The sequence below is a fragment of the Kribbella swartbergensis genome (assembly GCF_054784135.1).
Genome location: NZ_BAAGPM010000041.1, coordinates 1 through 56688, shown reverse-complemented (window position 1 = coordinate 56688; position 56688 = coordinate 1). Strand labels below are relative to the sequence as shown.

Sequence of the window (56688 nt, the reverse complement as noted above, 5' to 3'; positions counted from 1 at the left end):
CGCGGACCACCGACGCCCCGGCCTTGAGCAGCAACCGCAGGTCCTCGTCCGCACCGGTGACGTCGACGTGGATCCGGCCCAGCGGCTTCAGTTCGGCGGCCGGGGTGATCCAGACGTGGAACCCGTCACGCGTCCCGAGCAGCACGGACTCGTCCTCCTCCAAGGACCGTGAGGCCAGCGACTTGACGTCGTCCGGGTGCACCGGCAGGCCGGTGGCCAGGCTCCAGAACGGCGCCAGCAGGTACGGATCGCGGCAGTGGATCACGATTGAGTGGATTTTCGGCATGTTTCCCAGTGTGGGGCCGGCGAACTCTTTACAGGCCATGTCAATCGTTGTAGAACTCCGGGTTAATCGTTGTAAAGACCGCAGGGAGGCTTTGTGGCACGGCTTGTGGTGGATCCTGCGTTCGTCGTCGGGCCGCTGGACCGGCGGGTGTTCGGCTCGTTCGTCGAGCACATGGGACGCTGCGTCTACACCGGCATCTACGAGCCCGGGCACGCCACCGCGGACGCGGACGGCTTCCGCCAGGACGTGCTCGAGCTGGTCCGCGAGCTCGGTGTCACCGCGATCCGCTACCCCGGCGGGAACTTCGTCTCCAACTACGACTGGGAGGACGGCGTCGGGCCCAAGGAGCAGCGGCCGCGCCGGCTGGACCTGGCCTGGCGGGCGATCGAGTCGAACCAGTTCGGCACCGACGAGTTCGTCGCCTGGGCGCGCAAGGCCGACGTCGAGCCGATCTGGGCGGTGAACCTCGGCACCCGCGGGATCAAGGAGGCCGTCGAGCTGCTCGAGTACTGCAACCTCCCGGCCGGCACCGAGCTGCCCGACCGCCGGGTCGCCAACGGCAGCCCGGAGCCGCACGGCATCAAGGTGTGGTGCCTGGGCAACGAGATGGACGGTCCCTGGCAGATCGGCCACAAGACCGCCGAAGAGTACGCCCGGCTGGCCGAGGAGACCGCGAACGCGATGCGCCGGGTCGATCCCGGTCTGGAACTGGTCGCCTGCGGTTCGAGCAACGCCGGGATGCCGACCTTCGGGGAGTGGGAGCGGGTCGTCCTCGAACGCACCTACGACCTGGTCGACCACATCAGCCTGCACGCGTACTACGAACCGAGGAACGGCGACCAGGCGAGCTTCCTGGCCGCGTCGGAGGAGATGGACCGGATGATCTCGGCCGTGGTCGCGACCGCCGACCACGTGAAGGCGCTGAAGCGCAGCGACAAGGAGCTGACCCTGTCGTTCGACGAGTGGAACGTCTGGTACCAGCAGCACTTCCCCGGCGAGCTCGGCCTCGACATCCGGGAGGTCGGCCCGCTGATCGAGGACACCTACACCGTCGACGACGCGGTGGTGGTCGGCAGCCTGCTGATCACCCTGCTCCGGCACGCCGACCGGGTGAAGATCGCTTGCCTCGCGCAACTGGTGAACGTGATCGGCCCGATCCGCACCGAACCCGGCGGCCGCGCCTGGCGGCAGACGACCTTCTACCCGTTCGCGCTGACCGCGAAGTACGCCGGGCCGACCGTGCTGCAGACCGCGGTCACCGGTGGTCCCGAGGTGGACACGCTCGCGTTCGGGCGGATCCCGGCCCTGTGGAGCACGGCGACGTACGACGACAGGACCGGGGAGATCGCGATCTTCGTGGTGAACCGGAGCGAGACCGACAAGGTCGACCTGGAGGTCCCGTTGGCGGCTGGGTACCGGGTAATTGAACATTTGGCGCTCTATGACGACGAGCGGGGTGCGGTGAACACCGCTGACGACCCCGACCGGGTGGTGCCCCGGGCCGTCGACGGCACCGGAATCGTCGACGGCAGCTGTACCGCCACGTTGCCTCCTGCATCGTGGCATCTGTTCCGCCTCTCCCGCCCAGAGGCACAGTCCCCTGGAGGTACATCATGAACACGATCAGCCGGCGGCTCGTCCTCGGTGGTATCGGCGCGGCCGGCGCAGCCGGCATCCTGGCCGGCTGCGGCGAGGGCTCGTCCGGGCAGCCGGGCGCAGGCCCGGCTGCCGGCGACGGCGGCGCGAAGGGCTACGACGGCCCGAACGTCGAACTCGACTTCTGGAACGGCTTCACCGGTGGTGACGGTCCGTTCATGCGCAAGCTGGTCGACCAGTTCAACACCGAGCACAACAACATCAAGGTCAAGATGACCGTGATGCAGTGGGCCGACTACTACACGAAGCTGCCTACCGCGGTCGGCAGCGGTCGCGGCCCCGCGGTCGCGATCATGCACGTCGACTCGCTGGCGACCAACGCGGCCCGGAACGTCATCGAGCCGCTCGACGACGTGGCGAAGGCGCTCGAGCTCAGGCAGGAGGACTTCGCCGAGGTGGTCTGGAAGGCCGGCGAGTTCAACGGAAAGCGGTACGGCATCCCGCTGGACGTGCACCCGCTGGGCTTCTTCTACAACAAGACCGTGATGACCCAGGCCGGCCTCGACCCGGCCAAGCCGCCGACGAACGCGGACGAGTACGCCGCCGCCCTCGACGCGCTGAAGAGCAAGGGCATCCAGGGTCACTGGGCGACCCCGTTCCCGTTCACCGGCGTACTCACCGTGCAGGCACTGCTCTGGCAGTACGGCGGTGACCTGTTCAACGACGACGCTTCGAAGGCGACCTGGCACGAAGAGGCGGGCGTCAAGGCGCTGAGCTGGTTCGTCGACCTGGTGAAGAACGGACACAGCCCGAAGAACGTCGCCCAGGACGCCGACAACATCGCGGTGATGAACGGCAAGAACGCCTTCATCTGGAACGGCATCTGGAACATCAACACGTTCCGCGAGAAGAAGGGCCTGGAGTGGGGCGTGGCGCCACTGCCGAACATCGGCGGTGACAAAGCCGCCTGGGCCGGTTCGCACCAGTTCGTGCTGCCCAAGCTGAAGACCGCGGACGCGAACAAGTCGACCGCGGCCCGGGTGTTCGTCAACTACATCAGCCAGAAGTCGCTGGAGTGGGCGAAGGGCGGACAGGTCCCGGCGCGCAAGCAGGTGCGCGAGTCGGCCGAGTTCAAGGCGCTGCCGGAGCAGGCTGCGCTGGCAACCCAGATCGACGACCTGCACTTCCCGCCGCCGGTGCCGGGCATCGGTGACGCGCTGAACGAGCTGAACAAGGCGGTCAACGAGGCCGTCCTGCTGAAGGCCGAGCCGGCCAAGGCGCTCGGCGACGCCGCGGCCCGGGCCGACAAGATCCTCGAGGCGAACCGCAAGAAGTACGGCGCGTAACCATGGCTGTACAGGCAGAGGCGGGTGCGATCCGCAAGCGTCGCACCCGCTCTTCCACCGCGCTGCGGGGATACGGCCGGGCGACGCCGTACCTGTTCCTCGCGCCTTACCTGCTGCTGTTCCTGCTGTTCGTCGTGGGGCCGGCGCTGTTCGGGTTCTGGATGAGTCTGCACGACTGGGACTTCCAGCTTCCGGGCAAGCCGTTCGTCGGGCTGCAGAACTACAAGGACCTGTTCGATCCGCTGTCGGCGACGGCCGAGCCGTTCTGGCACGGTATGCGGGCGACCGGGATCTTCACGGTCGCGTCGGTGCCGTTCCTGGTGGTGATCCCGCTCGGCCTGGCCGTGCTGCTGAACCGCAGGTTCCCCGGCCGGACGTTCTTCCGGGCCGTGTACTTCGCTCCGTTCGTCCTCGGTGTCGCGGTCATCGGCCTGATGTTCCGCTACATCCTGGACACGAACTTCGGCATCCTGAACGCGTTCCTCGGACTGTTCGGCGTGTCCGAGATCGGCTGGACGAACGACCAGCCGTGGGCGTGGATCTCGCTCGTCGGCGTCACCGTGTGGTGGACGGCCGGGTTCAACTCGATCATCTACCTGGCCGGGCTGCAGGACATCCCGGCCGAGCAGTACGAGGCGGCGGAACTGGACGGTGCGAACACCTGGCAGCAGTTCCGCAACGTGACGCTGCCGGGCCTGCGGCCGGTCACCGTCTTCATCATCACGATCACCCTGCTGGCCAGCGCGAACATGTTCGGGCAGGCAGTGCTGATCACCCAGGGCGGACCTGGTGACACGACCACGACCGCGCTGATGGTGATCACCGAGACCGGCTTCGGGCAGTTCCGGATGGGGCAGGCCACCGCGATGAGCTATCTGCTGACCGCTGCCCTGGCGATCGTCTCGCTGGTCGTCTTCGCCTTGATGAGGGAGCGCAAATCATGAGACGCCGACCGTCGGCCGCGTTCTGGGTGCTGGTGATCCTGCTGACCCTGCTGGTGATCGTGCCGTTGCTGTGGATGGTGATCACCTCGTTCAAGACCATCGGCGAGTCGCAGTCCGACCCGCCGTCGCTGGTCCCGCAGGACCCGACCGGCCGGGCGTACGGCGAGGTCCTCACCACCGGCGGTCAGAACCCGGTCCTGCGCTGGGCGCTGAACAGCCTGGCCGCGGCCGCCCTGCACGCGCTGCTGGTCGTCACGGTCGCGTCGATGGCCGGCTACGCCCTGGCCCGGATGAGTTTCCGGTTCAAGAACGCCATCTTCAGCGTGATCCTGTTGACGCTGTTCGTCCCGGGTTTCGTCTTCCTGATGCCGAACTACCTGTTGATGGACCAGTTCCAGTGGCTCGACACGCTGTGGTCGCTGGTCGTGCCCGGGGCGGCCGGTGCCTTCGGCGTCTTCTTCATGCGGCAGTTCTTCCTGGCCATCCCGAAGGAACTCGAGGAGGTCGCGCTGATCGACGGCGCGAACTCCTGGACCACCTTCAGCCGGATCATCCTGCCGAACGCCAAGCCGGCCCTGGCCACGCTCACCGTGCTGTCGTTCCTGACGAACTGGAACGACTTCGTCTGGCCGTTGTTCGTCCTGTTCAGCCCCGAGCGGCTCACGCTGCCGGCCGGTCTGACGCTGCTGCAGGGGGCCTACACGACCGACTACCCGGTGATCATGGCCGGCGCGACGGTGGCCGCCGTACCGGTGCTGATTCTCTACGTGTTCGTTCAGCGGTACGTGATCGAAGGTGTCGCACGCAGCGGCATCAAAGGTTGACATCTGTCCGAGAGGGGACCCGCCCGTGCCCAAGGAATCCACGACCGTCAAGAGACGTCTGCTGGCCACAGCCCTGGCTGTGGCCGCCGTCGCAACCGGTACGTCGGCCGCAACGGCCGCGCCCGCCACGACCAACGCCACGACCACGACCAACGCCATCTCGTCGAGCTTCGCCGACACGTTCGCCGACCCGGCGATCATCCAGGGCCGCGACGGCTACTGGTACGCGTACGCCACCTCGGACCCCCTGGTCGCCGGAGGTCCGTTCGGTCTGATGCACATGGCCCGGACCAAGGACTTCGGCTCCTGGGAGTACCTCGGCACGGTCTTCGACGACCAGACCAAGCCCGCCTGGGCGGCGCCCGGCTCGTTCTTCTGGGCGCCGGACATCCGCTACTTCGGCGGCCGGTACGTCATGTACTTCACCGTGACCGACACCGCGGCCAACCCGGGCGGCGACCCCGCCATCGGCGTGGCCACCGCGCCGACCCCGGCGGGACCGTGGACCGCCACGGGCGGCCCGGTCGTCACCCCCAAGCCGGACGGCAACGGCGGCTTCTTCGGCACCATCGATCCGGCCATGCTGACCGCGGCCGACGGCAAGCGGTACCTGTACTACGGCGGGTTCTACGGCGGCATCTCGGTCACCGAGCTGACGCCCGACGGCCTGCACGCAGTCGGTCAGCCGACCCAGGTCACCATCGGCGACCGCTACGAAGGTGCGTACGTCGTCTACCGCGACGGCTGGTACTACCTGATGGGCTCGTCGATGAACTGCTGCGCCGGCCCGACGACCGGCTACTCGGTCTTCGCCGGCCGGTCCAAGTCGCCGCGCGGGCCGTTCCTGGACAAGGACGGCGCATCGCTGAACGAGTCGCGTGTCGGCGGTACGACGGTCATCACCCAGAACGGCAACAAGTGGATCGGCGCCGGTCACCATGCGTTCATGACGGATGCGGCTGGACAGGACCACATCGTCTACCACGCGATCGACCGCGGTACGCCGTGGCTGACCGACCCGTTCGGGATCAACCGCCGGCCGATGCTGATCGACCGGATCGACTGGATCGACGGCTGGCCGCGGACCCGCGCCGGTCTGGGTCCGTCCGACGGTCCGGTGCCGGCGCCGACGACCGGATCGGGGCTCGGTATCGAGTCGACCGACCCGGCCGGTGGGTTGTCCGGTGCGACCCGGCAGCCTGGTGACTCGCTGGGTGGGCCGACCGCGTCGATCTCGGGCGCCGCTCAGTCCCGGCAGGCGGCCCCGGCCGGCTCGCTCCGGGTCGACGCCGATGTCCGGCTCGGCAACTCCTTCACGACGGTGCTCGGCGACCAGGTGGTCGCGACTGTCTCCGGCACCAAGCTCACCGTCGCCGCCGGTCGCCGGACCGCGTCGGCCGCGCTGCCGGCGGGCTTCGACCGGACACAGTGGAACAAGCTGAGCGTCCAGGTGTCGGAAGCCACGGTGACCGCCCGGATCAGCGACGCCGGCCTGGGTGACCTGTACGCCGAGGCGCAACTCGCCGTACCCGGACTGAAGCTCGATGCCGCTCCGGTGCGGTGGTTCGGGTCGGCGGAGGTCGACAACCTGACCGTTCGCCCGGTGGCCCCGCCGGTACGACGGCTGGCCGACGTACCGCAGACCGGTGACCTGCTGTCCGGCGACAACTTCAACGCGGACCTGGGCCCGGCGTGGTCCTGGGTCCGGAAGGACGACAAGGCAGTCGTTGCCGATGGCAAGTTGTCGTGGCCGCTGCAGAACGCGGACCTGGTCGGTGGCGGGAACAACGCCGGCCTGCTGTTCCACCGGACGCCGGACCGGGACAGCTGGATCGCCGAGACCAAACTGCACCTCGATCTCGGTGAGGGCGACATCCGCAACTACCAGCAGGCCGGGATGATCGCGTACCTGAACGACAGCGACTTCGCACGGCTCGGGAACGTCGCGATCTGGCGGACCCGGCAGACGGAGTACGGCCGCGAGTTGGTGGCTCGGCCGTCGGACGGCGCGACGTCGTACGGTGGCGCCGCGATCGGGCGGTCGGCGCCGACGTTGTGGATGCGGCTCGCGTACCACGAGAACGCCGCGGGCGAGCACGTGTACCGCGCGGCTACGTCGGTCGACGGCAAGAACTGGACGTGGGGTGCGGCGTGGGTGCTGTCCGCCCCGGCAAAGCTCGGGCTGTACGCCCACGGCGAGTTCACCGGCGCGAACCCGGCACCCGTGGCCACGTTCGACTACCTGCGGTTCTACGAGAGCAAGTGAGATGAGACGCCGGCTGGGGTTGCTGCTGCTGTTGCTCGTGACGGGCGGTTGCAGCGACCCCGGCGGCGGCGCGTCGGAGGGAGCGACATCGGTGGGCTTCAGCAATCCGGTTTACGACAGCAACTTTCCGGATCCGCAGGTGATTGCCGTTGACAACGGTTTCTTCGCGTTCGCGACGAACGGCGTACTCGGCAACGTGCAGACGCTGAAGTCGGCGGACCTGGTCTCGTGGGAGCAGGTCGGCGATGCGCTCCCGTCGCTGCCCGCGTGGACCACACCGGGCAAGGTGTGGGCACCGGAGGTCGCCGTACACGCTCCCGACCGGTTCGTCATGTACTACACGACCGCCGACGACGCCTCCGGCCGGCAGTGCATCGGCGTGGCGGTGGCTGACTCGGCAGCGGGTCCATATGTCGACAAATCGCCCAAGTCGTTGATCTGCCAGGCGGACGAGGGCGGTTCGATCGACGCGTCGCCGTTCCAGGACTCGTCCGGGAAGCGCTGGCTGTACTGGAAGAACGACGGCAACGCGATCGGCGTCGACACCTGGATCTACGTCTCCGAACTCTCCCCCGACGGCCTCAGCCTGGTCGGCCCCACCCGCCGCCTGATCAAGCAGGACCTCGACTGGGAGGGCAACCTGGTCGAGGCGCCGTACATGGTGGAACGCGACGGCAAGTTCCACCTCTTCTACTCGGCCAACGCCTACGACAAGGAGACGTACGCGGTCGGCCACGCCCTCTGCACCACTCCCACCGGTCCCTGCACCAAGTCCGGCGACCCCATCCTGGTCACCTCGGACGATGCCGCCGGGCCCGGCCACAACATGGTCCTGCTCAAGGACAACCGCTACTGGTTCGTCTATCACGCCTGGGACCCGGCCCTCGTCGGCGTCGACCCGCCCGGCCGCACGATGTGGCTCTCCGAACTCAAATGGACCGGCGACACCCCCACCGTCCAACCACCCCGGCGGGACAACCCCACTCGGCCATAACTTCGGTCAACGGCGTGTGACGTCGAGGACCTGCGTCAGGATGCCGAGCGCACGATGGAGGTCCGGCGTCGACGGGGTTGCGTAGCCGATGACGAGGCCGGGAGGTCCGGGTTTGCTGCGGCGGTACTCGGACAGGGGTGCGATGACGACGCCGGCCTTCCGCGCATCGGCCGCGACCTGTCGGTCGTCGACGTACTCGGGAAGCAGCAGCGTGATGTGGAGGCCGGCGTCCTGGCCGACGATCTGGCCGTACGGCGCCAGCACCGAGCAGGTGTGGATGCGGCGGTCGGCGTACAGGCGCCGGCCGCGGCGGACCGCCTGGTCGAGGTAGCCGTCACGGAGCATCACGAGCAGTGCGGCCTGCATCGGCCAGCCCGGCCAGTCGCCCGCCTCGGCCCGGAACCGGGCCAGCCGGTCGACCATCGCGTCGGACGCGACCAGCCAGCCGAGCCGCAGCGAGGGGCTCAGCGTCTTCGACAGCGTGCCGAGGTGGACCACCCGGTCCAGGTCGAGCTGCGCCAGCGCGGGCAGCGGCGCGACGTCGTACCGGAACTCGCTGTCGTAGTCGTCCTCGATCAGCGTCGCCCCGGTACGGCGTGCCCACCGGATCAGCTCGTTGCGCCGGGCAACCGGCAGCCGGCCGCCGAGCGGGTACTGGTGCGACGGCGTGACGTAGGCGGCCGACACGTCGTCGGCAAGTTCGGACACCTGCAGGCCGTCCTCGTCCACGGGGACGTCGACGATCTCGAGGCGGTGGTCCCGCGCGGCGACCACCGCGCTTTCGTATCCGGGGTCCTCGATCGCGATCCGGTCACCAGGCTCGCGGGTCACCGACAGCAGCAACCGGAGGCCGTGCACCGTCCCGTTGGTGACGAGCAGGTTCTCCGGCCCGCACGCGATCCCGCGGACCCGGCCGACGTGCTCGGCCAGCGCGTCCCGGAGTGCGGGCAGCCCGGCCGCGTCGTCGTACCCCATGGGCGGCGACTGCGCCGACACCTCGCGCCAGGCCCGCTTCCACCCGGGATCGGGTGTCGGGCCGATGTACGGGATACCCGGCCTGAGCGTGAGGAGGTCGACCGCCGGATCCGGCCGGGGCCTTGCACGACGTCGTACGGCGGGTGGGAGAGGGACGACGTCCATCACAAAGGTCCCGGCGCCGGTGCGGCCCTCGATCCACCCTTCGGCATGGAGTTGGTCGTACGCCGACTGGGCCACCGCGCGCGAGACGGACAGGTCCTTGGCCAGGTCACGCGTGGACGGGAGCCGATGACCGGCCTGCAGCCGCCCGTCCCGGATCGCGGCGCGGAACTGCTCCGCCAGCTGCAGGTGCAGCGGCAGACCGGCGGCGCGATCGAGCACCAGGGGCAGCGAACTCTCCACGAATGGACTACCTGATTCGGTCGGGAATGGACCGTGCCAGCATGCCACTGTTCGCGCAGCCTGGTGACATGACCACGACGCCCCTCCAGCCGACTCCCCGGACCTCGCTGCGCCGCTCCAAGGAGCGGGCCGCCACCGACCGCCAGGCCCTGTACGACGTGCTCCTCGACGGCATGTTCTGCCACCTGGGTTTCGTCGTCGACGGGGCACCGCTCGTGCTGCCCACGGCGTACGGCGTGGACCTCGACCGCGGCCCGGACGGGACGCTGTACCTGCATGGGTCGGTCGCCGCCCGCAGTGTGGTCGCCGCGCAACAGCAGACCGTCTGCGTCACCGTCACGCACGCCGACGGCCTGGTGCTGGCCCGGTCGGCCTTTCACCACTCGGTGAACTACCGCTCGGCGGTCATCTTCGGCGTACCCCGGCTGGTGACCGATCCCGACGAGAAACTGCACGGGCTCAACCGGATCGTCGACCACCTGGTCCCCGGCCGCTCCACCGCCGTACGGCCGCCGAACCGCAAGGAACTCGCGAAGACCTCGGTCCTCGCGCTGTCGCTGACCGAGGCCTCGGTGAAGACCCGGTCCGGGCCGGCCAACGACGAGGAGCAGGATCTCGACCTGCCCTTCTGGACTGGTGTGATCCCGCTCCAGGTCGTGGCCGGCGAACCTGTCACCAACCCGGACTGCGATTTGCTCGTTCCCGCCCACGTCCGCGCCCGGGCGAACCTGCTGGGCGCCCCTTCCTAGGCGACCGTGCCCTTGTTGTAGTTCTTCTGGGACCAGAAGTAGCCGACCACCGCGATCGCCAGGCACCAGGCCAGCGCGAGCCAGCCGTCGCCGCTGTCCATCGGCGTCCCCAGCAGCAGGTGCCGCAGGGTGTCGACGATCGGGGTGAACGGCTGGTACTCGGCGAACCAGCGGATGCCGCTCGGCATCGACTCCAGCGGGATGAACGTGTTGCTCAGGAAGGGCAGCAGCAGGCTGATCGGCAGGACGACGTTGCTCGCGCCCTCCGGGGTCTTGCTCGTCAGCCCGAGGGCGATCGCGAACCAGGTCAGGGCGACGGTCAGCGCGATCAGCAACCCGCCCGCCAGCAGCCAGTCCCCGAATGACGCGTTGGGACGGAACCCGATCAGGAGGGCGAAGCCGACCACCAGGGCCAGGCTGACGATCGTCAGGATCACGTTGCCCAGCACGTGCCCGGTCAGAAAGGCCGGCCGGAAGATCGCCATCGTCCGGAACCTGGTCACGATCCCCTCGGTCACGTCCGTGCAGGCGGCGACCGCGGGGGACATCGTGCCGGACGCGATCGACATCAGCAGGATGCCCGGGGTGAGGAAGTCGATGTAGTCGAAATCGGTCCCGCCGCCGAGACCGGCCGCGAAGGTGTCGCCGAAGACCAGGCCGAACAGCAGGATCATGACGACCGGCATGCCGAGGGCACCGAGCGAGAGCCCGGGGTAGCGCTGGGCGTGCCGCAGGTTGCGGCGCAGCATGGTGGCGGTGTCCTGCAGTGCGTAGCTCATTTCGTCGTCCCATCGTTCTGGAGAACCGGCTCGTGAACAGTCGGCTGACCGGTGACGGCAAAGAACACGTCATCCAGGTCGGGGGTGTGGACAGTCAGTTCGTCGACCTCGAGCGAGGCGTCGTCGATCCGGGCCAGCAGCGCCCGCAGCGAGTGCACGCTGCCGTCGTTCGGCACCTGCAGAACCAGGGATTCCTGGTTCGCCGCCGCCGTCGGCAGCACCTGGCCGGCCAGCGCGAACTCCTCCGGTGACGTGAACCGCAACCGGATGTGCCCGCCGGGTACGAGCCGCTTCAGCTCCTCGGGCGTGCCCTGGGCCACCAGCCGCCCGTGATCCAGTACGCCGATCCGGTCGGCGAGCTGATCCGCCTCCTCGAGGTACTGCGTGGTGAGGAAGACGGTGACGCCGTCGGCGACCAGTTGCCGGATCAGCTGCCACATGTTGTGCCGGCTGCGCGGGTCGAGACCGGTGGTGGGCTCGTCCAGGAAGATGATCCGCGGGCTGCCGACCAGCGTCATGGCCAGGTCGAGGCGGCGCTTCATGCCGCCCGAGTACGTCATCGCCAGCTTCCGGCCGGCCTCGACCAGGTCGAACTGCTCGAGCAGTTCGTCCGCCCGGCGCCGGCCTTCCCGGCGGCCGAGGTGGTGCAGGTCGGCCATCAGGATCAGGTTCTCCCGGCCGGTGAGCAGGCCGTCGACCGCGGAGAACTGGCCGGTGACACCGATCGCGGCGCGGACCGCCTCCGGGTCCTGGTGCAGCTCGTGGCCGGCCACCCGGATCTGGCCGGCGTCGGCGGCGATCAGGGTGGACAGGATCTGCACCGCGGTGGTCTTGCCGGCGCCGTTCGGGCCGAGCAGGGAGAAGATGGTGCCGTTGGCAACGTTCAGGTCGATGCCGTCGAGCACGAGCTTGTCGCCGTACGACTTGCGCAGTCCGCGCACGTCAATCGCTGATGACATGAGGGTTCCTCGGATGTTTTCGGGCAGGGTGAACCCGGCCCGGGTGGCCTGAGAGTGTGGGAGAGGAGAGAAGAAGGCGTGCTGATCCGGCCGACCCGCGCGGCGCGGTCGGTGAATCAGGGTTGTTCGGTTGGCGGGGTTACCCGGTCAGATGTCGAGATCCTCCACTGCGGGCTGGTTGGCGGCTTCCTCGACCAGTTCGTACAGGTCCTCGGGGATCAGTTCGCGCAGTTCCTCGATGGTGTCGACGACGTACAGGGTCGCGTCACCCTGCGCGATGCTCCAGGACTGCTCGCTGCTCCAGTTGCCGATCCAGGAGCGCCAGCCCGACAGGTACTGCTCGCCGTCGGCGCCCTGGGCGAAGTAGTTGCGGCGGTCCGCGTGCAGCACGAACTTGCCGGTCCGGCTCCGGTAGACCTTGAAGGCCTCGTAGCCGTTCTTGCTGGACCGGCCGCCCTCGGCGAGCAGTACGCCGGAGAACCGCTGCTTGCGGCCGGCTCCCCGGCCGACCCGCACGGTGATCTCGTCGTACCCCTCGAGCCGGCCTTCCTCCAGCTCGACGTACTTGCGCAGCGCGATCGAGATCGCCGAGGACAGGTTCCCGGCGAGCTCCTGCGCCCGCTTGTACAGCGGCAGGTCGTCGTCCGACACGTAGATCGTCTTGTTGGGCATACTGTTCTCTCCTCCTACGTAGAACTATACGTAGGAGGTACGTAGATGTCTACATATATCTCTACGTAGAACTGGGCGAGTACAGCCAGGGCTGCTTCAGGTCGAAGTACTCCGGCTCCCCGGTGGCGAGTGACTGCAACTCCTCCATCTGGGCCTGGATCTCCGGCGGTGCCTGCTTCTGCTCGCCCTCCCGGGCCTCCGCCTCGCTGGTGAAGTAGATCGCCATCGTGTAGTCGCCGCCGCCGTACATCGCCGTCACACTGCCGATGACGTCGGGCCGGAACGAGGCCCACACGTCGGAGTTCTGGCTCATCAGTTCGCGAGCGCGCTCCGGGTTCCTGCCGGTGCCCTGCATGACCTGGACGAATCCGGCCGTGTCCGGGTCGCCCTGGACGTCGACGACGACGTCGTCGCTGTCGTGGAACACCGGGTCGCCGCCGAACACCGACGAGAACTCGTGCCACCACTTGTCCTGGGCCGGCGACTCGCTGTTGCGGCGAGCGGCCTCGGCCGACTCGAACCGGGCGAGTGCGACGAACCGCCCGTCCTCGGTGACACCCGCGGTGGTCCCCAGCCAGCCACTCGCCTCGGGTGCCAGTTCCTCCATCCACCGGTCGAGCGCCGCGTGCGCCTGCTCGGCGTCTGTCACCTGTCCCTGAATGACCTGAACGAACATCGTGAGACCCTCCCCGTCTCTCAGGCCGCTGGTCGGCGTTTCGACGGTACGCCGGGCCGTCCGCCCCGTCGACGGTCTCGCGGCGCCGACGTGAACGTTGTGGAAACCGCTCGGGCCGAACCCGAGTTATCCACAGATTTCTGGGGAGTCGCGCCGGCGATCGTGGAAAAGCCGGGGACAGCTTGGGGACAAGTCACGCAAAAGCTGTGCACAGCTGGGGATACCGATGTGGATAACTTCACGCCTGTGATTCCCGCTCACAGCAGACCTGAACCGGGTGCGCCCATCACCGGCTGAGGTCGTCCGCCCCCGCTGATTCCCGTCGGCCGGGCTCAGCGGCGTACTAGACCCACTGGGTGGAGACGACGAAGCCGACGGCGATCAGGCCCATGCCGATCAGCAGGTTCCAGTTGCCCAGGTCGCTCATCACCGGGATGTCCTGGCCGGCCACGTAGAAGACGACCAGCCAGGCGAGACCGAGCAGCCAGCACGTCAGCATCAGCGGCGCCACCCAGACGCGGCTGGTGGTGCGCGGCTTCTTCGGCGTCTTCTCCGCCTTGACCTTCTCGGTCTTCTTCTTGTTGCGACTGCTCGACTCGGGCACGACTGAACTCCTTGTCAGGACGCATAAGCTGAGCACTGAGGGCCAGCAGGGCCGGACCTGTCGGGTCCGGTCCCGGGTTAGCGTAGTGCAGAGAGCAACATGGAGATCACGGGTGCGTAGGTTGAGGCGTATTTCGCTGTGGCGCGTGGGGGCGCCACTGGCATTGCTGTGCGCCGGCCTCCTGTTCGCGACCAGCGCCACCAACGCCCGGGGCACCGACCTGCGCCCCAGTCGCAACACTACGCTCGCCGGCCTGGTGGAGGAACAGAGCCGCCGCAGCGCGACCCTGGTCCGCCAGCACGCGGCGCTCACCCAGGACATCGAGAGGCTCCAGGCACAGCAGGGGTCGATCGACCCGAAGCTGTCCGCCCAGCTCGAGAAACTGTCCGACCAGGTCGGTACGACGCCCGTCACCGGTCCCGGGCTCACCGTCACGTTGAAGGACGCGCCACCCGAGGTGGTGAAGGAGAACCCGGACGTCGACGCCGACTGGCTGGTGATCCACCAGCAGGACATCCAGGCCGTGGTGAACGCGCTCTGGGCCGGCGGCGCGGACGCGATCTCGATCCAGAACCACCGGGTCATCTCGACCACCGGGATCAAGTGCGTCGGGAACTCCGTCGTCCTGCACGGCGTGCCGTACCTGCCGCCGTACAAGATCACCGCGATCGGCGACCGGCGGAAGCTGCAGCAGGCGCTGGACGACTCGCAGTACATCGACAACCTGCAGGACTACGTGGTGAAGTTCCAGCTCGGCTACGAGGTGAAGAACGAGTCGTCGATCTCGATGCCGGCGTACGAAGGCACCCTCGACCTGCAGAGCGCGACCGTGCCGGGCTACGAGCGCACTCCTTCGGTCAGCCCGTCGGCCACCGGCCGGTAGCTGTCACAATGGATCGCATGCCGCGGATCCTCGTCGTCGACAACTACGACTCCTTCGTCTACAACCTGGTGCAGTACCTGCAGCAGTTGCAGGCCGAGACCACTGTGCTGCGCAACGACGAGGTCACTCCTGACGACGTCACGGCGTACGACGGCGTCCTGCTCTCCCCCGGTCCCGGTACGCCGGAAGAGGCCGGGGCGTGCGTGGACATCATCAAGGAGAAGGGCGGCCAGGTGCCGATCTTCGGCGTCTGCCTGGGCCTGCAGGCCATCGGCGTCGCGTACGGCGGTGTGGTCGGCCGGGCCGACGAGCTGCTGCACGGCAAGACGAGCCAGGTGTTCCACGAGGGCGCCGGAGTACTCGCCGGGCTGCCGTCGCCGTTCACCGCGACGCGGTACCACTCCCTCGCGATCGCCGAGGACACGGTGCCGGCCGAGCTGCAGGTGACCGCCCGGACCGAGGCCGGGGTGATCATGGCGGCACGGCACCGCGACCTCCCGGTGGAGGGCGTCCAGTTCCACCCGGAGTCGGTGCTCACCGAGGGCGGCCACCGGATGCTCGCCAACTGGCTGTCGACGTGCGGCGACCCCGACGCGGTCGCCCGCTCGGTCGGCCTGGCTCCGGTCGTCAGCTGACAACGCGAAGAAGCCCCGGCCGAGCGGCCGGGGCTTCTGCGTCGACGGGGGTCAGCCGCCGATGGTGATCGGTGGGGTGACCGGATCGTCCGGGGTCTCCGACGGCGTCGTGGTCGGCGTCTGAGTCGGCGTCTGCTCCGGCGGATTGTTGACGGTGAGGGTGATCAGGCTGCCCTTCGCCGCCTTGGTGCCTGCCTTCACGCTCTGCTGGAGCACGGTCTGCGGGACCGCGTTCGGGTCGGAGCCCTGCTTGTAGCCGACGGTGAAGCCGAGGTCCTTCAGGGTCTTGGTGGCGTCGTCCACCGGGACGGTGACGACGTTCGGGACCTCGACCAGTTCCTTGCCGGTCGACACCGTCAGGGTGAACTCCTGGCCGGCCGGGTACTGCCCGCTCGGGTCGGGGCTCACCGCCAGCACGGTGCCCTCCTTCTCCGCGCTGTCCTGCTTGACCGTCTCGTCCTTCACCTTGAAGTTCGCGGCCGTGCCCTCGATGGCCTTGCGGGCCTGCGACTCGGACTTGCCGATCACGTCCGGCACCGGGAACGCACTCCGCCCGGACGAGAACACCACGGTGACGGTCGAGCCCTGCTCGGCCTCGGTGTTCGGCTCCGGGGTCTGGCTGATGGCGAGGCCCCGGCCGACCGTGTCACTCGGCTGCGACGGGCCCTGCGCGAACTTCAGGCCCTTCTCGGTCAGCAGCGCCGTCGCATCCGCCACCGACTTGCCGCTGACATCCGGTACGGCGACCTTCGCCGGCGGTGTGCTGGTCGTCGTACCACCGGCGTTGTTGTTGCCGTTGCCCAGGTTCGTGAACAGGGCGTAGGCGCCGACCGCGATCGCGACGATGGCGAGCCCGAGCAGGAAGTAGGCCAGGCCGCGGTTGCGCCGGGACCGGGCCGCCTCGGCCTCGTCGATCCCGCCGTCCGGCGGCAGCACGTCGTCGGCGGCCGTCTGCCGGTAGGCCTGGGTCGCCGCGGTCGGCGACACCGCCGGCGGCATCGCGCGGGTCTCGGCGACCGCGGCCATCGGCGCGGTCACCTGCTGTCCGGCCAGCACGCGGTGGATGTCGGCGCGCATCTCGGCAGCGCTCTGGTACCGCTCCTCGCGGTTCTTCGCCAGCGCCTTCAGGACGACGGCGTCGACCTCCGGCGGGATGTCGGGGTCGAACGACGACGGCGGCAGCGGCTGCTCGCGGACGTGCTGGTAGGCCACCGACACCGGCGACTCGCCGACGAACGGCGGCCGGCCGGTGAGCAGTTCGTACAGCAGGCAGCCGGTCGAGTACAGGTCGGAGCGGGCGTCGACGGTCTCGCCGCGGGCCTGCTCCGGCGACAGGTACTGCGCCGTACCGATGACGGCCGCGGTCTGGGTCATCGTGGACGAGGTGTCCGCGACCGCCCGGGCGATGCCGAAGTCCATCACCTTGACCTGGCCCTGCGGGGTCAGCATCACGTTCCCGGGCTTGATGTCGCGGTGCACGATGCCGGCCCGGTGGCTGTAGTCGAGCGCCTCGAGCACGCCGGAGGTGATCTCCAGGGCCCGCTCGGGCATGATCTTGCGGCCTTCGCGGATCAGGTCACGCAGCGTCTTGCCGGCCACGTACTCCATCACGATGTACGGGATGGTCACACCGGAGCCGTTCGGGTCGGGCTCCTCGCCGGTGTCGTAGACCGACACGATGGTCGGATGGTTCAGCGACGCGGCCGACTGCGCCTCGCGCCGGAACCGGGCCTGGAAGGTGGCGTCACTGGCGAGGTCGACCCGCAGCCGCTTGATCGCGACCGTCCGGCCGAGCCGGTTGTCGACGCCCTTGCGCACATCGGCCATGCCGCCGCGGCCGAGCGGTTCGCCTTCTTCGTACCGGCCGCCGACGAGACGTGCCTGCGATGTCATGACTCAGCCTTCCAACCTGTCCGGAACACACTCAACTTGCCCACGGTAGCGGCCGCCACACGTGGACCCCCGTCGGAAAGACTCACGAGATCATTCCGTATCGTGCTCATTGGCCCAGCACCGCCTCCATCACCCGTTTGGCGATCGGAGCCGCCAGGGTGCCGCCGGCGATGTCGTTGCGGGGGATGTTCGCGTCCTCGATCATCACCGCCACCGCGATCTTCGGGTCGTCGGCCGGTGCGAACGCGGTGAACCAGGCGAACGGCGGCCGCTCCGGCGACGTCTGCGCCGTACCGGTCTTGCCGGCCACCTGGACGCCGTCGATCCGGCCCGGCTTGCCGGTGCCGTTGGCCACCACGTCGACCATCATCTGGGTCAGCTGGGCCGCGACCTCCGGGGTGACCGCCTGGTGCAGTTCCTCCGGCTTGGTCTCGGACACCGTCTTCAGGTCCGCGGTCTTCACGTTCTGGACCAGGTACGGCTTCATCACCGCGCCCTTGTTGGCGATCCCCGCCGCCACCATCGCCATCTGCAGCGGCGTGGCCCGGACGTCGAACTGCCCGATCGCGGACTGCGCGGTCTGCGGCTCGTTCGGGTCGGCCGGGAACTGGCTGGCGACCGCGCCCAGCTCCGGCAGCTGCCGCTCGCCGAAGCCGAACTTGGCCGCCTGCTCACGCAGCGCGTCCGCCTTCAGGTCCAGGCCGATCGTGCCGAACGCGGTGTTGCAGGAGTTGCGTAGCGCGACGGTCAGCGTCGCGTTGTCGCTGCCGCCGCAGTTGCGGCCGTTCTCGTTCACCAGCGGGACGGTCGTCTGCGGCAGCGGCAGCTCGGCCGGCGAGTGCACCTTGGTCTCCGGGGTGTACCTGCCGCTCGACAGCGCCGCGGCCGCGGTGACCAGCTTGAACGTCGAACCCGGCGGGTAGAGCTCCTTGACCGCGCGGTTCGCCATCGGCTTGCTGGGGGCCTCGTTCAGCTGCTTCCACGCGGCGCCGACATCCTCCAGGTCGTGCGAGGCGAGCCTGTTCGGGTCGTACGACGGCCGCGTCACCAGCGCGAGCACCCGGCCGGTCTTCGGCTCGAGCGCCACGACCGCGCCCGTCTTGCCGGCCAGTCCGGCGTACGCCGCCTGCTGCGCCGCGGCGTTCAGCGTCAACGTCACGCTGGCGCCCTGCTGGCGACGGTTGGTGATCACGTCGATCACCCGGCGGAACGCCATCGACGGATCGCTGCCGTTCAGCTCGGCGTTCTGGGTCAGCTCGATGCCGGCCCGGCCGTACAGATAGGAGTAGTACCCGGTCACCGGCGCGTAGACCGGGCCGGAGGCGTACGTGCGCTGGAACTGGAATCGGTCGTTCGACGGTTTGCTCTGGGCGATCGGCGTACTGCCGATCAGGATCGGGCCCCGGTCGACCGAGAACTGCGAGTCGCGCACCCGCCGGTTGTCGTTGCGCGCGTTCAGGTCGCCGGCCCGGAAGGCCTGCAGGTACGTCGAGTTGGCCATGAGCGCGAGCATCAGGATGATCGCCGCCACGGCCAGCCGCCGGATCGCTGAATTCACTGCTTCTGCACCGCCATCGCGATCGTCTCGTCGGACACGGGAGCGGCCGGGGTCTGCGGCCGGCGCGCCTGGTCACTGATCCGCAGCAGCAGCGCGATGATCGCCCAGTTCGCGACCAGCGACGTACCGCCCAGCGCCATGAACGGGGTGGCCAGACCGGTCAGTGGGATCAGACCGGTGACACCGCCGACGATGACGAACACCTGCAGCGCGAACGACATCGCCAGACCGGTGGCGACCAGCTTGCCGAAGATGTCCCGGCAACCGAGCGCGGTCCGCAGGCCGCGCTCCACGATCAGCGTGTAGATCAGGACGATCGCCATCAGCCCGGTCAGGCCGAGTTCCTCGCCGAACGAGGAGATGATGAAGTCGCTCTGGCCGTAGAAGCCGAGCAGTTCCGGCCGGCCCTGGCCCAGGCCGCGGCCGAGGACGCCGCCCCAGGCCTGGCCCATCAGCGCGGTGGCGACCTGGCCGCCGACCTCGTTGAACGGGTGCAGCCAGTCGTCCACCCGCTTCTGCACGTGGCCGAAGGTCTGGGACGCGAAGAACGCGCCGCCGGCGAACAGCAGGCCGCCGATGATCAGCCAGCCGGCCCGCTCGGTGGAGACGTACAGCAGGATCAGGAACAGGCCGAAGAACAGCAGCGACGAGCCGAGGTCCTTCTCGAAGACCAGCACCCCCAGGCTGACCGCCCAGGCGATCAGGATCGGGCCGAGGTCGCGGGCCCGGGGCAGGTCGAGGCCGAGGAACCGGTGCCCGGCCAGCGTCAGCACGTCCTTCTTCACCACCAGGTAGCCGGCGAAGAAGATGACCAGGCACAGTTTCGCGAACTCACCGGGCTGGAACGACATCCCGAAGAACCGGATCCAGATCCGCGCGCCGTTGATGTCGACCCCGAGACCCGGGATCAGCGGTAGCACCAGCAGCACCAGACCGGTCAGGCCGGCGGTGTAGGTCAGCGCCTGCAGCCGCCGGTGGTCGCGGATCAGCAGGATGACGGCCAGGAACAGCACGATGCCGACCGCGGTCCAGGTGATCTGCTGCGGAGCGGCGGCCGCCCGCGGCTCACGTCCGGCGGCCTCCGCGGCCGCGGCCAGGCCGAGGTCGACCCGGTGGATCATCGCGACCCCGAGCCCGTTCAGTACGACGGCACACGGCAGCAGGACCGGATCGGCGTACGGCGCCCGGTAGCGCAGCGCGAGGTGGGCGATCAGAGCGAGCAGCCCGATGCCGGCGGCGTAGTACCCGGTGCTGGCCGGGACCTTGTCCTGGACGGTAATGCCGATGTTCACGTACGCGCCGACGGAGACGACGATCGCGATGACGAGCAGCAGCAACTCCACCCCGCGCCGGCTGCGCGGGATGATCTGGATGACGGATGTCGAGGCGATACTCATCGGACGCCGTCACAGTCGTCGGGGTTGACCGACCCCGTGGTCGGCGTCGTCGACGGTGTGGCCGACGGGGGCGGCGTGGACACCGGTGTGGAGGCCGGCGGCTTCGGCGGCGCGGTGACCGGCGTGCTGGGCTTCGGCGTGGGTGTCGGGGTCGGCTTGACCTTGGCGGCGCACTCGTCGGCGGTGCGCTGCAACTCGCTCACGATCGTGCGCGCCCCGGCCAGGTCGTCGGCCTGGATGTTGTTCTCCACCTGCTCGCGGTTGTACGTGGGCAACTTGTCCACCTGCAGCGTCTGCCGTTCGTACACCTTCGACAGCGTCAGACCTGGGAAGTCCTCGTCCACACCCTTGAAGATCGCCACGTAGTCGCCGTCGGTGCCGACGTAGTACTGACTCTGCGTCCAGGCGTACGCCGCCCAGCCGCCGCCCGCGATCAGGGCCAGGATCACAACCAGTACGGCGATCCGCCGCAGCCACGGGAAGCGCTTCGGCTCGCGCGGCGCGTACCGCAGCTCCTCCGGGTCGAGGACCGCGCCACCGCCGCCACCACTGCCACCGCCGGGTACGACGATCGTCGGCTCACCTCGGCCGGTCCCACCCTGAGCCAGCTCCGCGGCCGCGCCGACGAGCTGCGGGGTGGTCCCGCTGGACGGCTCCGTCTCGACCACGTCCGCGACGACACACGTGACGTTGTCGTTGGACCCGGCCTCCAGGGCGTGCGTGATCAGCTCCACGACCACGGAGTCCGGCGTACCGTCGGCCATCGACGCCGCGATCACGTCGTCGCTCACGTAGTCGGGCAGGCCGTCACTGCACAGCATCAGCCGGTCACCGGCGCGGACGTCGAGGATCTCCAGATCCGGGTCCGAGTCCGGCCGGCCGTCGAGCACCCGGAGGATCAGGTTGCGGTGCGGATGGGTGAAGGCCTCTTCCCGGGAGATCCGGCCCTCGTCCACCAGCGACTGCACGAAGGTGTGGTCGTGGCTCAGCTGGTAGAGCTGCCCGTCCCGCATCCGGTACGCCCGGGAGTCGCCCAGGTGGGCCATCCCGAGCTGCTGCCCGTCGAACATCAGCGCGGTGACGGTCGAGCCCATCCCCTCGCGCTCCGGGTCCTCCTCGACCAGCTCGGACAGCCGCTCGTTCGCCCGGTGGACGGCGCCGGCCAGCGCCTCGATCATGTCCTCGCCGCTGATCCCGGGCTTGTCCAGCTTCCGGATCACCTGGACCGCCGCCGCACTGGCCACCTCACCGGCCGCCGCGCCACCCATCCCGTCGGCGAGCAGCAGCAGGTGCGGACCGGCGTACGCCGAATCCTCGTTGTTGCGGCGCACCCGTCCGACGTCGGACAGTGCGGCGTAGTCGAGCGACAGGGTCATCGGGGCAGGCCTACTTCGCGATGTTCAGCGTCGTCCGGCCGATCCGGATCGATCCGCCGATCTCGGCCGGGACCGGGCGGGTCACCCGCTGGCCGTCCAGGTACGTGCCGTTGGTGGAGCCGAGGTCCTCGACCCACCACTGGCCCTCGGACAGGAACAGCCGGGCGTGCCGGGTGGACGAGTAGTCGTCGTCCAGCCGGATCTGGCAGTCCGAGCCCCGGCCGATGATCACCGGCTCCTCGCCCAGGGTCGCACCGACCCCGGCCTGCGGACCGTCCGCGATCGACACCGAGCCGGGCAGGCCCTTGCGCTTCTTCGCCGGCTTGGCGGGCTTCGGGGTCCGGCCGGACTGCGGTACGACGACCGGCACCGTACGGCTGTCGACCTTCGCGCCGAACAGGTCGGACCTGATCACGGAGAGCACCGCGAGGACGAACATCCACAACAGGGCCAGGAACCCCAGTTTGATCAGGGTCAGGGTCAGTTCCGACATGGAAGGTCAGTCACCACCCGCTGCTCGGCGGCTGGGCGATCGGCTCGTCCGCCAGACGCAGCGTCATCGTCGTGTTCCCGATCCGCACGGTCGAGCCGTCGGACAGTTCGGCTTCGGTCGTCCGCCGGCCGTTCACCAGCGTCCCGTTGGTGGAGCCCAGGTCGACCAGCACCACCCGGATGCCGCCGGGGCCCTCCGGCATCAGCCGGATCTCGGCGTGCCGCCGGGACACGCCCGGGTCGTTGATCTGGATGTCCGCGTCGGTCCCGCGGCCGAGCACGACCCCCGGCGGGTTGACCGGCCGGCGGCGGCCGTTCACCTCGAGCATCACCTGCGGGTGACCGCGGCGCGGCGGCTGTGGCTGAGGCGGCGGGGCGCTGTTCAGCACCGTCTGGCCGTCGTTCGGCGGCACGTAGGGCTCCTGCTGGTAGGGCTGAGGCTGCGGACGGGACCGTTGCGGGGTCCCGACCGTGGCACTGACCACACGGAACTTACCGGTCGGCAGATCGTCCTGCTGGGTCAGGATGATCTCGATCGGGCCGGAGAACGTGTACCGCTGGATGTCGGCGTGGTCGCGCAGCTCGTTCGCCAGCTCGTGGTTGAGGGTCTGGCCGTAGGCGTTCAGGCGCTCGAAGTCGCCCGGACCGAGCTCGATGGTGAAGTGGTTCGGCACCAGCCGGCGGTCCCGGGACAGGATCCGCGCGGTGTTGTCGATCTCACGCTTGAGCGCCGCCGCCAACTCGATCGGCTCGACGTCGCCCTTGAACGCGCGCGCGAAGACACCGCTCACAATGCCTTCCAGACGTCGCTCGAAGCGCTGCAGCGGTCGCACGCCTCCTCCTCTGGGTCCGTCGCCGGTCTGTGACCAACGATCGTGCTTGCCGTCCGGTGCCCTCAGCAGGCACGCCGTACGCCCGTCCACCGGTCGAGGTGGACACACCGGGTACGACGATCGATCGTATCGGGAGGTTCGACCCAACCCGCAATGTGAACGTTCCGCACGACCCGTGCTACTGTTCCTTCTCGGTTGCAGATGACACCGTCAGAGGCAGCCAAGCGCGCGGGTGGCGGAATAGGCAGACGCGCACGGTTCAGGTCCGTGTGCCCGAAAGGGCGTGGGGGTTCAACTCCCCCCTCGCGCACAGGAAGTCCCGGTCGATGACCGGGACTTTTGCATGTGTGCCTCCCGTCACAGAGCGGTGCGGTTGCTCGACCGGGGGTCGTTGACCGCTCGGGTGCGGTAGATGGTGCCCTTGCGGGCGGTGGCGCGCCAGGGGCGGGCCTGGGTGAGCGGGACCTTCAGCGCCGGGTCGTCGCGGTCGATGGTGGTGAGGGCGAGCTGCGACGTACCGGCGAGCTGGGACGCGTAGGTGCCGTCCGGGGCGATCAGGCCCGACGGCATCAGGTCGACGGTCTGGGCCGGCAGCGACATCGCTACCCAGTAGCAGTTGATCGCGGCGTACGCGCGGGCCTTCACCTCGAAGATCGCGTCGACCGGGTACGCCGACAGCAGCAGGCACTCGACGCCGAGCTGCTCGTACTGGCTGAACAGGTGCGGGAAGTTGATCTCGACACAGATCACACAGCCGAACCGGTAGCCGTCGACGTCGAACACCACCGGGTCGAAACCGGGTGAGTAGAAGTGGTTGATCTCCGTGTTCGAGCAGAACCGCTTGTCGTACCGGTCGACGAGCTCGCCGGCGTCGGAGATGACGTAGAGGCTGTTGTGCGGCCGGTGCGGCGGGGTCAGCGGATGCGCCGAGCCGAGCACCACCCACAGCTTCAGCTCCGCGGCCAGCGCCATGATCCGCTCGAGCTCGTCGCGGACCACGTCCCAGTCGACGTCCGACCAGTCGGCGATCTGCTCCTTCGCGTACCCGCTCAGCATCCCTTCGGGGAACTGCACCAGCCGCGCCCGCCCGGCGGACGCCTTCCGCATCAGCGATCTGACCGTCTTCCCGTTCGTCCGCGCGTCGGCGCTGATCGTCGGTTGTGCGATGGCAATGCGAATCCCCGTCATCCCCCTACCGTCTCAGCCCTCACCGACAGTTCCCGGCATCGGCACGGCCGTGTTCGGTAGTCGATACAGGTGGTAGAACGTCTGGATGGCTCGCACCATCACCAGGGACAACCTCGGCGCCTGGCTCGTCAAGCGCAATCCCGGCACGGGGTTCGAGCTGCCGACTGCCGGCGGCGAGGACGTCGAGTCGTGGTGCGTCGTCCCCGGCTACCGGTCGGACCTGATGGCTCCGGGTGACCGGATCATCCTGTGGGTCTCCGGCAACGGCCGCCGGATGACTCGCGGCATCTGGGGTTTGGGTCACGTCACCGGACCGGTCGAAGTGGCAGCAAAGCTCGTCGTACCCCTGGCCATCGCCCTCCTCGAGCAGCCCTTACCGGCCGAGGAAATCCGCGCCGCGGGCCTCACCGACCTCGAGGTGCTGCGGATGCCCCAGGGCTCGAATCCGTCCTGGGTGTCGAAGGAGCAGCTGGCCCGCCTGCTGCCACTTCTGCCACCGTGGCCGGGCTGCCCTCCGACCGGTAGGTGACGGGTCGGGTCCGTCCGGAGGGTGACGCCCGGGCAGGGCCGTGAATGCCAGAGTGCCTGGCATGGAGCAGGCGTTCGAGTTGGTCGGGTTGACGAAGGTGTTCGGGGAGCAGCGGGCGGTCGACGAGCTGAGTCTCACCGTGCCCAAGGGTTCGTTCTTCGGAATGCTCGGGCCCAACGGGGCCGGGAAGACGACCTCGTTGTCCATGGCGGTCGGGTTGCTGCGGCCGGACGCGGGGACGGCGCGGATCTTCGGCGCCGACGTGTGGGCGGAGCCGACCCGGGCGAAGGCGCTGGTCGGCGTATTGCCCGACGGGCTGGGGATGCCCGAGCGGCTGACCGGGCGTGAGGTGCTCACCTACCTCGGTCTGCTGCGCGGACTGCCGGCCGACGAGGTCGAGCGCCGTACGACGGAACTCCTCGAGGTGCTCGAACTCGACCACGAGGACGACAAGCAAGTGATCGGCTATTCGACCGGGATGCGGAAGAAGCTCGGGCTGGCCGTCGCGCTGCTGCATGCGCCGCGGCTGCTGGTGCTGGACGAACCGTTCGAGGCCGTCGACCCGGTGTCGGCGGCAACGATCAGGACCATCCTGAACAGGTTCATCGCCGGCGGCGGCTCGGTGGTCATGTCGAGTCACGTGATGGCGCTGGTCGAACAGCTGTGCGACCGGGTGGCGGTCGTCGCCGACGGCAAGGTCGTTGCTTCAGGCACCGTCTCCGAGGTGCAGGCGGGCGGGACGCTGGAGGACGCGTTCGTGTCCCTGGTCGGCGCCTCGACCCGTGGCGCGGAGGGACTGTCGTGGCTGTCGGTCTGACGTACGCGACCTCACAGACGCTCGTCCGGATGCGGCTGGCCGCGTTCCGGCACGCGCTGAAGGACCAGAACCGGCTGACCTGGATCGGCACCGGCGCGTTCGCCGGTCTGGTGCTCGCCGGCGGGACCATCTGGCTGGCCGGCACCGGTGACGTGGACATGCTCGTCGTCGCGCTGGCGGTGTGGATGCTCGGCTGGATCGTCGGGCCGCTGTTCGCGGGTGGCGGTGACGAGACGCTCAAGCCGGAGTATTTCAGCATGCTCCCGCTCACGCCCCGCACCCTCTCCGCAGGTCTGCTCACTGCCGCACTGGCCGGTGTCGCACCTGTCATCAGCCTGTTGGCTCTCTTGAGCCTGGTAGTCCTCGGTGCTCAGCTCTCGGTGGCCGCCACTCTGATTGCGTTGCCTGCTGTGGTTCTGCAGTTGCTGTGCCTCGTGCTGGCGTCGCGCCTTGCTGTTGCCGTGTACGGCGTACTGCTGCAGGTCCGGTCCGGCGCCGTACTCGCTGCCGTCGTCAACGCGTTCATTCTCGCGTTCACCGCGCAGGGCTGGGCACTGATCGTCGCCTTCGTGTCCACGGACGTGCAGGGCACCATGGCGCGCGCAGCACGTGTGGCACCGTCTGGCTGGGGTCTGGTCGCCGTCGAGGCCGCAGGTCGTGGCGACTGGCTGCGGGTCGTTCTGGCGCTTGCTGGTCTCGCGGTGCTCGGTGTGGTGATGTTCGTTGGCTGGTCCGCTCTCCTGGTACGACGTACGACGGCCACTCGCGCGGGCCGCAAGCCCCGGCGGCTGTTGACGGGCACAGGTCCAGGTGACGCGGCCGCAGCCAAGGAGCTCCGATCCTGGACACGTGACCTGCTCTACGGGCACCGGGCTGTGTTCGCGATCAGCTACGGCCTGTTCTTCTGCCTGATGCCACTGGCCGTCGGGTGGAAGGGCATGCTGCCCTGGGCCGGTCCGGCCGCTCTCGTGATGGCCGGCTCCATGTCGTCCAACCTGTACGGCTCCGACGGTACGGCGCTCTGGACGACCCTGATGACTCCCGGCGCGGCCGGACCGGACGTCAGAGCTCGTCAGCGCGCGTTCCTCCTGGTGTTCGGCCCGCCGACGCTGCTGATCACGCTGCTGCTTACGTGGTGGTCAGACTCCTCCAACGCCTGGCCACTCGTGCTGAGCGTGCTGCCGGCGCTGCTGGGCGGTGCGGCCGGGCTGGTCGTCGCCTGCTCGGTATTCGCCGCCGTACCGACGACTGATGCGCACAAGCGGTCCGGCAACCCGCTCAACTCGGGTGAGAACGAGGGCGAGACCATGGGCGTCGTCTGGCTCATGCTCATCCTGGTGTCACTCACCGCCGGCCCGGCACTCGCCGCAGCCCTTGTCTGGTCGTGGTGGGGCGTCCCAGTTGGCCTGGCAACCGGCGTACTGGCCTGGTGGTACCTCGGCCGCCTCACGATCACCCGCCTCGAGCAACGCGGCCCCGAACTCCTCACCCTGCTCAGACACGGCCGCTCCACCACCGAGCAGGCCGAGAAGGCCGCCCAATACGCCCACATCCCCCGCTGGCGCCGTACCCTCGCCGGCTTCTGCCTGGGCTTCGGCGCCATCCCCCTCTTCCCCCAAGGCGTGGTCCCCGCCATCTTCAAACTCACCAACCACACCGACACCAAGTCCTGGTTCCTCGCCCTCCACCTCCCACCCCAATGGCACTGGCCAGTAATCACCACCATGACCACCCTCGGCCTCACCATGTACGCCTACGGCGCCCTCACCTACCTCAACGCCAAGAAGAAGGCCCCACTCACGGCCAGATCGAGGTGATCCATTCGGGGTGGTCTATGAAAGGGTTTCGGTTGTGTTGGTAGGTGGTGTGGATGACGTCGTTGCGGCGTTTTTCGAAGGTGTCGGGTGGGTCGGCGGCGGACCAGGCTTTGAGGACGGCGAGTTTGCCCATGTAGGGGGCGGTGCCGTTGCCGACCGAGTTGTTGAGTTCGAGGTTGGCGAAGCCGTCGTCGCCTTCGTAGCGGACGGCCATGTAGAAGATCATCCGGGCGACGTCGCCGCGGACCGCGGCGCGGGGTGCGAACGAGTCGCCGTCGGCGGTGCAGCCGGCGCATTCGGCGACCGTCGTACCGCCGTTGTCGAAGTCGAGGTTGCCGCGGGCCGCGTTGACCGAGACGTCCTCCGGGCGGAGGTGGTGGATGTCGGTGCCGGGACCGGTCGCCGTACCGAAGTCGCCGTGGGACTTGGCCCAGACGTGTTCGCGGTTCCAGTCGTCCGGGTCGCCGCCGTTGGTGGTCTTGCTCTGTGACCGACCGGAGTAGATCAGGATCACGTTGTTGCTGTTCGCCGGGTCCTGGTCGGTGTCCTTGAGTGCGTTCCAGACCTGGTCGTAGGTCAGCTTCGTCTGGTTCGAGATGATCGAGTGCAGCGCCGCCTTCAGTTCGGCGCCGGTCTTGCCCTCGGCGGCCGCGTAGTAGTCCCCCGGATCAGGTCCCGGGTCCGACGAACCACCGCCACCGAACGCGGTGGTGCTGGTCAGGCCGGGGTGCGAGAAGTAGGCGCTGAGCTTGCCGGTGACGGTGATCTGCTGCCCGAGCAGTCCAGGGTTGCTCTTCAGACCGTACGACGACCTGAACGCCGACGTGATCTGGACGTACAGCATCGACGACGTACTGGTCTGCGACGCGGAGTCCGCCAGCGCGAGTGCGTAGTCGTTCGGGAAGTTGCTCCGGACAACGGTGTTGGTCGCGGTCGGCTGGCCGACGACGTACCCGGTCACCGTCGCGACGGAGCCGTCCTGGCGCCCGATCGCCGTACCCACCGAGATCGACGTGGCGGCCGACGTCGGTGTCACGCCGACACCGAGCAACGCCAGGACGACGCTGAGGATCAGGACGGGCCGTAGAGCACGGGAACGAGGCACGGCATCTCCCAGGGGCGGTTGGGGACCACTGCGTCGCAAGCAGTCTGCCCACGGGAACGGGCCGCCGAACATCCGGACCGGGAACGCCGGATGAAGGTTTGTCTGCCCGCCGCGTGGGACACCGTAGGGGCGCCAGGTTGAGTCGGTGGGGCGGCGAGCGTGTGAGTGACGCTCGCCGCCCCACCTGGGTGTATGGGCCCCCATCAGGCCGCGACGAGTCGCCGCGGGCTGCTCTGCCCATCCACCAGTGAGGCGCAACTGGCGGGCTGCACCTCACCGACACGGGTGGCGTGGTGCGGACGCCGTAACGGACCGTACTCAGTCGGGAACGCGTTGTCCACAGGTCAGAGCAGCTGTCTCACGCTACTGACGAGTCACTGCACAAGCGGCGGTCATCCCCTTGACAGCGCTCAGGTACGGCGTCACCGCCGCTTGTCCAGCCAGTCCGCCCAGACGGACAACGCTTCGTGCGGATCCCGGCGGCCGAGGCCGACGCGGAACCGGTCGGCCGGGGTGTCGGTCAGCTCGGAGGTGTAGATGCTCGACGGCAGCAGCAGTACGCCGGCCTGTTCGACGAGGTCGCCGCACATCGTCTCCACTCCGTCGGCACCGAGGTAGCGCGGGAAGCAGACGCAGCCGCCGTCGGGTGGTGCGAACTCGAACAGGTCCGGACAGCGCGCGAAGAACTCGGTGAAGACCGGCAGGTTCTCGGCGACGATCCGGCGGTTCCGGTCGAGCAGGTGGTCGCGGGCGCGCAAGGCGATCAACGCAAGGATCTCGCTCGGCGCGGAGTTGCAGATCGTCGTGTAGTGCTTGGCGCGTTCGAGCTTGCCGAGGACGGCGCGGTCCCGGCAGGCGATCCAGCCGATCCGCAGACCGGGCAGCCCGTACGCCTTCGACATCACGTTGAGGGAGAGCGCCGTACCGGAGAGATCTGTTGCTTGTGGCAAAGGTTCCCGGGAGAGCTCGAGACCGCGGTACACCTCGTCGCTGAAGAGCGTGATGCCGCGGTCCTCGCAGAGCTCCACCAACGCCTGCCAGGCCTCAGGTGTGGGGACTGCGCCGGTCGGGTTGTTGGGGAAGTTGACCGACACCATCCGGGTGTTCGGCCGGAGGGCGCGTTTCACCGCGTCGACGTCGAGCGCCCAGTTGTCCTCGGGCCGCAGCGCGACGCCGGTCACGTCACACACCGACAGCGGCACCGTCTCGGCCGCCTGGTAGTTCGGCGTGAGTACGACGACATGGTCGGTGGGCTCGAGGAGCGCCCGCATCGCCAGATAGATGGCTTCCTCGGCGCCCGCGAAACAGAGGATGTCATCGGGCTCGGCGCTGGAGTAGGGCGCGGCGATCTCGGCACGCAGCGCGGGCAGTCCACGGGTCTCGGTGTAGCCGAGGGTCAGTGATTCCCACCGCTGCCGGCCGTCGTCGTCGGCCAACGCGAGCAATTCAGTCAGGCTGTGCGTCTGTGCGTCCGACGCGGTCAGGTGATAGCGGGCGTTGAACTCCCACTTCGCGAAGTACGTCTCCAGCCGGAAGTCAGGCAGGGTCGGCATGGGATTCCTTCCGGGTCTGGGCGAGGAGTTGGTAGAGCGCGGACCGGGAGATCCGCAGCGCGCGGGCAACCGCCGGCACCGACCGCCGCTGGCTCAGTACGCCGGCCGCGTCCAGCCGGCCGACCAACTCCACCCGATCCGGCCGGCTCAGCCGCTCGACGGCCACACCGCGCTCGCGGACGTAGGCGGCGACGATCTCGTTGAGGGTCTCGGACCAGTCGTGCTCGAACAGGGCCCGCGGCTGCCCGGTCACCGGCGCGGCGAAGGCGGCCAGCAGCCGGCTCGCCTCCTCGAAGGCGGTCCGGTCGACGTTCACGCAGAACACGTACGCCGGTGTGCCGTCGTCGTCCCGGATCACGGCGCTGATGCTGGACAGCCGGCGGCCGTCCGGCAGCACCTTCGGATACGGCCCGTAGACGTCCGGTCCGGTCGTGGACAGTTCGTCCAACTCGCCGAGCAGGGACGGGTCACCCGGCGCGCGGCCGGACAGCGGGTTCCAGATCGCGGCGACCTGGTCGGACGCCGGATCGTGCAGCACGACCTCGGCATGCGGCGCCAACAACCGGGCCAGCGCATCCCCGATCGGTGCCAACTGCTCAGGCGTCATGTCTGGACGTTAGGTCCAGGATGGACGACTTGTCCAGCCTGGTGGTCCATGCGCCGGGCCCGCCGCAGCCCGTACATCAGCAGGCCGATCGAGATCACGCCGACGACGGCGTACGTGATCCGCCCGCCGATCCCGTCCCAGGCGGTGTGCAGCGCGACGGCCAACCCGTACATGCCGAGGAAGCCGGCGAAGTGCTTGCCGGTCGGCGCGGTGACGAACCGCCACAGACCCCAGCAGGTCAGGCCGGTCCAGGCGGCGTGCCCGGCCGGCGACAGCAGACCGCGGATGAACAGCGTCTCCTCGGCGGCCCCGACGTTCCCACCCGACTGCAGCAACGCCACGAACGCGTAGCCCATCGTCTCGAGTACGGCGAACCCGGTGCCGACCGCGATCCCGATCACGATCCCGCTGCCGACCGACGTCCGGTACCGGTGCCGGAAGAACAGCACCAGGACGGCCGGCACCACCAGTTTGGCTGCCTCCTCGATCAGCCCGACCCCGAGCATCGGCAGCGTGCCGAGCCGGCGCATCGCGTCGTACTCGAGCAGACCCGCGACCACCACGCCGACGACCCCGCCGAACAGCAGGCAGCCGCCGAGCGTCGGTCCGTCGATCAGCCAGCGCCCGGATCGCCCGGCCGCGAACGTGACGAAGGTCAGCGGTACGACGAGCGCGCCGAGCAGGATCATCGTCGGGAAGAGGTTCGGGTTCCGGGTGTCGGTCAGGACTCCGAGGACCAGCAGGTACAGCGCCCCGCCGACCAGAAAGGTGCCGACCCAGGCCCATCTCCGCACCACCTGGTGCGTCATCAGACGCAGCCGCCTGACCCTGCCGGTGCCGAAGGCGCGGCTCTGTGCGCTGTCATGTGCTGATGGTGGCGGGGTTGGCGTGGTTGCGCCATGTCGCAGAGACGGCAGTGATGGACAAGGCGGATCGCCGTGACCGAATTGCAAACTCTGTCGAAGAAGAGGTGCGCCTGCCCCGAACCTCTGAAGGAGAACTATGTCCCCCCAACGGATCACCGCCGCCACCCTTGCGGCGTTGCTGACCCTCGGCGCGGTCACGGCGACCCCTGCCGCCGCCGCACCGCCGCCCACACCCACCGGGAACACCGGCGTCACGATTACGGCGGTCACGCTGATCACCGGCGACGTCGTCGAGGTCACCGACGCCGGCGCCGGGAAGAAGGCGGCCGTGGTCCGCCCGGCCGCCGGCCGCGAACGCGTCAGCTTCCACAGCATCGAGGTCGACGGCGGCCTCCGGGTCCTGCCGAGCGACGCCGTACCGTACATCTCCACCGGCGTGCTGGACGCCGATCTGTTCGACGTCGAGGAACTCATCGCCGACGGGTACGGCGACTCCGCCGCCAGCCGGCTCCCGCTGATCGTCAAGTACGACCAGGGCCTGCGGACCTCCCGGCAGCTGGCCGGTACGACGACCACGCGAGAGCTCACCTCGATCGGCGGCGCGGCCGTCGACGCGGCCAAGGACAAGTTGCCCGAGCTGTGGAAGTCGCTGAAGCCGGCCGTCGGCGCCCGTGCGCTGAACAGCGGGGTCAGCAAGATCTGGCTGGACGGCAAGGTCCGCGCCGTGCTGGACAAGAGCGTCCCGCAGATCGGTGCGCCGGCCGCGTGGCAGGCCGGTTACGAGGGCTCCGGCGTCCAGGTCGCCGTACTCGACACCGGTGTGGACGACCAGCACCCGGACCTGGTCGGCAAGGTGAAGGAGGCCCGGGACTTCTCCGGCAGCGCTACCGGGCCGGAGGACCACTTCGGTCACGGCACGCACGTCGCCGCCACGATTGCCGGGACCGGGGCGGGCGCGGGCGGCACCCGGAAGGGCGTCGCGCCGAAGGCGGATCTGCTCGTCGGCAAGGTGCTCGCCGACGACGGGTGGGGCTACGACTCGTGGATCATCGCCGGAATGGAGTGGGCCGCCGCCGAGGGCGCCAAGGTCGTCAACATGAGCCTCGGCGGTGAGGCGACCGACGGTCTCGACCCGCTCAGCCAGGCCGTCAACGACATCACCGCGCAGACCGGGACGCTGTTCGTCGTCTCGGCGGGCAACGAGGGCCGGGACGAGTCGGTCGGTACTCCAGGTGCCGCGGCGGCCGCACTGACCGTGGCCGCAGTGGACCGGAACGACACGCTGGCGGACTTCTCCAGCCGCGGACCGCGTCTCGGCGATGCCGGTCTGAAGCCCGAGATCTCCGCGCCGGGCGTGGACATCATCGCCGCGCGGGCGGCGGGTACGGCGATGGGCGGGCCGGTGGACAACCTCTACACGGCGGCCTCGGGTACGTCGATGGCCGCGCCGCACGTCGCCGGAGCGGCGGCTCTGCTCGCACAGCAGCACCCGGACTGGAAGGCCGACCAGTTGAAGAACGCCCTGGTCAGCACCGCGAAGGCGCAGCCGAACCAGTCCGTGTACGCGAACGGCGCCGGCCGGGTCGACCTGACCCGGGCGGTCTCGCAGCGGGTCTTCGCAACCGCGGTCGCGGACTTCGGCCTGCAGACCTCGGCCGACGCGAGCGCCCGGACGATCACCTACCGGAACGAGTCGGACGCGCCGGTCACGCTGACCCTGTCCGTTGCCGTCGACAACCTCGACACGAACAAGCCGGAGACCGACGCGTTCGGTGTCCCGGCCACGGTCACGGTCCCGGCCAACGGCAGCACCGACGTACCGGTGAACCTGGCCGCGGCGAAGCTCGACCGTGGTCTGCACAGCGGCTGGATCGTTGCCACCGGCCCCGACGGGGTGATCACCCGCACCGCGGTCGGCACGCTCCGGCAGGGTCCGAAGCACAAGGTCACCCTGCGCGGCGTCGGACTGGACGGGCAGCCGACCGTGATCCCGGTCGTCTCCCTGTTCGGCGACAACTCGCGCTCGGACGTGCTCGCCTGGATTCCGAAGGGCGACACCTTCACGGCCGAGGTCGAGGAGGGCACCTACCTGCTGCACAGCCTGGTCGAGAACAGCGACCCGCAGGACGAGCAGGTCAGCCTGTTCACCGACCCGAACATCGTCGTCAGCAAGGACATCGAGGTCGTCATCGACGCCCGCAAGGCGGTCCCGATCACCATCGAGACGCCGAAGCCGTCGGAGCAGCAGTCGATCCTGAGCTACTACGTGAACCGGGTGTACGGCAACGGCCGGTCGATCAGCCACGGTGTGATGCACTTCAGCACGGTCAAGCAGGTCAACGTCACCCCGACCAAGCCGGTGCAGAGCGGAACCTTCGAGTTCTCGTCCCGCTGGCAACTGGTCGCGCCGATGGTCCAGGCCTCGGTCCAGGGTGTCACCGGGCCGCTGGACATCAACCTGCTGCACCAGTCCCCGTCGTACGAGGGCAAGAAGCGGTTCCCGCTGGTCTACGCCGACTCCTCGCTGAAGGGTGTCCAGGGCGCGCTGGCGGTGATCAACTCCAGTGAGGACGGCTGGGGTAACGGCAGCGAGCAGGACCAGATCGCTGCTGCCGCCGAGGCGGGTGCCGCGGCAGTGATCCTGGTGCGGGCGGCCGACTGGTCGGCGTGGACCGTGTGGCGGCCGACCGGCGACCGTGAACCGATCCCGGCGATGGTCACCACCTTCAAGGACGGTCAGAAGCTGATCGAGCGGGCCAAGCGCGGTCGCGCCACGATCGACCTGACGCTGACGACCTCCAGCCCGTACCTGTACGACGTCCAGCAGGTCTCGAAGGGCTACATCCCGGCGAAGATCACCTACACGGTGACTCCGGCCAACAGCGCGCGGATCACCACCCGGTACGCCGACAACGGTGGCTTCAACTGGGCCAAGGAGCAGCGGTTCGGGTGGCGGCCGTGGCAGGAGTACGCCTGGAACGACTCGCAGCGGTTCGTGGAGACGCCGAAGATCCGCGAGGAGTGGGTGACCTCGGGTGACTCGCTCTGGCAGCACCGGGTGCACCACCTCTACACCTGGGACACGATGAACCCCCTGCAAGGCGGTATGACGACGCTGCCGCGCAGCTACAAGAGTGGCCCGTCGAACGAGACCTGGTTCGGTCCGGTCGTCCGCCCGGCTGCCGCACCCGGCGTGGTGTCGTCTCGCACGGGTGACCGGCTGTCGCTGCGGATCCCGTCGTTCGTGGACGCGGCCGGGCACTACACGGTCGGCGAGACCACCTCGTCGTCGGCGGTGCTGTCGCGCAACGGTGAGGTCGTCGCCGAGTTGCCGGACGCGTGGGAGGACGTGATGACCTCCAGCGGCGACGCGGCGTACAAGCTGGACCTCTCGACCGAGCGGATCGACTCCGAGGGCGAGTGGAACTGGGGTACGCGTACGCAGACCTCGTGGGAGTTCCGGTCGAAGCAGACGCCGACGGACAAGGCGACTCCGCTCTCGCTGCTGCAGGTCGGCTACACCGTTCCGACCGACCTGACCGGTCGTGTCGCCGCCCGCACTCACGCGGTGGGCTTCAACGTCGTCGGAGCAGCCCGGTCGACCACGCTGCAGGCCTGGGCGTCGTACGACGAGGGCAAGACCTGGAAGACGCTGGCGGTGGTCGGTGCGCTCGGCCACTACCTCGCCGTCGTGCCGTCCGCGCACGACACCGTGTCGCTGAAGGTCCGCGCGACCGACAGCACCGGCAACGCGGTCACCCAGACCGTGATCCGCGCGTACGGCGTGAAGTAGCCAAGCTGAGCTGGGGCGGCCTACAAGTCGCCCCAGCCCAGATCCGGCCCAGGTCCGGCTCAGATCCAGCCGCGTCTGGCCGCCTGGAAGGCCAGCCCGGTCCGGGTGTCGACACCGGCGAGCGCCATCATCCGGTCGAGGCGGCGTTGGACGGTACGGCGGCTGATACCGAGCTGGGACGCGATGGACTTGTCCGGTACGCCGGCCACCAGCAACGACAGGAGGAAGCGTTCGGAGTCGTCCAGGCCCTCGGTGTCGTCGGTGTCGGTCGACTGGAGCTTCACCGGGGTGGCCAGCTCCCAGTAGCTCTCGAAGAGGGCTAGGAGCGCGTCCAGCAACTGGCCGCGGCTGATGACCGCGGCCGTCGGTTCCCCGATGCCCAGCTCGTCGTCACGGACCAGGGGACAGACCGCGGTCGATCGGTCCACGATCGCCAACCGGACCGGGAGGGTGGGCAGCGTCCGGGCCTCCTCACCCCAGCTGACACCCTCGGCGATGGTGTCAAGCTCACCGGGCGTCTCCAGCAGGGCCCGCTCGTAGATCGCGCGATAGCTGACGCCTCGGCTCAGGGCGCCGTATTCCTCGGTGTTGTCCGCGCCCTGCATCGCCAGCGGGTTGGCGCGACAGAACCACAGGATCTCCTTGCGGGCGGACTCCTGCAGGTCGCGGAGGCGTTCGCGAAGTGCCTTGGCGCCGACGATCACCTCGACCAGGTGGTGCGCGTCCCGACGGCTCGCACTGGCGCGGAACTCCTCGCTCAACGCCGCCACGGTCTTGCGGGCCGCCTCCAGCGACTCCTGCCGGCGGAGCAACGTCGTACCGAGTGCGACGTCCGGTGGGAGTGGGCGGAACACCGGGCCGTCGGCGTAATGGACGGCCACCAGTCCCTTCGCCTGGAGACGCTGCAGCACCTCGTCAGCTTCGTGCTGCGGCAACTCCGCCACCTCGGCGAGCTCCGACGGCCGGGCCGCGGACAGCCCGACCAGCAACCGGTACGCCTGCTCCTCGCGCGCATCGAGTAACGAGCCGTCGTGCATCGTTTGCCCCCTCTCGTGAGCCCCACCTAACCAGCCATTCCAACGCTGTAGTGAGCCCACCTCCTGGCACACCCGGGTCACGGCACAGTGGTGCCATCACAGGTTCGACCCATCGGCGTCCCTCCCGGTCCGAAGTTCGCGGAACCGGCCGCCCTCACCGGGGCGGCGGGGCGGGGACGGAGACGACCCCTGCGACCGCCGTTGAGAGAGATCCCCTATGAGTCTGACTGACTACGCCGGTGCCGCCGGCCTGATCGCCGCGGCCGTGCTTGCACTCTGGATGCTTCGAGGCCCAAGCCGTCCGCCGACCAGCACGCCGCGCCACCGCGGGACCCCTGCCCTTCGCCTGCCGAAGCCGAGCCATCCGGAGCGCGCCGCTCGCAGGTGATTCATTGATACAGCTTCCGCTGAATACATCAACCGCTGTACAGTCGGCCGCATGGAGACCGTTGCCCGGGATGAGGTGCTGGCCCGATTCGGCCACGCGTTGTCGGATTCAACCCGGACGGGCGTGCTGCTGGCGTTGCTGGAAGGCCCGGGGTATCCGGCCGACCTGGCCGAGCGACTGGGCGTGAGCAGGCAGTCGTTGTCGAATCACCTGGCCTGTCTGCGTGGCTGCGGGCTGGTCGTGGCGGAGCCGGAGGGCCGCCGGACGCGGTACGAACTGGCCGATCCCAAGCTGGGTACGGCGCTCACCGCGCTGCTCGACGTGGTGCTGGCGGTGGATCCGGCATGTCGCTGACGAACATCGGTACCCCGGCCGACCGGCGCCGGCTCGGGCGTCGCGCGCAGTGGCTGGCCGCCGCGAGCGTCAGCTACAACCTGATCGAAGCGGTGGTGGCGATCTCGGCGGGCGTGGTCGCCGGGTCGGTCGCGCTGGTGGGGTTCGGGCTGGACTCGATCGTCGAGGTGGCCAGCGGGCTGATCATCCTGTGGCAGTTCCGGCACCCGCTGCCGGAGACACGGGAACGCCGGGCGTTGCGGTTGATCGCGCTGTCGTTCTTCGGGCTGGCCGCCTACGTGACCGTCGAGTCCGTGCGGGCGTTGGCCGGGAGGACGGAGCCGGACGCGTCGCCGGTCGGTATCGGGCTCGCGGTGGCGTCGCTACTGGTGATGCCGGTGCTGTCCGCGGCCCAACGCCGTACCGGCAAGGCGTTGGGGTCCAACGCGGTCGTTGCCGATGGCACGCAGACGTTGTTGTGTACCTACCTGTCGGCGGTGCTGCTGGTGGGCCTGGTGCTGAACGCGACGCTCGGGTGGTTCTGGGCCGACCCGGTGGCCGGGCTGATCATCGCGGCGGTCGCCGTACGAGAAGGTGTGGAGGCGTGGCGCGGGGAAGGGTGTTGCGCACCGAACGCGAAGGCGTGCGACTGTCCTAACTGTTGAGGTGGAACGTCATGCCCTTGTACTCGCGGGTGGCCGGCCGGGCCGCTTCGGTGAGGGCCGGCGCTTGGGTGGGTGCCGTCAGCGGCGCGACGCCGAGGTGCGCAGCGGACTGACCTATGCGGGTGCTGACCCAGTCCCGCAGTCCCGGATCGGCGACCATCAGCCGCCGGCCGTCGTCCCGGAGCATGCCGCGAGCCACCAGCCGATGGCGGTCCTCGTCCAACTCCTGCCAGCGGCCCAGTGCGGCGAGGCCGGTGTCGCCCGGCAGGGCGAGCCCGTGCGGACCGTGGGCGGCGACCTTCGCCAGCAGGTCCTTCTCGGTGTCGGAGCAGTTGTTCCAGGCGGCCTGGTAGAGCACCCGGGACTTGTCGTTCACCTGCAGCGTCGCGGCCTGGGCGACGTCGACCGTCACGCCGCCTTGCCGCAGGGCGAGCGGGAGCGCGGTCTCGGCCAGGTTGCGCAGCCGGGTCGGATCGCCGTTGGCGGACCGGACCAGCTGGTCCACCGCCTCGGGCTGGTACGCGATCCCCGCTGCGCGCAGCGGCTCGGTCAGCGCCGGCCGCAGTTCGTCATCGGAGAGCGGCCCGACCTCGCGGACGTCGAACCGGCCGGTCACTCCGGTCGCGATCCGGGATCGTCCGCCGGACGCCGCCATCAGCCGGGTTGCCGCCAGCTCGCCGCCGGCCGCGATCAGGAACACCGGCCGGCGCTGCTGCTCCAGGTACGCCGACAGTTCGGTCAGCGCGGCGAGGTCGCGCTCGGAGGCGACGTCGAGGTTGTCGACCATCAGCAGCACGGGCTCCGGCGGCTTGCGGTTCGCCGCGAGTTCGCCGAGGCGGCCGGCCAGCTCGTTCAGCGTGCTGCCGACACTGTCCTGGTTGCCGGCCTCCCACTGGGTCTTCGCCACGCCCTGCACGAACGGGACCGGCATCACCCGGAGCTCGGCGCCGTTCTGCCGGCCGCGGTTGCGCTGGCCAAGGTCCTTCACCAGCTTCTTCAGCCGGCGCGCACCGAGCATTCCGTACCGTTTGCGGATCGTGCCGAGGTCCTCGGTGACCTTGCGGACGAACCGGTTCTCCAGCGGCTCCCGCGGCGAGGCGTCCACCCGGATCCCGACCCAGCCCTGCTTCCGGGCCAGTGCCTCGGCCCGGTCGAGCTCGAGGCTCTTGCCCATCCCGGGCGGCCCGGTGAACAGCACCGAGTTGCCCTCGGGTGTGCGCAGGTCCAGGGAGATCGGCCGGCCGAACCGGTCGGTGCGCGTGACCGTGTAGGCCGGGTTCCGCGGCGTACCGAAGACCTGGCTCATGGCTCCAGCGTGCGGACCGCAGCGGACGCCGACACGGGTTGCACGTGTCCGGCGGGTGAACTCTGCCCGCCCGCCGGTTGAACCGGTCTACCGGCTCCGCCCGATCGGGTACTGATGCGGGTGGATCCTTGGCAGCGTGACAGGCCACTGTCACGCTGCCTTCATGGCGATCAGACGAGTGATGGCGGCGCTGGTGACGGCGCTCCTGGTGGGGTTGCTGCTCACCGCGGCGCCCTCGGCGCAGGCAGCACCCGATCCGAACCTGACGGTGGTCGACGTCAAGCTGAGTCGTGCGAGCGTCGCGGTGTCCGGACTCAATCTCGCGCCGGTCGCTGTCACCGTGCACGCGAAGTACTCCGACCCAGGACCGAGCGACGGCACGCTCTTCGTCCTCCTCGAGCGTCAGACCGGTTCGGGGTGGCCGAGGTACCTGGCGTCGACGAACCTGCCGCTCAACTCGGGCACGGTGGAGGACGGAACCTGGGCGGGGACGCTGTTCGTGCCGTCGACCGCGAACGGGACCTGGAAGGTCACCGGCGTGCAGTTCGGTCAGTACGGCATCCCTGGTGACATGACCGAGCCGACGCCGTTCGACGGGCCGTCCCTGGCGGTTACCGGGACGAACCGGCCGAAGGTCACCGCGTCGGTGTCGCCGAAGGTGGTGCCGTTCGGGTCGCCGTACTCGATCCGCTGGGCGGTGACGAACTCGGCGACCGGCAAGCCGTACGGCAGTCGGCTCACCGTGCTGCTCGCCGTCGACAACGGATGCGCCGAGGACGCCGGTGGTGACGTGGTCCGGACAGACACGAACGGTGTGGTGACCAAGTCGTACACCTCGGCCGACGGGCAGTGGCTCAACTGCCTGCGGATCACCGGTAAGCCGGTGGACATCGCCGGCCTGGGGCTGGTGGTGGCGCGGCCGGGGATCGTGTCGGCGGTGCCGTCGAAGACGAGTGCTCCGGTCGGGTCGGTCGTGCCGGTGAACGGTTCGGTGGCGGGAGCGCCGTACAACTGCAAGGTGTGGTTGCAGCGGCTGTACGGCGCGACGCAGTGGCGGTCGGTGAGTTCGGGCTCGGTGCGGCAGAGCGGGCGGTTCACGGTGAACGCGCAGCCGGCGTACCGGGGCCTGATCCCGTACCGCGTCTATTTCCCGGCCTGCCACAACTACCGGGCGGGCGTCAGCAAGGTCTTCTACATCCGCGGTCTCTGACGTCGGTACGGCGGCCCGGACGGGTGAGCTAGCCTGAGGTTAGGTAGACCTAACCTAACTCGCTGGCCTGACCGGGCCGCCCGACGTACCCGAGAGGACCGTGGTCTCGTGACCAGCCCCGCACCCCGCCGCAACCGCGTCTGCAAGCGCGCGGTCGTCCGCCGGACCGAGCGCATCACCCCGCACATGATCCGGGTCGTGTTCGGCGCCGACGACTTCGTGGACAACGGCTACACCGACCACTACGTGAAGCTGCTGTTCCGCAAGCCCGGCGTCGAGTACCCGGAGCCGCTCGACCTGGGCGTGATCCGGGAGACGTACCCGTCGGACCAGTGGCCGACGATGCGGACCTACACGGTGCGGAACTGGGACGAGGCCACCCGCGAGCTGACGATCGACTTCGTCCACCACGGGGACGAGGGTGTGGCCGGGCCGTGGGCGGCCGCGGCGCAGCCGGGCGACGTGCTGTGGTTCAACGGGCCGGGCGGGGCGTACGCGCCGGACGCGGCCGCCGACTGGCATCTGCTGGTGGGTGACGAGAGTGCGCTGCCGGCGATCGGGGCCGCGGTCGAGCAGTTGCCGCCCGGCGCGCGGGCGACCGTGCTGGTCGAGGTGGAGGACGAGACCGAGGAGCAGAAGTTCGGCGGCGCGGGTGAACTCGACGTCACCTGGTTCCACCGGGCGGGGAGCGCGGCAGGCCGCGGCGACGGCCTGGTCGCGGCGGTCGAGGCGCTGGAGTTCCCGCCCGGCGACACCCAGGTCTTCGTCCACGGCGAAGCCGGGTTCGTCTTCCGTATCCGCAAGAACCTCTTCGCCGACCGCGCCCTCCAGCGCGATCGCGTCTCCCTCTCCGGCTACTGGCGCCTGGGCAAGAACGAAGACGGCTGGCAGGCCGAGAAGGCCGAGACCGCCCGCAAGGAACCCGAAGTCGCCCGAGCCTGACTCCAACCAGACCGTCGCGTACGGCGTCGTACGCAGCATGGCCGACCCTGCTTCGTTCGACCGATTTGCCGAGGACTACGACCGGTTCGTCAGTCTGCAGCCCGGGGAGCACGCGGAGTGGGTTGCCGGGCTGGGCTTGCGGGGCGAGCGGGCGCTCGACGCCGGCTGTGGGTCGGGTCATGCGGCTGTGCGGTTGGCCGAGCGTTTCGAGCGGGTCGTCGGCGTGGATCTGAGTGAGCCGATGATCGGGATTGCCCGGCGGAAGCGTGCACGGCCCAACGTGGAGTATCGGGTGGCGGACGTGTTCGAGGTGGAGGACCGCGGGTTCGACCTCGTCTACAGCCACACGATGATGCATCACCTGCCGGACTACCGGGCCGGGCTCGAGCACCTGAAGTCGCTGGTGCGGCCGGGTGGGACGGTCGCCGTGGTGGACAACGTGTCCGACCGGTATCCGACGCCGCCGCGTGCGGTTTACCTCGTCGGTGTGTGGCTCGGGTTCCCACGGCAGATCGCGCGGCACGGGTGGCGGGATGCCTGGTTCGAGTTCCGGTTCTGGCACAGCAAGCCGTGGCTCGACCATCTGGCGAGTGACCGGTATCTGTCCCGCAGGCAGTTCCGCGAGTTGTACGACGACGTCTTCCCGGGAGCGCGGTACACGGACCTCGGGTTCGCGCTGGCTATGCGGTGGACCTGCGCCGGTTGAGCAACTCGACCAGGGTGGATGCCTGGTCGGTCGGCAGGACCCAGTCGTCACCCGACGCCTGCACGATCACGGCCGGGCCGGCGGTCACCACCGGCGGATGAGGCATCGCGATCGGGAACCTGAGCCGCTCCACGCCGCTGAGCGCCACCTCGAAGACCCCGGTGATGCTGCTCAGCGGGTACGTCTTGGCCAGGTCGTCCGCGGACTGCGACCGGAGCACCGGCCGGCTCTGGATCGTCAGGCTGTCCGACCCGAGCAGCACCGCGGTGAGCTGCAACCCGCGCAGCCGGAAGATCAGCTCGTACGGCGTATCCGCGAGCTCGGGCAGGACGGGTACCAGCAAGACCCGATCGGCGTACCGGGCCAGCCGACCACCGGTCACGATCCCCACCAACAACGCGGGCAGCGCCAGCCACACCGGCCACCAAACCCCCACCAGCAATGGACACAGCGTCAGATACAACCCGCTGATGGCACCGAACAGCACACCGATGCCCGCCCACTTCTGCGGCAGATACCGATGGCGTCGCCGCAGAACCCATCCGATCACCAGCATCCCGACGGGCACGACACAGGCGACCCAGGCCACCGGCGACCCCGCCGTACTGATCAACGCCACAACCACCAGCAGGGCCAGCGGAATCCCCAGATAGATCCCGGCCACCACTCGCTGCGCCCGCCGATGCCTGCGCTCCATCTCGCTCACGCGGAAAACCCAAGCACATCCCGCCCGAACCACCTACTGTGCCCAGGGTGATCGTGATCCCGGAACAGCTGGTCGAGACGCACCGAGAGGACGAGGCCGAGTGGCTGGCGAAGCTCCCCGCGATGGTGGACGAGTACGTCGAACGTTGGCAGTTGACCGTCGCGGGTGAGCCCCTCAGCGGTGCGGCCTCACTGATTCTCCCCGTCGTACGGCGGGACGGGACGAGCGCGATGCTCAAGCTCCAGCCGGTGAGCGACGAGAGCGAGGCCGAGGCCCTCGCCCTGCGGACCTGGGGCCGTGACGACGTCGTCGAGGTGCTCGAGGACGACCCGGTCACGTCGACGCTCCTGCTCGAGCGGCTCGAGCCGCGCACGCTCAACGCCGTACCGGACCACACCGAGGCGACCCGGATCCTTGCCGAGTTGCTCACTCGCCTGATCGTCGTACCCGCTCCGCCGCAGGTACGACGGCTCGCGGACATCGCCGGCGAGATGATCGACGACGCGCCCGGGCTGATCCCGCTGCTGACCGATCCGGAAGACCGGCGACTGGTACGGCGCTACGCCGACCGGATCACCGAACTGCTGCCGGAGTCCGGCGACCGGCTGCTGCACTGGGACCTGCACTACGACAACGTGATGGCGTCGGCGCGGCAGCCGTGGCTGGTGATCGACCCGAAGCCGCTAGCCGGTGACCCGGGGTTCGAGGTGTTTCCGGTGCTGTGGAACCGGTGGGACGACCTGGTCGCGACCGGCGACCTCGGCCGGGCGATCCGGGACCGCTTCGACCTGATGCTCGAGGTCACCGGGATCGACCGCGACCGGGCGCTCGGCTGGACCGCGGGCCGGATCCTGCAGAACGTGCTGTGGGACACCGAGAACGGCGACACCGCGATCGACCCGGTCCTGCGCACCGTCGCCGATGCCCTCCGCATCTGACCACGTGACGACTCCGACACAGCACCGGAGCAAGGCCCGCCGTACCAGCCTCAATTCACCCGCCGAGCCCACGTACGGCGGACGTGGCTCGAACCGACGGGTGCTTCGCTGACGGAACAGACACCCGCGGAAGGGCTCGGGGTCTGCGGGTTGGATACAGTCGCGTTCACGATGATTCCGCTTGCCGGGGATGCGAGGGTGAACCTGTGACCGCTCAGCTCGAGTATCCCGAGGTGCAGGACAGCGACGCACTGCTGTCGATCCAGGGTTTGTGGAAGGTGTTCGGCCCGAAGGCGCAGCGCGTGCCCCGCCGGCCCGACCTGGCCGCGCTGGACCGTGCCGCCCTCTACGCCAGGACCGGCTGTACGGCGGCCGTCCGCGACCTCAGCTTCGACGTCGCTCCCGGTGAGGTGTTCGTCGTCATGGGTCTGTCCGGCTCGGGGAAGTCCACGCTGGTCCGCTGTCTCACGCGTTTGATCGAACCGACCGCAGGCACCCTGATCTTCGAGGGCGAGGACCTGCGCGCCGCCGACGAGAAGCGGCTGCGGGCGCTGCGCCGGAGCAAGTTCTCGATGGTGTTCCAGCACTTCGGCCTGCTCCCGCACCGCAAGGTGATCGACAACGTCTCGTACGGTCTTGAGATCCGCGGCGAGAGCAAGCCGGATCGCCGCCGCCGCGCCCGGGAGGTCATCGACCTGGTCGGCCTGGCCGGGAACGAGCACCTCTACCCCGAACAGCTGTCCGGCGGCATGCAGCAGCGCGTCGGCCTGGCCCGCGCGCTCGCCAACGACCCGGACGTGCTGCTGTTCGACGAGCCGTTCTCCGCGCTCGACCCGCTGATCCGGCGGGAGATGCAGAACGAGGTCGTCCGCCTGCACCGCGAGGTCGGCAAGACGATGGTGTTCATCACCCACGACCTGTCCGAGGCGCTCAAGCTGGGCGACCGGATCCTGCTGATGCGCGACGGGGCCGCGGTCCAGCTCGGCACCGGCGACGAACTGGTCGGCGCGCCGGCCGACGACTACGTGCGCGACTTCGTCCGCGACGTACCGCGGGCCGACGTGCTGACCCTGCGCTGGATCGTCCGGGATCCCCGGCCGGACGAGCCGCTGGACGGGCCCGAGCTCGGCCCGGACGTGCTGGTCCGGGAGGCGACCCGGCTGGTGCTGGAGGCGGACCGGCCGGTCAAGGTCGTCTCGAACGGCACGCTGCTCGGTGTGATCGACGACGAGGAGATCCTCGCCGTCGTCGCGGACACGGGCACGTCTCCTCCCCCCGTGCGCGCAGCACGCACGGGGGAAGGAGACGTGCCCTGATGGCCGCCGTCACGAGCGACGTGGAGGTCGAGGTACGGCGACCTCGGCGCAGCGTGGTCGTCGGCGTACTGCTCGTCGTCTGGGTCGCGGCGTACTTCGTGCTCCGGGGGATCGACACGCTCCCACTCGGCGGCCAGGAGACGACCCCGTTCCACCGCTGGCTGACCGATCACCGTGACGACGTCGGCCAGGGCAACGCGGTCTTCGACGCGATCCGGGTGGTCGTCGACCAGTTCGTCGTCCTGCTGCAGAACGTTCTCGCGCAGCCGTCGTACGGCCGGCCCGTCCCGGTCGTCGGCTGGCTCGGGGTCGTCGCGGTGTCGGCGTACCTGGCCTGGGCGTTCGGCAACTGGAAGGTGGCGCTGCTGACCGCCGGCGGGCTCGGGTTCATCGGGCTGCAGGGGTTGTGGCAGGAGAGCATGGACACGCTCGCGCTGACGATCGCGGCCGTGCTGCTGTCGCTGCTGGTCGCGATCCCGCTGGGCATCTGGGCCGGGCTGTCGGATCGCGCGTTCAAGGTCGCGACGCTCCTTCTCGACCTGATGCAGACGCTGCCGACGTTCGTGTACCTCGCGCCGCTGACGCTGTTCTTCGCGATCGGCCCGGCCGCGGCCACGATCGCCACCCTCATCTACGCCGCCCCGCCGGCGGTCCGGCTGACCGCGCACGCGATCCGCTCGGTCCCGGCCGAGAGCGTCGAGGCGGCCCGGTCGCTCGGCTCCACCCGGGGCCAGACGCTGACCAAGGTGCTGCTGCCGATGTCCCGCAGTACGGTCGTCGTCGGCATCAACCAGACCATCATGGCCGCGCTGTCGATGGTGACGGTGGCCGCGCTGATCGACGCGCCCGGCCTCGGCCAGACGGTGTTGAAGGCCCTGCAGACGCTGGACGTCGGGGTCGCGTTCAACGCCGGCCTGGCGATCGTGGTGCTCGCAATCGTGCTCGACCGCGTCACCACCGCGGCCGGCGACCGTCCGTGGCGTACGGCGAGCACCCGCCGGAAGGTCCTGCTCGGGGCCGGCGCCGCCGGAGTCCTGGTCGCGGTCTGGTTCTCCCGGACCTATGTGTGGGCGGCCGAGTTCCCGTCGGACGTGAACATCGGCTCGCGGATCGCCGTGATCGCGTCCGACGCCACCGCCTGGGTCCAGGACACCTTCGGCGGTTTCACGTACGGCGTCCGCGACGCCGTCACCAACGGGCTGCTGAACCCGCTGGAGGCGTTGCTCACCGGGTCGCCCTGGTGGCTCGTCGCCGCGGTCGTCGTCGCGCTGGCCGCCGTACTCGGAGGCTGGCGTGGAGCCGCTCCCGCCGCGGTGTGCTCGTTGCTGCTGGTCGCCACCGGGGTCTGGCAGGACAGCATGGTCACGCTGGCCTCGACGCTCCTCGCGACTGTCGTCGTGGTCGCGGTCGGGCTCACACTCGGGGTCTGGGCCGGGCGCAACCACCGGGTCGACACCTGGATCCGCCCGGTGCTGGACGCGGGTCAGACGATGCCGCCGTTCGTGTACCTTGTGCCGTTCCTGGCGTTGTTCGGGACCAGCCGGTTCACCGCGATCGCGGCCGCCGTCGTGTTCGCCGTACCGGTGACCACCAAGATCGTTGCCGACGGCATCAAGGCGGTGCCGGTCGCGACCGTGGAGGCGGCCAACTCGGTCGGGTCGAGCAGCTGGCAGGTGATCAGCAAGGTCCAGCTGCCGGTCGCCCGCCGGGCCATCACGCTGGCGGTGAACCAGGGCCTGATCTACGTGCTCTCGATGGTCGTCGTCGGCGGCCTGGTCGGCGCGGGGGCCGTCGGGTACGACGTGGTCGCCGGCTTCTCGCAGAGTGAGTTGTACGGAAAGGGTTTGGCCGCCGGGCTGGCTATCGTCCTGCTCGGCGTCCTGCTCGACCGCGTGACACAGGCGGCGGCCCGCCGTACCCAGAACTTCCACAGAAGAGGAGACAAGCGGTGAAGAAGCTCCGGTACGCCGGTGTGCTGACAGCGGTGGCGCTCGCGCTGGCCGGGTGCGGTGGCGAGAAGGTCGGCGCCGAGCAGCCGGCCGCCGGCGGCGGGAAGGACTGCGGCACCTTCAACCTGGCCGTCAACCCGTGGGTCGGCTACGAGGCGAACGCCGCGGTGGTCGCGTACGTGGCGACCAAGGACCTCGGCTGCGAGGTGGTGAAGAAGAACCTCAAGGAGGAGATCTCCTGGCAGGGGTTCGCCACCGGCGAAGTGGACGCCGTGGTGGAGAACTGGGGCCACGAGGACCTGAAGAAGAAGTACATCGAGCAGCAGAAGGTCGCGGTCGAGGCCGGCTCCACCGGGGTCAAGGGTGTGATCGGCTGGTACGTGCCGCCGTGGATGGCGCAGCAGTACCCGGACATCACGGACTGGAAGAACCTGAACAAGTACGCCGCCCTGTTCAAGACGTCGGAGTCCGGCGGCAAGGGTCAGTTGCTCGACGGCGACCCGTCGTACGTGACGAACGACGAGGCGCTGGTGAAGAACCTGAACCTGAACTACAAGGTGGTGCAGAGCGGCAGCGAGACCGCGCTGATCCAGGCCTTCCGCGACGCGGAGAAGAACAAGAAGCCGCTGCTCGCCTACTTCTACGAGCCGCAGTGGTTCTTCAACGAGCTGAAACTGGTGAAGGTCAACCTGCCGCCGTACAAGGCCGGCTGTGACGCCGACCCGGCCAAGGTCGCCTGCGACTACCCGCCGTACGACCTGGACAAGATCGTCTCGAAGAAGTTCGCCGACTCGGGCAGCCCGGCGTACGACCTGGTGAAGAACTTCCAGTGGACCAACGAGGACCAGAACGCGGTGGCGCGGTCGATCGCGGTGGACAAGCTCACCCCGGACGCGGCCGCTGAGAAGTGGATCAAGGAGAACCGCTCGAAGGTCGACGGCTGGCTCGGGAAGTAGCCGGCGGGGTTACCCCTGCAGCCGGGCGCGGATGCGGTCGACGTCGAAGCGCTCGGCCGGCGGAAGCGGTGCGCCGACCTTTACGCGGAGGGCTTCGGCCTCGGCGAGGAGTTCGCGGGCGCGGCCGGGATCCTCGGCCGCGCCGGCCAGGCCCTCGAGGGCGAGCGCGATCGCACGTTCGTCGCCGACCGCCATGGCGGCCTCGTAGCCGCGCTGGTGGAGAGCTTGTGCCTTCGTGAAGTCACCGCGTTGCTCGGCGATGAAACCGAGCTGAGCCAGGATGAAGGCGACTCCAGGGGTGCCGCCGACCTGGGTGAGCCAGTCCAGCCACTTGGTGAAGTGGGCCTCCGCGTCGTCGAGGCGGCCCTGCCGGCGGGCGGACAGGCCGAGACCGACCTCGGCATACTCCTCGGCCGACTTGTTCGACTGCTCGATCGCCAGCCGCCGGGCCCGCTCGTGCAGCGCGTCGGCGCGCTCGTAGTCACCGGTGAGGTACGCGATCCGCCCCAGCCCCGAAGTCCGGAATGACACCTCGGTCCACAGCCCGAGCTCCTCGGCCAGCCGCAGCGAGTCCTCGAGGTGCCGGACGGCCGTCGGGTAGTCGCCGCTGATCTCGGCGACGACGATCAGGGAGTACGTCGCCTGCAGCCGGCCCCAGTCGTCGCCGAGCTCGTCGAAGAGCTCCAGGCTGCGGTGCCCGTCCCGCAACATCGCGGGCAGGTCGGCGTGGACGATGTTGAGCTGTGCCCGGGTGCTGAGTGCGGCTGCCAGTCCCCAGCGGTCGCCGATGCTGGTGAACGCCTCGATCGCGCGGTCGATGCGACGCATGAGTTCAATGGGATCGCCGTATGCCCACTGTGTTGTGGTCAGGAACCACAGCGCCCACGGGTCGTTGCCCGCGAGCGCCAGCGCCTCGTCAGCCGCTGCCGCGAGGTTGGAGCCCTTGGCATCGGTCGCAGTCATACCGACCTGCCAGACGGTCGCGGCGGCGTGGTCTGCCGGGTCCTGACCAGGCACGGCCAGAGCAGCCGCAATAGAGCGTCTTGCCTCACCCAGGCGGCCGCGGAGGTACCAGTACCAGGCGAGGGCGTTGACGAGCTTCAGTGAGAGCTGCGGCGCGGCGTCGAGGGCAGCGCGGAAGTTCGCCACCTCCAGGTCGAGCCGGCGCAACCAGGTGCGTTGTTCCGGTCCGCGCAGCTCGGCCCGCTGAGCCAGCGCGAGGTAGTACTCCGCGTGGCGCTGTCTCGTCGACGCGACTTCACCGGCCTCCTCGAGGCGCTCGAGGCTGTACGCGGCGACAGAGTCCAGCAGCCGGTACCGGCCTCCATCGGCGACCACTAGTGATTTGTCGACAAGTGCCAGGACAAGGGTGTCCGGCAGCTCACTCACCTCGGCGGCGGCCTCCAGCGAGAAGGTGCCGGCGTGCACAGCCAGCCGCCGGAGCGTCGCACGCTCGTCAGCGTCCAGCAGGTCCCAGCTCCAGTCGATGGTTGCCCGCAGCGTCCGCTGTCGCTCCGGTACGCCGCGACCACCGGACAGCAGCCGGAACCGGTCGTCCAGCCCGTCCGCCAGCCCCTGCACGCCAAGCGCCCGCACTCGGGTCGCCGCAAGCTCCAGCGCGAGCGGTATCCCGTCCAGTCGTCGGCAGATCGCTTCAACCGTCTCGGACGGCGCGACACCGGCCCGCGCACTGAACAACTTGGCGGCCGCCGGCAGTTCGAGCGGCTGCACGTCGAGCAGCCGCTCACCCGGTAGTCCCAGCGGCTCCCGACTGGTCGCGAGTACGCGCAAACCGGGTGCGGCCGCGAGCAAGCGGCGTACCAGGTCCGCGACGTCCAGGTGCTCGCAGTTGTCGAGGATCAGCAGGAGCTGCCTGGTGCTCAGTGACTCCAGCAGTCGGGGCAGCAGGTCGGCCGACTCGTCCCGCAGACCTACAGCCGCGGCCACCGCATCCAGTACGTCGTCCTGCCTGAGCGGAGCGAGTTCCACCAGGCGGACGTCGCCCAGGTGGTTGCGGCCGATCTCCAGGGCCAGCCGGGTCTTGCCCACGCCTCCCGGGCCCACGAAGGTAAGGAGGCGGTTCTGCTGCAGCAGTGCGGTCGCCTCCGCGACGACTTCCTCGCGGCCGATCAGGTCGTTGAGTGGCGCGGGAAGGCTGGACGGCTGCAGGGAGGGGTCGTGGCGCAGGATCGCCGCGTGCAGCTCGACCAGCTCCGGCCCGGGATCCACGCCGAGCTCGTCGGCCAGAGCACGGCGGAACTCGTCGTACGACCGCAGAGCCTCGTCCTGGCGTCCTGCCCGGTACAGAGCGCGTATATGGAGCGCACGGAGCCGCTCGCGCAACGGGTGCCGGCGGACCAGCTCGGTCAGTTCGGGGAGCGCGTCGTCGGCGGTCTGCTCCAGCAAGGCCTCCGTCGCGGCGAGGCGGGCCTCCTCCAGGCGGTCGCGGGCCGCGCGGGCGAACTCGTGGTCGGCGACGTCGGCGTACGCGGGACCGCGCCACAGGTCGAGTGCCTCGCGCAGCCGGCCGGCGCCGACCAGTTCCTCGAAGATGTTGCTGTCGACAACCTCCGCGGTGAGGGTGTAGCCGGCCGGACCGTGGGCGATCAAGGCGCGACTACCCGGTTCGGCCCGGTCGAGCGCCGTACGAAGCTGGGAGATCCGGGCCTGCAGCGTGCCGGTGGCGTTGCGCGGCGGGCGGTCACCCCAGAGGTCCTCGATCAGGCGGTCCGCCGAGACCGGATGACCGCGGTTCACCAGCAGATCGAGCAGCAGCGTGCGGACCTTGGTGTCGGGTACGGCGACCGGCTCACCGGTGTCCGTCCGGACCACCAGGGGACCCAGCACGCCGAAGTACATAGCCGTAGTAAACCCGTAGCGGGGTTTCGCACGATCGGCGCATGAGTTCTCGAGAAGCAGTCACAGTGATCGGCCTCGGCGCGATGGGATCCACCATGGCCGAGGTCTTCCTTGCCGCCGGCCACCCGACCACCGTCTGGAACCGGACTCCCGGCAAGGCCGCCAAGCTCGTCGCCGCGGGCGCGGTCGAGGCGCCGACCGCCGCCGAAGCGGTGGCCGCCGGCACCCTGGTGGTGATCAGCCAGGTCGACTATGCCGCGATGGACGCATCGCTGGCCGGTGTGGACCTCACCGGGAAGGTGCTGGCCAACCTCAGCTCGGACAGCCCGGACCGCTTGCGGGCGGCGAGCAAGTCGGTCGCCGAGCGGGGTGGAAACCTGGTGCCGGGCGGCATCATGGTCCCGCCGCCGGGCATCGGCAAGCCGGGGGCGTACGTCTTCTACAGCGGTTCCGCCGAGGCGGTCGACGCCCATCGGGAGACGTTGGAGGTGCTGGGGCGGGTCGACTACATGGGCGCGGACCCCGGGCTGGCGATGCTCTACTACCAGGCGATGCTGAACCTGTTCTGGACCACGCTGGCCAGTTACTTGTACTCCGCCGCCCTGGTCGGCACCGCGGGAGTCAGCGCCGAGCAAGTCCGCCCGTACGCCGCCGCGCTGCTTTCGGATCTGACCGACGAGGGCCCGATGGGCTTCCTCAAGATCCTCACCGCGGAGATCGAGCAGGGCGTCTATCCCGGCGGCGAGAACAACCTGCACATGCAGGCCGTGGGCAGCGAACACGTCGTCGACGCCTTCGAACAGGTCGGCCTGGACACCGGAATGCCGCGGGCGCTGGCTGCCTTGTTCGCGCGCGCGGACGCGGCCGGGCACGGCCCGGACGGGTTCAGCGCGTTGATCGAGATGATCCGCAAACCGGTCCGCTGAAGGACGCTTGAGCTTGGTCGGCGCCGGGGGCAACTATCACGGGATCGGCCGGGCAACGCCGACGACACGCCGGATTTCGGACAAAACCAGGTAGCGTCGGTCCCATGATCATCGTGACAGCTGCACTGAAGGGCGGGGTCGGTAAGACAACCACGTCGGTGTACTTGGCCGCGCTGGCATCTTCCAACCGTCGTACGTCCACTCTGATCGACGCTGACCCGCAGGGCAGCGCCGCGGACTGGATCGCGGATTCCGAGGACGACCACCTGGCCCGCGTTGAGATCGAGGAGGCGCCGACCGAGCGCCTGCTGAACAAGGCCCTGGACAAGGTGCCGCCGGAGGGCATCGGCATCGTCGACATGCCGCCGTCGCACGAGCGGCTGCTGAACAAGGCCCTCGAGCGGGCCCGCATCGTGGTGCTGCCGACCCGCGTCGGCGGCGTCGAGACACCCCGGGTCAAGGCGGTGCTCGACCTGGTGCCGGACCACGTTCCGGTGGGCCTGGTGATCTGCTCGGCCCGGACGTACACCCGCAGCTACCAGGAAGCGATGCAGCAGTACGCCCAGGAGAACATCCCGGTCTGGGGCACCATCCCGGAGCGGGTGTCGATCACCGCCGGCCCGACCGGTCCGCTCGCGGCCGACGGCCTGGAGTCGTACAAGAAGGTCTGGCGCAAGATCCTGGCCGCCGCCCGCACGTAAGCCCTGTCTGCTGATCCCCCCTACTGCGCGGGATCAGCGGACGGGACCAGACAGCCCGCGACGGGGTTGGGTCCGTGCACTCGCTCGCGGGCCCAACCCCTCAGCGCGCTCTCAGCGTTCGAGGGGTGGCTCGCCGCGGACGTAGGAGCGGATCACGGTGGCGGCGGCGCCGCGGGCCCAGTCGTCGAACGTGTGTGAGCGCAGCATCAGCCGGCAGTCCCCGGCGGCACCGAACGCGTGGTCCGCGAACGCCCGCCGCATCCGCTCCTCGTACAGGTCGTACTCCGCCACGCCCTCGCCTGCGATCACCACCAGTTCAGGACCGACCAGGTTCACCATCGCGGCCAGCGCCGACCCGATCACCTCACCGGCCCGGTCGAACGCCTCCCGCGCGTGTGCGTCCCCCTCGTGGGCCAGCTTGATCGCCCCGGCCAGGTCCAGGTTCCGCCGCTTGGTCGTCTGCCGGGTCCGGGTCAGGATCGCGTCCGACGAGGCGACCGTCTCCACACAGCCCCGCCGTCCGCAGGTGCAGACCAGCTCGCCGGGCGCCAGCGGCAGATGGCCGAGCTCACCGGAGACGCCGTACGCCCCGGACACCACCTCGCCGTTGATGTAGAGCCCGCAGCCGATCCCGGACCCGATCGTGACGACCGCGAACGAGTCCGCGTCCACACCGACTCCGAACCAGTGCTCGGCCACCGTCAGCGCGCGTACGTCGTTCGTCACCACGACCGGCACCTTGACCCGCTTGGCCATCAGGTCGGCGACCGCCACGTCCCGCCAGCCCATCAGTGGTGAGTGCCGGACCAGGCCGTGCCCGGCGTCGACGTCACCGGACACCGCCACGCCGATCCCGATCAGCGGCCCGGCCGCGTCCTGTTTGATCAGCTCCTTGGCCAGGTCCGCGACGTGCTCGATCACGGTTGCCGGCGTGGTGTCGTCCAGGTGCCGGTGCCGGACCGTCAGGATCCCGGCGGTGAAGTCGGTGGTCACGCCGATCAGCGCGGTCGGGGTGACCTTGATCCCGATCACCGACACGCTGCTCCGGATCACCGTCAGCGGGCTCACCGGCCGGCCGATGCCTAGTTGGCTTTCCGCCTCGGCGGGGGTGGCCGGCTGATCGGTGACGAACCCGGCCTCGATCAGCGGCGCGACCGCCTTGGTGACCGCGGCCTGGGACAGCCCGGTCCGGCGCGCGATCTCCACCCGCGGGATCGGTCCCTGGGTCAGGATCCGGGTCAGCACCTCGACTCCCGCCGGCGTGGCCAACGGGAGTGATCGATGCGGACGCAGCGGCACGAGAACAACCTACCGGCGAGTCCGGCGCTACGCCTCGATATCGCCGAGGATGGGTGACGCCAACGCCCAGCGGATCGTCCGGGTCAGGCCTTCGCCGGCCGCCCGGACGACGGTTGCCTCGGCCAATGGCAGGTACGGGAGACGCAGCGGCCACCGGGTCCACCACGGCAGCAGCCCAACAGCAGCAGCGGCGAGGACGCCGTACGCCGGCCGAACGGCCCACGGCACCGGCGGGTGGATCAGCATGAACCGCGCCGCCTGGCGAGCCTCGGTCGTGCCCCGCAGTTCGGGACGGTAGTCGCCGAGCATCTGCCGCAACTCGGTCACTGTGGTCGGCGGGTCGACCACACCGAGCTTGCGGGCGACCAGTGCCGCGTCCTCGACGTACAGGTCCTGCTCCGACGGGTCGAGCGGTTGCACGCCGTACCGCTGGTGCGCGGCCAGGAAACTGTCCACCTCGGCGACGTGGACCCACTTGAGTAGGTGGGGGTCGGAGGCCCTGTACGGCACACCGTCCGGACTGGTCCCGCGCACCCGCGCGTGAACAGCCTTGACGCGTTCGATCGCCTCCTCGGCGTCAGGGATCGCGCCGTACGTCGTGATGGCCAGGAAGTAGCTGGTCCGGCGTAGCCGGCCCCACGGGTCGCCGCGGTAGCCGGAGTGGGCCGACACGGCCGCCATCGCCAGTGGGTGGAGTGACTGCAGCAGCAGCGCCCGGAGTCCGCCGACGAACACCGCCGCGTCACCGTGCACCCGCCGGATCGGGCGGTCCGGCGGGAACCAGCGTGGACCCGGGGTGTTGTGCACCCGGTCGCGTTCGGCGCGCGGGTCCGGCCCGGCCACCTTCGCCATGATCATCCGCGCCAGCCCGTCCCTCAACGGATCCAGCGGTCCAGCGATGGTGGCGACCATATCCCCAGTGTGCCCCCGGCACACCAGCGCGACGGCAGGAGGCAGCGCTCAGCCGGAGTGCTCGTGCTCGAGGATCGAGTAGAGCAGGGAGTCGCGCCACTCTCCGTTGGTGAAGACGTGGTGCCGGATGCGGCCCTCGTAGCTGAAGCCGAGCCGTTTGACCACGGCGATCGAGGCTTCGTTCTCCGGGCCGATGGCCGCGCTGACCCGGTGCTTGCCGAGGGTGCCGAAGGCGAAGCGGAGCATCACGCGGGACGCGTCGGTGGCGTAGCCACGACCCCAGTGGTCCGCGTGGATGGCGTAGCCGAGGTGAGCGGCCTTCACTCCGGTGGGCCCGAGCCTGGCGAAGCCGACCATCCGGTCGTCGCCCCGGCGGGTGACGGCGAGCACGTAGTCCGGCCGGTCCTCCTGGGCCGCCCGCTCGATCATCGCGGTCAGCGCCTTCTCGGCCTCGGCCCGGTCCCGGCTGTCGAACGACAGCGACGACGTCACGCGGTCGTCGCCGACGATGGCCAGGTAGTCCTCGAGATCGGTGGTCCGGAACTCGCGCAGCGTGGTCAGGTCACCGGTCAGCGGATCCATTGACGCAGGCTACCGGGGGAAGGCCTGCATGGGAGTGCGGGTGAACGTCTCGATCTCTTCCTGCAACTCCCGGGCCTCGTCGGCCTGCCCGGTCTGCCGCAGCGCCTGGTGGACCCGGCGGGCCGAGTGCACCACGCCGTTGATCCGCCGCTCGGCGGGCAGGGTGAGCACCGGCGCGATCGCGTCCGCGGCACCGTCGAGCTCACCGTTCACGATCCGGGTGATGGCCATCGCGGCCTGGCTGCCGGCGGCGTCGCCGAAGGCCCACTCCGGGTGGTTCTGGTCGGCGTAGGCGTCGACCGCCTGGGCGGAGTACCGCTCGGCCTGCTCCACCTCGCCGGGCAGCCAGGCGAGCGCGTCGGCCGCGTAGTACAGCTGCCGGTTGCGGCCGAAGGTGCACAGGCCGCCCATGTCGTCCAAGTCGTCGTTCTGGACCGAGGCCCAGGCGTCCTCGGCGCGCTGCAGCGCCTGCCGGGTGGCCTCCGGGTTGCCCAGCGCCGCCCAGGCGCGGGCCTCGCTCACCGGCAGCCAGACGCTGGTGGTGCTGCCGGCCTGTTCGGCGTACCCGGCACCGAGCTGGGCGTACCGGACCGAGTCGTGCGGGTTGCCGGCCCAGTAGGAGACCAGCGACTGCAGGCCGCGCACCCAGGCGCGCAGGCCGTGGTGGTCGGCGTTGTCGGCGCAGAGGAACGCGGTCCGCGCCTGGGTCAGTGCCGCGTGCGGGTTGCCGAGGTCGTGGGAGGCTTTGGCGAGCAGACCACCGGTCACGCCGCCGAGGAAGTACAGCTGCCGCAGGTGTTCGGGACGCTGCCTGCTCTCCAGCAGGGCGAAGATCAGATCCTGGGTCTCGACCAGCTGGCCGAGGATCTCCGGCAGCGGGCGCTGCGGGTACGCCTTCGCGACGTGACGCACGTCGTCGTACACCTGTTCCATGGCCTCGCTTCCGAGACCGGACTGGGCCGCGAGGGCAAACGCCCTCGCTCGGCTGGCAGCCATGTCGAGAACCTCCATCTCAGTACCTGTCGTGATCCGTCCACTCGCGGCAGGTGCCGGCGCCACCTGGGCGGCCTGCTCGGGGACGTACGGGGCGAGGAGTTCCTCGACCGGCTTGCCGAACATGCGTTGCAGGGTGCGCCGGGTCTGAGGAGTGGTGCCTGCGCGCTCGCCCGATGCGAGGCGCCGCAGGTGCCGCTCGGTGATGGTTCCACCCAGCTCGACGAACTCGGCGACGATCTCGGAGTAGGTCTGGTTCCGGCGCTGGATCAGGTGCGCCAGGACCGTCTTTGGCGTGTACCTACCCGCCATCGTTCCTCCCGTTCACGTCAGTTCAGACGTTGTCTCGACTGATGCCCCACGACAAGGTGCGGTCCCCCAGATGTCCGCGAGAGGTCCGGAAGAGGTCCGGCAAAGGTCCGGTCCAGGTCCTAGAGCGGTCACGTTGGGCTGTTGCACCATTACTGCCATGACAACCAGTAAGTCCAACTGGTTGCAAGGCCTGAGAGTTACGGGGTGAGAGGTAGTGACCATCGCGGAGATGACG

General features: G+C 69.4%; 50 protein-coding genes and 1 tRNA gene (1 of these 51 only partly in view). 25 read left to right on the top strand and 26 right to left on the bottom strand.

The features are described 5' to 3' along the window. A protein-coding gene (locus ACYVOK_RS33200; protein WP_460666555.1) for a VOC family protein crosses the window boundary here: on the bottom strand, positions 1 to 286 show its 5' portion. It extends 89 nt beyond the left edge of the window; 286 of the gene's 375 nt are visible here — the first part of the coding sequence; the start codon lies at positions 284 to 286; its stop codon lies beyond the left edge, outside the window. Between the two features lie 93 nt (positions 287 to 379). Here ACYVOK_RS33200 and arfA point away from each other — a divergent pair, with 93 nt between their 5' ends. The 6 genes from arfA to ACYVOK_RS33170 are packed head-to-tail and all read left to right on the top strand — an operon-like array spanning position 380 to position 8256. Next, positions 380 to 1903, top strand: a complete 1524-nt coding sequence (gene arfA, locus ACYVOK_RS33195; protein ID WP_460666554.1) for an arabinosylfuranosidase ArfA — start codon at positions 380 to 382, stop codon at positions 1901 to 1903. Further along, a complete protein-coding gene (locus tag ACYVOK_RS33190; RefSeq protein ID WP_460666553.1) occupies positions 1900 to 3228 on the top strand; it encodes an ABC transporter substrate-binding protein in 1329 nt (442 codons plus the stop codon). Before arfA ends, ACYVOK_RS33190 begins: the two co-directional genes overlap by 4 nt. A 2-nt stretch (positions 3229 to 3230) precedes the next feature. Further along, positions 3231 to 4172, top strand: a complete 942-nt coding sequence (locus ACYVOK_RS33185) for a carbohydrate ABC transporter permease (protein WP_460666552.1) — start codon at positions 3231 to 3233, stop codon at positions 4170 to 4172. Further along, on the top strand, positions 4169 to 4996 hold the full coding sequence (locus ACYVOK_RS33180) for a carbohydrate ABC transporter permease (protein WP_460666551.1): 828 nt from the start codon (positions 4169 to 4171) through the stop codon (positions 4994 to 4996). The genes ACYVOK_RS33185 and ACYVOK_RS33180 overlap by 4 nt, the downstream gene beginning before the upstream one ends. Before the next feature lie 25 nt (positions 4997 to 5021). Next, a complete protein-coding gene (locus ACYVOK_RS33175; RefSeq protein ID WP_460666550.1) occupies positions 5022 to 7262 on the top strand; it encodes a family 43 glycosylhydrolase in 2241 nt (746 codons plus the stop codon). Position 7263: 1 nt separating this feature from the next. Continuing rightward, entirely contained in the window at positions 7264 to 8256 is a 993-nt protein-coding gene (locus ACYVOK_RS33170) for a glycoside hydrolase family 43 protein (RefSeq protein ID WP_460666549.1), read from the top strand. Positions 8257 to 8262: 6 nt separating this feature from the next. On the opposite strand, the gene pdxR is transcribed toward ACYVOK_RS33170, so the two are convergent. After that, positions 8263 to 9636, bottom strand: a complete 1374-nt coding sequence (gene pdxR / locus ACYVOK_RS33165) for a MocR-like pyridoxine biosynthesis transcription factor PdxR (protein ID WP_460666548.1) — start codon at positions 9634 to 9636, stop codon at positions 8263 to 8265. Between the two features lie 68 nt (positions 9637 to 9704). Here pdxR and ACYVOK_RS33160 point away from each other — a divergent pair, with 68 nt between their 5' ends. Beyond that, positions 9705 to 10385, top strand: coding sequence for a pyridoxamine 5'-phosphate oxidase family protein (locus ACYVOK_RS33160; protein WP_460666547.1), 681 nt, complete (start codon positions 9705 to 9707; stop codon positions 10383 to 10385). Here ACYVOK_RS33160 and ACYVOK_RS33155 read toward each other — a convergent pair. The 5 genes from ACYVOK_RS33155 to ACYVOK_RS33135 all read right to left on the bottom strand — a co-directional run bounded on the left by ACYVOK_RS33155 (position 10382) and on the right by ACYVOK_RS33135 (position 14075). Next, on the bottom strand, positions 10382 to 11164 hold the full coding sequence (locus ACYVOK_RS33155) for an ABC transporter permease (protein ID WP_460666546.1): 783 nt from the start codon (positions 11162 to 11164) through the stop codon (positions 10382 to 10384). The genes ACYVOK_RS33160 and ACYVOK_RS33155 overlap by 4 nt on opposite strands. Beyond that, positions 11161 to 12123, bottom strand: a complete 963-nt coding sequence (locus ACYVOK_RS33150; RefSeq protein ID WP_460666545.1) for an ATP-binding cassette domain-containing protein — start codon at positions 12121 to 12123, stop codon at positions 11161 to 11163. The genes ACYVOK_RS33155 and ACYVOK_RS33150 overlap by 4 nt, the downstream gene beginning before the upstream one ends. Before the next feature lie 147 nt (positions 12124 to 12270). Beyond that, complete coding sequence (locus tag ACYVOK_RS33145; protein WP_460666544.1) at positions 12271 to 12795, bottom strand: EXLDI protein; 525 nt, start codon at positions 12793 to 12795, stop codon at positions 12271 to 12273. A gap of 61 nt (positions 12796 to 12856) precedes the next feature. Further along, complete coding sequence (locus ACYVOK_RS33140; protein ID WP_460666543.1) at positions 12857 to 13471, bottom strand: hypothetical protein; 615 nt, start codon at positions 13469 to 13471, stop codon at positions 12857 to 12859. A 343-nt stretch (positions 13472 to 13814) separates the two neighbouring features. Further along, entirely contained in the window at positions 13815 to 14075 is a 261-nt protein-coding gene (locus ACYVOK_RS33135; RefSeq protein ID WP_460666542.1) for a cell division protein CrgA, read from the bottom strand. Positions 14076 to 14220: 145 nt separating this feature from the next. On the opposite strand from ACYVOK_RS33135, the gene ACYVOK_RS33130 reads away from it, so the two are divergent. Together ACYVOK_RS33130 and ACYVOK_RS33125 are read left to right on the top strand one after the other, a co-directional pair. Beyond that, positions 14221 to 14958, top strand: a complete 738-nt coding sequence (locus ACYVOK_RS33130) for a DUF881 domain-containing protein (protein ID WP_460666541.1) — start codon at positions 14221 to 14223, stop codon at positions 14956 to 14958. Positions 14959 to 14975: 17 nt separating this feature from the next. Then, positions 14976 to 15593, top strand: coding sequence for an aminodeoxychorismate/anthranilate synthase component II (locus ACYVOK_RS33125; protein ID WP_460666540.1), 618 nt, complete (start codon positions 14976 to 14978; stop codon positions 15591 to 15593). 51 nt (positions 15594 to 15644) lie between these two features. Here ACYVOK_RS33125 and pknB read toward each other — a convergent pair whose 3' ends face one another. The 6 genes from pknB to ACYVOK_RS33095 form a co-directional block, all read right to left on the bottom strand. Beyond that, positions 15645 to 17486: a Stk1 family PASTA domain-containing Ser/Thr kinase gene (gene pknB / locus ACYVOK_RS33120; protein ID WP_460666539.1), complete on the bottom strand. Its 1842-nt coding sequence runs from the start codon at positions 17484 to 17486 to the stop codon at positions 15645 to 15647. A 106-nt stretch (positions 17487 to 17592) separates the two neighbouring features. Beyond that, positions 17593 to 19044, bottom strand: a complete 1452-nt coding sequence (locus ACYVOK_RS33115; protein ID WP_460666538.1) for a peptidoglycan D,D-transpeptidase FtsI family protein — start codon at positions 19042 to 19044, stop codon at positions 17593 to 17595. Further along, on the bottom strand, positions 19041 to 20441 hold the full coding sequence (locus tag ACYVOK_RS33110) for an FtsW/RodA/SpoVE family cell cycle protein (protein WP_460666537.1): 1401 nt from the start codon (positions 20439 to 20441) through the stop codon (positions 19041 to 19043). Before ACYVOK_RS33110 ends, ACYVOK_RS33115 begins: the two co-directional genes overlap by 4 nt. Beyond that, positions 20438 to 21817: a PP2C family protein-serine/threonine phosphatase gene (locus tag ACYVOK_RS33105; RefSeq protein ID WP_460666536.1), complete on the bottom strand. Its 1380-nt coding sequence runs from the start codon at positions 21815 to 21817 to the stop codon at positions 20438 to 20440. Before ACYVOK_RS33105 ends, ACYVOK_RS33110 begins: the two co-directional genes overlap by 4 nt. 10 nt (positions 21818 to 21827) lie before the next feature. Further along, on the bottom strand, positions 21828 to 22310 hold the full coding sequence (locus ACYVOK_RS33100) for an FHA domain-containing protein FhaB/FipA (RefSeq protein WP_460666535.1): 483 nt from the start codon (positions 22308 to 22310) through the stop codon (positions 21828 to 21830). Between the two features lie 10 nt (positions 22311 to 22320). Then, on the bottom strand, positions 22321 to 23142 hold the full coding sequence (locus ACYVOK_RS33095) for an FhaA domain-containing protein (protein WP_460666534.1): 822 nt from the start codon (positions 23140 to 23142) through the stop codon (positions 22321 to 22323). 226 nt (positions 23143 to 23368) lie between these two features. On the opposite strand from ACYVOK_RS33095, the gene ACYVOK_RS33090 reads away from it, so the two are divergent. Next, positions 23369 to 23452 (top strand) — tRNA-Leu (locus tag ACYVOK_RS33090). A gap of 47 nt (positions 23453 to 23499) precedes the next feature. On the opposite strand, the gene ACYVOK_RS33085 is transcribed toward ACYVOK_RS33090, so the two are convergent. Further along, positions 23500 to 24330 carry a carbon-nitrogen hydrolase family protein gene (locus ACYVOK_RS33085; RefSeq protein ID WP_460666533.1) on the bottom strand — a complete coding sequence of 277 codons (831 nt, stop codon included), beginning with the start codon at positions 24328 to 24330 and terminating at the stop codon, positions 23500 to 23502. A gap of 85 nt (positions 24331 to 24415) precedes the next feature. On the opposite strand from ACYVOK_RS33085, the gene ACYVOK_RS33080 reads away from it, so the two are divergent. From ACYVOK_RS33080 to ACYVOK_RS33070, 3 genes are all read left to right on the top strand, one after another. After that, positions 24416 to 24859, top strand: a complete 444-nt coding sequence (locus ACYVOK_RS33080) for an EVE domain-containing protein (RefSeq protein WP_460666532.1) — start codon at positions 24416 to 24418, stop codon at positions 24857 to 24859. Positions 24860 to 24920: 61 nt separating this feature from the next. Continuing rightward, positions 24921 to 25676 (top strand): ABC transporter ATP-binding protein, encoded by a 756-nt coding sequence (locus ACYVOK_RS33075; protein WP_460666531.1) that lies wholly within the window; start codon positions 24921 to 24923, stop codon positions 25674 to 25676. Then, complete coding sequence (locus tag ACYVOK_RS33070) at positions 25661 to 27493, top strand: hypothetical protein (protein WP_460666530.1); 1833 nt, start codon at positions 25661 to 25663, stop codon at positions 27491 to 27493. Before ACYVOK_RS33075 ends, ACYVOK_RS33070 begins: the two co-directional genes overlap by 16 nt. Here the strand turns inward: ACYVOK_RS33070 and ACYVOK_RS33065 are convergent. From ACYVOK_RS33065 to ACYVOK_RS33050, 4 genes are all read right to left on the bottom strand, one after another. Continuing rightward, positions 27474 to 28598 (bottom strand): endonuclease, encoded by a 1125-nt coding sequence (locus ACYVOK_RS33065; protein WP_460666529.1) that lies wholly within the window; start codon positions 28596 to 28598, stop codon positions 27474 to 27476. The two genes, ACYVOK_RS33070 and ACYVOK_RS33065, sit on opposite strands and share 20 nt — an antisense overlap. A 422-nt stretch (positions 28599 to 29020) precedes the next feature. Then, positions 29021 to 30151, bottom strand: coding sequence for an aminotransferase class I/II-fold pyridoxal phosphate-dependent enzyme (locus ACYVOK_RS33060; RefSeq protein ID WP_460666528.1), 1131 nt, complete (start codon positions 30149 to 30151; stop codon positions 29021 to 29023). After that, complete coding sequence (locus ACYVOK_RS33055) at positions 30135 to 30758, bottom strand: helix-turn-helix transcriptional regulator (protein WP_460666527.1); 624 nt, start codon at positions 30756 to 30758, stop codon at positions 30135 to 30137. Before ACYVOK_RS33055 ends, ACYVOK_RS33060 begins: the two co-directional genes overlap by 17 nt. Then, positions 30755 to 31567, bottom strand: coding sequence for a PrsW family intramembrane metalloprotease (locus ACYVOK_RS33050; RefSeq protein WP_460666526.1), 813 nt, complete (start codon positions 31565 to 31567; stop codon positions 30755 to 30757). Before ACYVOK_RS33050 ends, ACYVOK_RS33055 begins: the two co-directional genes overlap by 4 nt. A 193-nt stretch (positions 31568 to 31760) precedes the next feature. On the opposite strand from ACYVOK_RS33050, the gene ACYVOK_RS33045 reads away from it, so the two are divergent. After that, a complete protein-coding gene (locus ACYVOK_RS33045) occupies positions 31761 to 35417 on the top strand; it encodes a S8 family serine peptidase (RefSeq protein WP_460666525.1) in 3657 nt (1218 codons plus the stop codon). 59 nt (positions 35418 to 35476) lie between these two features. Here ACYVOK_RS33045 and ACYVOK_RS33040 read toward each other — a convergent pair whose 3' ends face one another. Next, on the bottom strand, positions 35477 to 36454 hold the full coding sequence (locus tag ACYVOK_RS33040) for a helix-turn-helix domain-containing protein (protein WP_460666524.1): 978 nt from the start codon (positions 36452 to 36454) through the stop codon (positions 35477 to 35479). A gap of 439 nt (positions 36455 to 36893) precedes the next feature. Between ACYVOK_RS33040 and ACYVOK_RS33035 the strand changes: the two genes are divergently transcribed. Then, entirely contained in the window at positions 36894 to 37196 is a 303-nt protein-coding gene (locus ACYVOK_RS33035; RefSeq protein ID WP_460666523.1) for an ArsR/SmtB family transcription factor, read from the top strand. After that, positions 37187 to 37840: a cation diffusion facilitator family transporter gene (locus tag ACYVOK_RS33030; RefSeq protein ID WP_460666522.1), complete on the top strand. Its 654-nt coding sequence runs from the start codon at positions 37187 to 37189 to the stop codon at positions 37838 to 37840. The genes ACYVOK_RS33035 and ACYVOK_RS33030 overlap by 10 nt, the downstream gene beginning before the upstream one ends. On the opposite strand, the gene ACYVOK_RS33025 is transcribed toward ACYVOK_RS33030, so the two are convergent. Then, positions 37830 to 39146 (bottom strand): AAA family ATPase, encoded by a 1317-nt coding sequence (locus ACYVOK_RS33025; RefSeq protein WP_460666521.1) that lies wholly within the window; start codon positions 39144 to 39146, stop codon positions 37830 to 37832. The genes ACYVOK_RS33030 and ACYVOK_RS33025 overlap by 11 nt on opposite strands. 163 nt (positions 39147 to 39309) lie before the next feature. Between ACYVOK_RS33025 and ACYVOK_RS33020 the strand changes: the two genes are divergently transcribed. From ACYVOK_RS33020 to ACYVOK_RS33010, 3 genes are all read left to right on the top strand, one after another. Then, positions 39310 to 40356: a hypothetical protein gene (locus tag ACYVOK_RS33020; protein WP_460666520.1), complete on the top strand. Its 1047-nt coding sequence runs from the start codon at positions 39310 to 39312 to the stop codon at positions 40354 to 40356. 108 nt (positions 40357 to 40464) lie between these two features. After that, positions 40465 to 41298 carry a siderophore-interacting protein gene (locus ACYVOK_RS33015; RefSeq protein ID WP_460666519.1) on the top strand — a complete coding sequence of 278 codons (834 nt, stop codon included), beginning with the start codon at positions 40465 to 40467 and terminating at the stop codon, positions 41296 to 41298. A gap of 37 nt (positions 41299 to 41335) precedes the next feature. Next, positions 41336 to 42004, top strand: coding sequence for a class I SAM-dependent methyltransferase (locus ACYVOK_RS33010; protein ID WP_460666518.1), 669 nt, complete (start codon positions 41336 to 41338; stop codon positions 42002 to 42004). Here the strand turns inward: ACYVOK_RS33010 and ACYVOK_RS33005 are convergent. Continuing rightward, positions 41979 to 42710, bottom strand: a complete 732-nt coding sequence (locus ACYVOK_RS33005; protein WP_460666517.1) for a hypothetical protein — start codon at positions 42708 to 42710, stop codon at positions 41979 to 41981. The two genes, ACYVOK_RS33010 and ACYVOK_RS33005, sit on opposite strands and share 26 nt — an antisense overlap. Before the next feature lie 17 nt (positions 42711 to 42727). Between ACYVOK_RS33005 and ACYVOK_RS33000 the strand changes: the two genes are divergently transcribed. From ACYVOK_RS33000 to ACYVOK_RS32985, 4 genes are all read left to right on the top strand, one after another. Further along, positions 42728 to 43648, top strand: a complete 921-nt coding sequence (locus ACYVOK_RS33000) for an aminoglycoside phosphotransferase family protein (protein ID WP_460666660.1) — start codon at positions 42728 to 42730, stop codon at positions 43646 to 43648. A gap of 206 nt (positions 43649 to 43854) precedes the next feature. Next, positions 43855 to 44964: a quaternary amine ABC transporter ATP-binding protein gene (locus ACYVOK_RS32995; protein ID WP_460666516.1), complete on the top strand. Its 1110-nt coding sequence runs from the start codon at positions 43855 to 43857 to the stop codon at positions 44962 to 44964. Next, positions 44964 to 46916 carry an ABC transporter permease subunit gene (locus ACYVOK_RS32990; protein ID WP_460666515.1) on the top strand — a complete coding sequence of 651 codons (1953 nt, stop codon included), beginning with the start codon at positions 44964 to 44966 and terminating at the stop codon, positions 46914 to 46916. Before ACYVOK_RS32995 ends, ACYVOK_RS32990 begins: the two co-directional genes overlap by 1 nt. Continuing rightward, the gene (locus ACYVOK_RS32985) at positions 46913 to 47869 is read left to right on the top strand and encodes an ABC transporter substrate-binding protein (RefSeq protein WP_460666514.1); all 957 of its coding nucleotides are present in this window, start codon (positions 46913 to 46915) and stop codon (positions 47867 to 47869) included. Before ACYVOK_RS32990 ends, ACYVOK_RS32985 begins: the two co-directional genes overlap by 4 nt. Positions 47870 to 47878: 9 nt before the next feature. On the opposite strand, the gene ACYVOK_RS32980 is transcribed toward ACYVOK_RS32985, so the two are convergent. Continuing rightward, entirely contained in the window at positions 47879 to 50728 is a 2850-nt protein-coding gene (locus ACYVOK_RS32980; RefSeq protein WP_460666513.1) for a BTAD domain-containing putative transcriptional regulator, read from the bottom strand. Positions 50729 to 50769: 41 nt separating this feature from the next. On the opposite strand from ACYVOK_RS32980, the gene ACYVOK_RS32975 reads away from it, so the two are divergent. Together ACYVOK_RS32975 and ACYVOK_RS32970 are read left to right on the top strand one after the other, a co-directional pair. Further along, positions 50770 to 51654, top strand: a complete 885-nt coding sequence (locus ACYVOK_RS32975) for an NAD(P)-dependent oxidoreductase (protein WP_460666512.1) — start codon at positions 50770 to 50772, stop codon at positions 51652 to 51654. Positions 51655 to 51758: 104 nt separating this feature from the next. After that, positions 51759 to 52355, top strand: a complete 597-nt coding sequence (locus ACYVOK_RS32970; RefSeq protein WP_460666511.1) for a ParA family protein — start codon at positions 51759 to 51761, stop codon at positions 52353 to 52355. Between the two features lie 111 nt (positions 52356 to 52466). Here ACYVOK_RS32970 and ACYVOK_RS32965 read toward each other — a convergent pair whose 3' ends face one another. Genes ACYVOK_RS32965 through ACYVOK_RS32950 form a run of 4 tightly spaced genes read right to left on the bottom strand, consistent with a single transcriptional unit; the run spans position 52467 to position 56453 of the window. After that, entirely contained in the window at positions 52467 to 53654 is a 1188-nt protein-coding gene (locus ACYVOK_RS32965; RefSeq protein WP_460666510.1) for an ROK family transcriptional regulator, read from the bottom strand. Positions 53655 to 53681: 27 nt separating this feature from the next. After that, a complete protein-coding gene (locus tag ACYVOK_RS32960) occupies positions 53682 to 54566 on the bottom strand; it encodes an oxygenase MpaB family protein (RefSeq protein ID WP_460666509.1) in 885 nt (294 codons plus the stop codon). A gap of 48 nt (positions 54567 to 54614) precedes the next feature. Next, entirely contained in the window at positions 54615 to 55148 is a 534-nt protein-coding gene (locus ACYVOK_RS32955) for a GNAT family N-acetyltransferase (RefSeq protein WP_460666508.1), read from the bottom strand. Between the two features lie 9 nt (positions 55149 to 55157). Further along, positions 55158 to 56453 (bottom strand): XRE family transcriptional regulator, encoded by a 1296-nt coding sequence (locus tag ACYVOK_RS32950; RefSeq protein WP_460666507.1) that lies wholly within the window; start codon positions 56451 to 56453, stop codon positions 55158 to 55160. Positions 56454 to 56688 lie beyond the last annotated feature (235 nt).

Bases quoted from the DNA above. Each gene is read 5' to 3' on its own strand.
- ACYVOK_RS33190 (WP_460666553.1), top strand. From the start codon at position 1,900: ATGAACACGATCAGCCGGCGGCTCGTCCTCGGTGGTATCGGCGCGGCC.
- ACYVOK_RS33185 (WP_460666552.1), top strand. From the start codon at position 3,231: ATGGCTGTACAGGCAGAGGCGGGTGCGATCCGCAAGCGTCGCACCCGC.
- ACYVOK_RS33180 (WP_460666551.1), top strand. From the start codon at position 4,169: ATGAGACGCCGACCGTCGGCCGCGTTCTGGGTGCTGGTGATCCTGCTG.
- ACYVOK_RS33170 (WP_460666549.1), top strand. From the start codon at position 7,264: ATGAGACGCCGGCTGGGGTTGCTGCTGCTGTTGCTCGTGACGGGCGGT.
- ACYVOK_RS33160 (WP_460666547.1), top strand. From the start codon at position 9,705: ATGACCACGACGCCCCTCCAGCCGACTCCCCGGACCTCGCTGCGCCGC.
- ACYVOK_RS33155 (WP_460666546.1), bottom strand. From the start codon at position 11,164: ATGAGCTACGCACTGCAGGACACCGCCACCATGCTGCGCCGCAACCTG.
- ACYVOK_RS33150 (WP_460666545.1), bottom strand. From the start codon at position 12,123: ATGTCATCAGCGATTGACGTGCGCGGACTGCGCAAGTCGTACGGCGAC.
- ACYVOK_RS33145 (WP_460666544.1), bottom strand. From the start codon at position 12,795: ATGCCCAACAAGACGATCTACGTGTCGGACGACGACCTGCCGCTGTAC.
- ACYVOK_RS33140 (WP_460666543.1), bottom strand. From the start codon at position 13,471: ATGTTCGTTCAGGTCATTCAGGGACAGGTGACAGACGCCGAGCAGGCG.
- ACYVOK_RS33125 (WP_460666540.1), top strand. From the start codon at position 14,976: ATGCCGCGGATCCTCGTCGTCGACAACTACGACTCCTTCGTCTACAAC.
- pknB (WP_460666539.1), bottom strand. From the start codon at position 17,486: ATGACATCGCAGGCACGTCTCGTCGGCGGCCGGTACGAAGAAGGCGAA.
- ACYVOK_RS33110 (WP_460666537.1), bottom strand. From the start codon at position 20,441: ATGAGTATCGCCTCGACATCCGTCATCCAGATCATCCCGCGCAGCCGG.
- ACYVOK_RS33105 (WP_460666536.1), bottom strand. From the start codon at position 21,817: ATGACCCTGTCGCTCGACTACGCCGCACTGTCCGACGTCGGACGGGTG.
- ACYVOK_RS33100 (WP_460666535.1), bottom strand. From the start codon at position 22,310: ATGTCGGAACTGACCCTGACCCTGATCAAACTGGGGTTCCTGGCCCTG.
- ACYVOK_RS33085 (WP_460666533.1), bottom strand. From the start codon at position 24,330: ATGACGGGGATTCGCATTGCCATCGCACAACCGACGATCAGCGCCGAC.
- ACYVOK_RS33080 (WP_460666532.1), top strand. From the start codon at position 24,416: ATGGCTCGCACCATCACCAGGGACAACCTCGGCGCCTGGCTCGTCAAG.
- ACYVOK_RS33075 (WP_460666531.1), top strand. From the start codon at position 24,921: ATGGAGCAGGCGTTCGAGTTGGTCGGGTTGACGAAGGTGTTCGGGGAG.
- ACYVOK_RS33060 (WP_460666528.1), bottom strand. From the start codon at position 30,151: ATGCCGACCCTGCCTGACTTCCGGCTGGAGACGTACTTCGCGAAGTGG.
- ACYVOK_RS33055 (WP_460666527.1), bottom strand. From the start codon at position 30,758: ATGACGCCTGAGCAGTTGGCACCGATCGGGGATGCGCTGGCCCGGTTG.
- ACYVOK_RS33050 (WP_460666526.1), bottom strand. From the start codon at position 31,567: ATGACGCACCAGGTGGTGCGGAGATGGGCCTGGGTCGGCACCTTTCTG.
- ACYVOK_RS33045 (WP_460666525.1), top strand. From the start codon at position 31,761: ATGTCCCCCCAACGGATCACCGCCGCCACCCTTGCGGCGTTGCTGACC.
- ACYVOK_RS33040 (WP_460666524.1), bottom strand. From the start codon at position 36,454: ATGCACGACGGCTCGTTACTCGATGCGCGCGAGGAGCAGGCGTACCGG.
- ACYVOK_RS33035 (WP_460666523.1), top strand. From the start codon at position 36,894: ATGGAGACCGTTGCCCGGGATGAGGTGCTGGCCCGATTCGGCCACGCG.
- ACYVOK_RS33030 (WP_460666522.1), top strand. From the start codon at position 37,187: ATGTCGCTGACGAACATCGGTACCCCGGCCGACCGGCGCCGGCTCGGG.
- ACYVOK_RS33025 (WP_460666521.1), bottom strand. From the start codon at position 39,146: ATGAGCCAGGTCTTCGGTACGCCGCGGAACCCGGCCTACACGGTCACG.
- ACYVOK_RS33020 (WP_460666520.1), top strand. From the start codon at position 39,310: ATGGCGATCAGACGAGTGATGGCGGCGCTGGTGACGGCGCTCCTGGTG.
- ACYVOK_RS33010 (WP_460666518.1), top strand. From the start codon at position 41,336: ATGGCCGACCCTGCTTCGTTCGACCGATTTGCCGAGGACTACGACCGG.
- ACYVOK_RS32990 (WP_460666515.1), top strand. From the start codon at position 44,964: ATGGCCGCCGTCACGAGCGACGTGGAGGTCGAGGTACGGCGACCTCGG.
- ACYVOK_RS32980 (WP_460666513.1), bottom strand. From the start codon at position 50,728: ATGTACTTCGGCGTGCTGGGTCCCCTGGTGGTCCGGACGGACACCGGT.
- ACYVOK_RS32975 (WP_460666512.1), top strand. From the start codon at position 50,770: ATGAGTTCTCGAGAAGCAGTCACAGTGATCGGCCTCGGCGCGATGGGA.
- ACYVOK_RS32970 (WP_460666511.1), top strand. From the start codon at position 51,759: ATGATCATCGTGACAGCTGCACTGAAGGGCGGGGTCGGTAAGACAACC.
- ACYVOK_RS32960 (WP_460666509.1), bottom strand. From the start codon at position 54,566: ATGGTCGCCACCATCGCTGGACCGCTGGATCCGTTGAGGGACGGGCTG.
- ACYVOK_RS32955 (WP_460666508.1), bottom strand. From the start codon at position 55,148: ATGGATCCGCTGACCGGTGACCTGACCACGCTGCGCGAGTTCCGGACC.
- ACYVOK_RS32950 (WP_460666507.1), bottom strand. From the start codon at position 56,453: ATGGCGGGTAGGTACACGCCAAAGACGGTCCTGGCGCACCTGATCCAG.